General features: G+C 61.4%; 47 protein-coding genes, 1 tRNA gene and 1 pseudogene (1 of these 49 only partly in view). 24 read left to right on the plus strand and 25 right to left on the minus strand.

Annotated elements, in window-relative coordinates; genetic code table 11:
• The 13 genes from OUZ49_RS13150 to OUZ49_RS13210 all read right to left on the minus strand — a co-directional run.
• Window positions 1-895 carry the 5' portion of an amidohydrolase family protein gene (locus OUZ49_RS13150; protein ID WP_266150914.1) on the minus strand. The gene continues 431 nt to the left of window position 1, outside the view, so the window shows 895 of its 1,326 coding nt (coding positions 1-895); the start codon lies at window positions 893-895; the stop codon falls past the left edge of the window.
• Between the two features lie 119 nt (window positions 896-1,014).
• Window positions 1,015-2,562, minus strand: coding sequence for a gluzincin family metallopeptidase (locus OUZ49_RS13155; RefSeq protein ID WP_266150915.1), 1,548 nt, complete (start codon window positions 2,560-2,562; stop codon window positions 1,015-1,017).
• A 51-nt stretch (window positions 2,563-2,613) separates the two neighbouring features.
• Complete coding sequence (locus OUZ49_RS13160; RefSeq protein ID WP_266150916.1) at window positions 2,614-3,120, minus strand: hypothetical protein; 507 nt, start codon at window positions 3,118-3,120, stop codon at window positions 2,614-2,616.
• 34 nt (window positions 3,121-3,154) lie between these two features.
• A complete protein-coding gene (locus tag OUZ49_RS13165) occupies window positions 3,155-5,257 on the minus strand; it encodes an amidohydrolase family protein (RefSeq protein WP_266150917.1) in 2,103 nt (700 codons plus the stop codon).
• Window positions 5,258-5,412: 155 nt separating this feature from the next.
• The gene (locus OUZ49_RS13170; RefSeq protein ID WP_266150918.1) at window positions 5,413-7,719 is read right to left on the minus strand and encodes a TonB-dependent receptor; all 2,307 of its coding nucleotides are present in this window, start codon (window positions 7,717-7,719) and stop codon (window positions 5,413-5,415) included.
• 320 nt (window positions 7,720-8,039) lie between these two features.
• Entirely contained in the window at window positions 8,040-9,755 is a 1,716-nt protein-coding gene (locus OUZ49_RS13175) for a M61 family metallopeptidase (protein WP_266150919.1), read from the minus strand.
• Between the two features lie 131 nt (window positions 9,756-9,886).
• Entirely contained in the window at window positions 9,887-11,134 is a 1,248-nt protein-coding gene (locus OUZ49_RS13180; RefSeq protein WP_266150920.1) for an aminotransferase class V-fold PLP-dependent enzyme, read from the minus strand.
• Window positions 11,135-11,312: 178 nt separating this feature from the next.
• Window positions 11,313-12,824, minus strand: coding sequence for a S10 family peptidase (locus tag OUZ49_RS13185; protein WP_266150921.1), 1,512 nt, complete (start codon window positions 12,822-12,824; stop codon window positions 11,313-11,315).
• A gap of 81 nt (window positions 12,825-12,905) precedes the next feature.
• Window positions 12,906-14,417, minus strand: a complete 1,512-nt coding sequence (locus tag OUZ49_RS13190; RefSeq protein WP_266150922.1) for a S10 family peptidase — start codon at window positions 14,415-14,417, stop codon at window positions 12,906-12,908.
• 39 nt (window positions 14,418-14,456) lie between these two features.
• Entirely contained in the window at window positions 14,457-14,933 is a 477-nt protein-coding gene (locus OUZ49_RS13195) for a RidA family protein (RefSeq protein ID WP_266150923.1), read from the minus strand.
• Window positions 14,934-14,978: 45 nt separating this feature from the next.
• Window positions 14,979-15,464 (minus strand): RidA family protein, encoded by a 486-nt coding sequence (locus tag OUZ49_RS13200; RefSeq protein WP_266150924.1) that lies wholly within the window; start codon window positions 15,462-15,464, stop codon window positions 14,979-14,981.
• 15 nt (window positions 15,465-15,479) lie between these two features.
• Entirely contained in the window at window positions 15,480-16,643 is a 1,164-nt protein-coding gene (locus OUZ49_RS13205) for a pyridoxal phosphate-dependent aminotransferase (protein WP_266150925.1), read from the minus strand.
• 124 nt (window positions 16,644-16,767) lie between these two features.
• Window positions 16,768-18,210: an MFS transporter gene (locus tag OUZ49_RS13210; RefSeq protein ID WP_266150926.1), complete on the minus strand. Its 1,443-nt coding sequence runs from the start codon at window positions 18,208-18,210 to the stop codon at window positions 16,768-16,770.
• Window positions 18,211-18,484: 274 nt separating this feature from the next.
• Between OUZ49_RS13210 and OUZ49_RS13215 the strand changes: the two genes are divergently transcribed.
• From OUZ49_RS13215 to OUZ49_RS13230, 4 genes are all read left to right on the plus strand, one after another.
• A complete protein-coding gene (locus tag OUZ49_RS13215; RefSeq protein ID WP_266150927.1) occupies window positions 18,485-18,961 on the plus strand; it encodes an Lrp/AsnC family transcriptional regulator in 477 nt (158 codons plus the stop codon).
• Window positions 18,962-19,012: 51 nt separating this feature from the next.
• The gene (locus OUZ49_RS13220) at window positions 19,013-19,591 is read left to right on the plus strand and encodes an isochorismatase family protein (RefSeq protein ID WP_266150928.1); all 579 of its coding nucleotides are present in this window, start codon (window positions 19,013-19,015) and stop codon (window positions 19,589-19,591) included.
• A gap of 98 nt (window positions 19,592-19,689) precedes the next feature.
• The gene (locus tag OUZ49_RS13225) at window positions 19,690-19,962 is read left to right on the plus strand and encodes an alpha/beta hydrolase family protein (RefSeq protein ID WP_266150929.1); all 273 of its coding nucleotides are present in this window, start codon (window positions 19,690-19,692) and stop codon (window positions 19,960-19,962) included.
• Window positions 19,963-20,115: 153 nt separating this feature from the next.
• The gene (locus OUZ49_RS13230; protein WP_266150930.1) at window positions 20,116-20,595 is read left to right on the plus strand and encodes a hypothetical protein; all 480 of its coding nucleotides are present in this window, start codon (window positions 20,116-20,118) and stop codon (window positions 20,593-20,595) included.
• Window positions 20,596-20,729: 134 nt separating this feature from the next.
• On the opposite strand, the gene OUZ49_RS13235 is transcribed toward OUZ49_RS13230, so the two are convergent.
• Window positions 20,730-21,131 carry a hypothetical protein gene (locus OUZ49_RS13235; RefSeq protein WP_266150931.1) on the minus strand — a complete coding sequence of 134 codons (402 nt, stop codon included), beginning with the start codon at window positions 21,129-21,131 and terminating at the stop codon, window positions 20,730-20,732.
• A 652-nt stretch (window positions 21,132-21,783) separates the two neighbouring features.
• Between OUZ49_RS13235 and OUZ49_RS13240 the strand changes: the two genes are divergently transcribed.
• The 7 genes from OUZ49_RS13240 (at window position 21,784) to OUZ49_RS13270 (ending at window position 32,323) form a co-directional block, all read left to right on the plus strand.
• Entirely contained in the window at window positions 21,784-22,203 is a 420-nt protein-coding gene (locus OUZ49_RS13240; protein WP_266150932.1) for a very short patch repair endonuclease, read from the plus strand.
• Entirely contained in the window at window positions 22,200-23,690 is a 1,491-nt protein-coding gene (locus OUZ49_RS13245; RefSeq protein ID WP_266150933.1) for a DNA cytosine methyltransferase, read from the plus strand. The genes OUZ49_RS13240 and OUZ49_RS13245 overlap by 4 nt, the downstream gene beginning before the upstream one ends.
• A 129-nt stretch (window positions 23,691-23,819) precedes the next feature.
• The gene (locus OUZ49_RS13250; RefSeq protein ID WP_266150934.1) at window positions 23,820-25,289 is read left to right on the plus strand and encodes an ATP-binding protein; all 1,470 of its coding nucleotides are present in this window, start codon (window positions 23,820-23,822) and stop codon (window positions 25,287-25,289) included.
• A complete protein-coding gene (locus tag OUZ49_RS13255) occupies window positions 25,282-27,969 on the plus strand; it encodes a Z1 domain-containing protein (RefSeq protein ID WP_266150935.1) in 2,688 nt (895 codons plus the stop codon). Before OUZ49_RS13250 ends, OUZ49_RS13255 begins: the two co-directional genes overlap by 8 nt.
• A complete protein-coding gene (locus OUZ49_RS13260) occupies window positions 27,969-28,952 on the plus strand; it encodes a PD-(D/E)XK motif protein (protein ID WP_266150936.1) in 984 nt (327 codons plus the stop codon). Before OUZ49_RS13255 ends, OUZ49_RS13260 begins: the two co-directional genes overlap by 1 nt.
• Complete coding sequence (locus tag OUZ49_RS13265) at window positions 28,949-31,057, plus strand: AIPR family protein (RefSeq protein ID WP_266150937.1); 2,109 nt, start codon at window positions 28,949-28,951, stop codon at window positions 31,055-31,057. The genes OUZ49_RS13260 and OUZ49_RS13265 overlap by 4 nt, the downstream gene beginning before the upstream one ends.
• A gap of 87 nt (window positions 31,058-31,144) precedes the next feature.
• The gene (locus OUZ49_RS13270; protein ID WP_266150939.1) at window positions 31,145-32,323 is read left to right on the plus strand and encodes a restriction endonuclease; all 1,179 of its coding nucleotides are present in this window, start codon (window positions 31,145-31,147) and stop codon (window positions 32,321-32,323) included.
• Between the two features lie 65 nt (window positions 32,324-32,388).
• Here the strand turns inward: OUZ49_RS13270 and OUZ49_RS20915 are convergent.
• Both OUZ49_RS20915 and OUZ49_RS13280 read right to left on the minus strand, forming a co-directional pair.
• A pseudogene (locus OUZ49_RS20915) lies at window positions 32,389-32,637 on the minus strand (PaeR7I family type II restriction endonuclease); the annotation flags it as partial.
• A complete protein-coding gene (locus OUZ49_RS13280) occupies window positions 32,583-32,903 on the minus strand; it encodes a hypothetical protein (protein ID WP_266150940.1) in 321 nt (106 codons plus the stop codon). The gene OUZ49_RS13280 and the pseudogene OUZ49_RS20915, both read right to left, overlap by 55 nt.
• Window positions 32,904-32,997: 94 nt before the next feature.
• On the opposite strand from OUZ49_RS13280, the gene OUZ49_RS13285 reads away from it, so the two are divergent.
• The 5 genes from OUZ49_RS13285 (at window position 32,998) to OUZ49_RS13305 (ending at window position 36,272) form a co-directional block, all read left to right on the plus strand.
• A complete protein-coding gene (locus OUZ49_RS13285) occupies window positions 32,998-33,216 on the plus strand; it encodes a DNA-binding protein (RefSeq protein ID WP_266150941.1) in 219 nt (72 codons plus the stop codon).
• 9 nt (window positions 33,217-33,225) lie between these two features.
• Window positions 33,226-34,020, plus strand: a complete 795-nt coding sequence (locus OUZ49_RS13290) for a helix-turn-helix domain-containing protein (protein WP_266150942.1) — start codon at window positions 33,226-33,228, stop codon at window positions 34,018-34,020.
• Window positions 34,021-34,225: 205 nt separating this feature from the next.
• Window positions 34,226-34,672 (plus strand): ribbon-helix-helix protein, CopG family, encoded by a 447-nt coding sequence (locus OUZ49_RS13295; protein WP_266150943.1) that lies wholly within the window; start codon window positions 34,226-34,228, stop codon window positions 34,670-34,672.
• Between the two features lie 544 nt (window positions 34,673-35,216).
• A complete protein-coding gene (locus tag OUZ49_RS13300) occupies window positions 35,217-35,735 on the plus strand; it encodes a DUF6998 domain-containing protein (RefSeq protein WP_266150944.1) in 519 nt (172 codons plus the stop codon).
• A gap of 39 nt (window positions 35,736-35,774) precedes the next feature.
• Window positions 35,775-36,272, plus strand: coding sequence for a hypothetical protein (locus OUZ49_RS13305; protein WP_266150945.1), 498 nt, complete (start codon window positions 35,775-35,777; stop codon window positions 36,270-36,272).
• Window positions 36,273-36,461: 189 nt separating this feature from the next.
• Here OUZ49_RS13305 and OUZ49_RS13310 read toward each other — a convergent pair whose 3' ends face one another.
• From OUZ49_RS13310 to OUZ49_RS13325, 4 genes are all read right to left on the minus strand, one after another.
• A complete protein-coding gene (locus tag OUZ49_RS13310; RefSeq protein WP_266150946.1) occupies window positions 36,462-36,653 on the minus strand; it encodes a hypothetical protein in 192 nt (63 codons plus the stop codon).
• An 11-nt stretch (window positions 36,654-36,664) separates the two neighbouring features.
• Window positions 36,665-37,033 carry an antitoxin VbhA family protein gene (locus OUZ49_RS13315; RefSeq protein ID WP_266150947.1) on the minus strand — a complete coding sequence of 123 codons (369 nt, stop codon included), beginning with the start codon at window positions 37,031-37,033 and terminating at the stop codon, window positions 36,665-36,667.
• Between the two features lie 223 nt (window positions 37,034-37,256).
• A complete protein-coding gene (locus OUZ49_RS13320) occupies window positions 37,257-38,300 on the minus strand; it encodes a tyrosine-type recombinase/integrase (protein ID WP_266150948.1) in 1,044 nt (347 codons plus the stop codon).
• A gap of 85 nt (window positions 38,301-38,385) precedes the next feature.
• Window positions 38,386-38,461: transfer RNA gene (locus OUZ49_RS13325), tRNA-Ile, on the minus strand.
• Between the two features lie 198 nt (window positions 38,462-38,659).
• Between OUZ49_RS13325 and OUZ49_RS13330 the strand changes: the two genes are divergently transcribed.
• On the plus strand, window positions 38,660-39,031 hold the full coding sequence (locus tag OUZ49_RS13330) for a nuclear transport factor 2 family protein (protein ID WP_266150949.1): 372 nt from the start codon (window positions 38,660-38,662) through the stop codon (window positions 39,029-39,031).
• Here the strand turns inward: OUZ49_RS13330 and OUZ49_RS13335 are convergent.
• Entirely contained in the window at window positions 39,019-43,701 is a 4,683-nt protein-coding gene (locus OUZ49_RS13335) for a DEAD/DEAH box helicase (RefSeq protein ID WP_266150950.1), read from the minus strand. The genes OUZ49_RS13330 and OUZ49_RS13335 overlap by 13 nt on opposite strands.
• A gap of 228 nt (window positions 43,702-43,929) precedes the next feature.
• On the opposite strand from OUZ49_RS13335, the gene OUZ49_RS13340 reads away from it, so the two are divergent.
• Complete coding sequence (locus OUZ49_RS13340; protein ID WP_323134934.1) at window positions 43,930-44,781, plus strand: alpha/beta hydrolase; 852 nt, start codon at window positions 43,930-43,932, stop codon at window positions 44,779-44,781.
• A gap of 228 nt (window positions 44,782-45,009) precedes the next feature.
• Here OUZ49_RS13340 and OUZ49_RS13345 read toward each other — a convergent pair whose 3' ends face one another.
• Window positions 45,010-45,912: a cation diffusion facilitator family transporter gene (locus OUZ49_RS13345; protein WP_266150951.1), complete on the minus strand. Its 903-nt coding sequence runs from the start codon at window positions 45,910-45,912 to the stop codon at window positions 45,010-45,012.
• 288 nt (window positions 45,913-46,200) lie between these two features.
• Between OUZ49_RS13345 and OUZ49_RS13350 the strand changes: the two genes are divergently transcribed.
• From OUZ49_RS13350 to OUZ49_RS13375, 6 genes are all read left to right on the plus strand, one after another.
• The gene (locus OUZ49_RS13350) at window positions 46,201-46,917 is read left to right on the plus strand and encodes a gluconate 2-dehydrogenase subunit 3 family protein (RefSeq protein ID WP_266150953.1); all 717 of its coding nucleotides are present in this window, start codon (window positions 46,201-46,203) and stop codon (window positions 46,915-46,917) included.
• Complete coding sequence (locus OUZ49_RS13355; RefSeq protein WP_266150954.1) at window positions 46,914-48,689, plus strand: GMC family oxidoreductase; 1,776 nt, start codon at window positions 46,914-46,916, stop codon at window positions 48,687-48,689. Before OUZ49_RS13350 ends, OUZ49_RS13355 begins: the two co-directional genes overlap by 4 nt.
• Window positions 48,686-50,092: a cytochrome c gene (locus tag OUZ49_RS13360; RefSeq protein WP_266150956.1), complete on the plus strand. Its 1,407-nt coding sequence runs from the start codon at window positions 48,686-48,688 to the stop codon at window positions 50,090-50,092. The genes OUZ49_RS13355 and OUZ49_RS13360 overlap by 4 nt, the downstream gene beginning before the upstream one ends.
• Before the next feature lie 415 nt (window positions 50,093-50,507).
• Window positions 50,508-51,527: a glucokinase gene (glk, locus tag OUZ49_RS13365; RefSeq protein WP_266150957.1), complete on the plus strand. Its 1,020-nt coding sequence runs from the start codon at window positions 50,508-50,510 to the stop codon at window positions 51,525-51,527.
• Window positions 51,528-51,598: 71 nt separating this feature from the next.
• The gene (locus tag OUZ49_RS13370) at window positions 51,599-52,282 is read left to right on the plus strand and encodes an HAD family hydrolase (RefSeq protein ID WP_266150958.1); all 684 of its coding nucleotides are present in this window, start codon (window positions 51,599-51,601) and stop codon (window positions 52,280-52,282) included.
• Between the two features lie 103 nt (window positions 52,283-52,385).
• On the plus strand, window positions 52,386-52,706 hold the full coding sequence (locus OUZ49_RS13375) for a hypothetical protein (RefSeq protein ID WP_266150959.1): 321 nt from the start codon (window positions 52,386-52,388) through the stop codon (window positions 52,704-52,706).
• Window positions 52,707-52,746: 40 nt separating this feature from the next.
• Here the strand turns inward: OUZ49_RS13375 and OUZ49_RS13380 are convergent, their stop codons facing one another.
• The 3 genes from OUZ49_RS13380 to secB all read right to left on the minus strand — a co-directional run bounded on the left by OUZ49_RS13380 (window position 52,747) and on the right by secB (window position 57,609).
• A complete protein-coding gene (locus OUZ49_RS13380) occupies window positions 52,747-55,776 on the minus strand; it encodes a DEAD/DEAH box helicase (RefSeq protein ID WP_266150960.1) in 3,030 nt (1,009 codons plus the stop codon).
• Between the two features lie 283 nt (window positions 55,777-56,059).
• On the minus strand, window positions 56,060-57,088 hold the full coding sequence (locus OUZ49_RS13385) for an NAD(P)H-dependent glycerol-3-phosphate dehydrogenase (protein ID WP_266150962.1): 1,029 nt from the start codon (window positions 57,086-57,088) through the stop codon (window positions 56,060-56,062).
• Between the two features lie 17 nt (window positions 57,089-57,105).
• On the minus strand, window positions 57,106-57,609 hold the full coding sequence (secB, locus tag OUZ49_RS13390) for a protein-export chaperone SecB (protein WP_266150964.1): 504 nt from the start codon (window positions 57,607-57,609) through the stop codon (window positions 57,106-57,108).
• Between the last annotated feature and the right edge of the window lie 62 nt (window positions 57,610-57,671).

The following is a 57,671-nucleotide window of genomic DNA, read 5'->3' on the forward strand; positions in this document are numbered from 1 at the left end:
CCACCAGCTCGGGGATGAGGACGGTAGGCACAAGGTAGGCACCATGCTCCTTGTACAGCTTGAAGCTTTCGGCGTCGCCGTACGTGCCATGCTCAATGGAATCGACGCCGAGACGCAACGACATATCAATCGCGCCCTTACCGTGTGCGTGGGCGGCTACCTTCATGCCGAGACTATGGGCCGTATCCACGACAGCCTTGATCTCGGCCTCGGTCATCATGGATGCGCGCGGATCGCTGGCGTCACCCGGATTTCCGACCGCGCCGCTGGGAAGGATCTTGATTAAGTCCGCACCCCGGCGCTTATGCTCACGAACTTGCTTGATGGCCTCTTCCGGGCCATCGATCACGCTCGCGCCCCAGTGATCGTTATGCCAGCTCGAATCAATGCCGTCAGCGGGATCCGTCGCGCCGCCAGATGGCCCGAGGTATTCGAGCGAGACCCACATGCGCGGACCAACGATGTCGCCACGCTCAATGGCGTGTTTGAGTGCTAAGTCCGTCCCGCCATCCGCACCCACATTGCGAATGGCCGTGAAGCCCCCGAGCAAGAGCTGGCGTACGGCCACGGTCCCATGAAGAGCATCTTCCATGTCATTGCCGGTCAGCCTCTCGGCGAAACCACCTCGACGATAGGTCACATGCGTATGGCTATCGATCAGCCCTGGAAGCACTGTCGCGTGCGACAGGTCAATGATTTCGGCCCCTTGGGGTGTAACGAAGCCTGGCTGCACCGCAGTGATGCGGTCGTTTGTCACCAAGATGCTCACGTTGTCGCGCGGCGCTGCATTAACACCATCGATGAGGTGACCCGCGTGGATGACGACGTCATTAGCCCATGCGGGCGCGGTCGCCCCTAAAAGCAAGCCGATTATTGCCAGACGCAGACTACGCATTTGATGACTCCTACTCGTTTGGTCGTCGGCAAACCGCGGCGTGGCTGCGGAATGCCGATGTATAGCTGTTGCGTTACCAAAAGCGTCTCAGACGCCACTATATGGGCTGGAAGTACGCCTTACAGATGTTCTGCGCACCGTTCGTCGGCTACCTCAGGAATGCGCTTCCATTGATAACCATCCACCGAATCGCCCTTGGCTGTCGAAAGCTTGGCGGCCACTCGTTTGAAGCAGGGCCCAAAGGCATCGGAAGCCGGAACGACCGTCTTGGTACCCTCAATGAGTGCCGCTCGGAAATCGGTCACTGCTTGCGGGCCAAGCTCCTTCGTGATCGCGGCCTCCCAGGCTTGCTGGTCGAAACGCGTTCCTTCTTGGCGACTATCAAAAATGGGCATCAGCAAGTCTTTGAGACCGCGCTTCCCATGGGACCGAGCCCGAATCTCAGAATCAAGGTTCGCAAAATACAGCGCGCCCCTCATATAGGGTGTGTGGCGGATGCTTTCATCGCCAAAGCCCACGTGCGCAATCTTGTCAGCCGACCAGTTTTTCGCCGGGCTCGTGTAATAGGCCTCGGCCTGGCTGTTGATCACCTTCTCGTAGATGTCGACGCTCTCGAGCTTTCCTTTGAGGGGAAGAATGGTCGTGAAATAGACGGTCAGGCCTTCGTTGAACCATGCATTCGCGCCGTCATCTCCTTCGATTTCGCCGACCCATTGATGCGTCATTTCATGGAACAGCGTTTCATGCATGTTGTCGATGTTCTTGCTCTTCGGGTCATCCTTGCCCATCGACAACATGAAGGAGTGGAAGAGTGCCGTTCCACCGCCGTTGGGCGGCGTGTCCAGAACGCGCATGAACACCCGATAGTTGGGTGACGGCTTCAAATAGCCAAAGTAGTCACCGAGATACTGATAGGCCTTGGCCGCCCAGGTCATTTCTGTGGTCATGTCGTACGGCGGCTTGCCCAACCAGTAGGCACCAAATGGCACACCACTCGGTGGCGCATAGTGTTGAGCAGGACCCGCCAAGTACCATCCGTTCCATAGGTCTTCCGCCCCACCGGCAAGGTCGAAGTCGCCATCACCAAAGGACGAAACGCCAAGGGAGCCGTTGGCGAGATCACTCAGATCCCACTTCACATGGGACGATGCGATCGTGGGATTGCCAGGAATGGCGATGAACCCCGCGCCGGCACCGCTCACCCCACCTGCAGCGGGTCGGATACCGAAGGCCGGGCCATTGGGACCGCCAGGCGGCTGCACGTTTGCCCTGTACACGACCGTAACCGGGTATTGCACCGCTCGCTGCGCAATCCAGTGCCGAAAATACGGAAACCCACCTGGCACGGCCTTATCGTCGACGACCGCAAGCGTAACGGCCCCTTTAGCATCCCGAACCTCCAACTTATCCATGCGATCGGCCACTCGCATGGCCCCCGGATAGACGACTGGCGCCGTGAGCTCGAAAGGCTTGGCACCCGCTGCTGCGACGTCACTAATCGTTTCCCGGACTTCAATGGCTCCCACTTCGCTCTGGCCGTTTCGTAGCGGCTTAAGCGTAACCTCAAACTTCCCGCCCGGCGCATTGGCGCTTGCTCCGTCGGCGGCGTATGCCATCGATGCAATGATGCAACCAGCAAGCAGAGTTGTGATTCCGGTCAACTTCATAACTAGCTCCTAGAAAACCTGCAGCCCGCGCATCGCGCGCCGGCCGGGTACTTAGTTGAATTGAGAAACGTTTCGATGAAGCGAGGCGACTGCTGAAGGACGGCATTGCCCACTGAGGTGTGTTCGCGTGCGCATGCGCAAGTAGGCACAGGCCTCGTCGAGATCATCGAACACACCGTCCTGCGCTGAAGCACGCAACGTCGTCGTCTCGCCAAACCAAAGTTCAGCGAGCGCTCGATCGCAGCCCGGCCCCACCACCACGGCGACCGGCTTGTTCCGCGGTGACTCCAGGCAGAAGTCGATGATGTCGCCACACCGATATTCGAGCCTCGATAGATCGATTGCCAAACTGCCATGCGCCCATACCGCTGAGACGAGATCAATGACCCCTTTCATGAAGTCACCGTCCGTATTTCCATGAACGCCCTCGCGATAGCGACCCACGAACTGGACAATGAGCGGGCGAGCCCGTTCATCGGTGGCCCACTCCTGGACGCAAACCTCGTAGGTCATGGTTGGGCAAGCGTCTTGTAGGTTGAGCTTCTTGATTTGTTCCATCAATGCAGTCTCGTCGGCAATGACTCAATCCGATTTAGTGAGCGACTTCTTTGGCGCCACGTGTAATTTGTGGAGGTGAAGTCGTGAATGGCCTCACCCCGATAGCCTCATAGATTTCGGATGGAAAGAACACGACTCCACCTTTCATGACCAGGCGTGGCGAACGGATCGCCGATATGTCCTTCGTTGGATCCTCAGCGATCAGGAAAAAGTCGGCGAGCTTGCCACGCTCGATGCTCCCGAGCTGATGGGACTTCCCCATGTATTCCTCTGGCCCGAGCGTGGCCAGGCGCAGCACTTGGGCCGGCGGAATACCCGCCTTTACGTATAACTCGAGCTCGCGGTGGAGCGAAAAGCCGTTTGTATCGTCCGTGCCAGGCAGCAACCGAATACCCCTGTCGTAAAGCACCTTAATAATGTCGAGGCACTTCTTCACCGCCGCGCTGTACTGCGCGGTCAGCTCCGGCGTCGGCGAAGGAACGAAAGTGCGCTTACGATACCGGCTGTAGGTAATAGGCATGTGATCGATCACCGGCGCCTCCGGCTCAGGCGTCTGTGCTGCCCGACTCACCAGCAATCGCTCCACGATCGACATGGTTGGGTCGTGGGCGATGTGGCGCGACATCATGAGCTCGATTGTGGCGCGCACCTGTGGCGCATCGAGATCCAAATCAGCCAGGCGTGCCAGCGCCGTCAGGCGGAGCGTCGTACGCGTGTCCTCTCCGGGCTTCAGCACCCAACCGAGGGCAAGCTGATTGATATGGGTGATCTCATCGTAACCGTCGCGTATCGCTCGGTCCGGGCTATCGAAGGCCGGAATGTGGCCGGTGACGCGCATGCCGCGGTGATGCGCCTCCGCCGCGATAGGCGCCACCCAGTCGGGATTCATCGAGTTGTAGATCTTGATCTGGAAGTAGCCTCGATCGGCGTACCAGTCCACATCCTTCACCGCTTCTTCCACCGTCGCCGGAATGAATCCATTGCGGGCCGAATACGGGCTTCGACCCTCCATGAAACCATTGGGAGTAATGCGAGGACCAACGAGCTCACCCGAGTCAATACGCGGGATCAGCTTCAATAGGAAGCTATTGACGTTGCCCATGTCGCGCGTGCTCGTGACACCGGCAGCGATATAATTAAGACCGGAATCCGAGGTTGTGTGGGAATGCATGTCGTGCAATCCCGGCACAAGCACTCCACCCTCGCCGTCATACACGACTTCGTCGTCGGCCGGTCCTTGCTTGTCAGGCGCATCGCCGACGAACGTAATACGGTGATTGAAGGTTATGACCGTCTGCAGGGGACCGACGTTGCCGGTTCCAGGATCAAATACATGGACGTTGCTGATGCGAACGGGCTTGTCATATGTGTGTGCGAGCTTTTCTCGAAGGTGGCGCAGCCGCAAGTCTTCAAGGTTAGCCACCAGCTCATCGATCGGCCTGGCTGCTGCTTCACAGCCGGCCTTGATCGCGGTGCCTTGGCTATCAACGCTAGCCTCCAACTGCCCCTGACGGTCCAAGAGAACATAGAGCGGCTTCGTGTCTATGCCGCCAATCGCATAGACGTCCAGCCGCAATTTGCAGCCAGCTGGGTCCAGATCGACTGTCTGCAGCTTCTCCAGGTGCATGACACCACTCGGTGTCGTCTTGAGTGTTTGATTGGGCGCCCGGAGCAAAGCGCGTGCGTAGACACCGTAGGCCCACGGACTCGTGTCGTTCAGTACATAGAGCAACGGCGACGCGCCGTCGCTCTCACCCTGTTCGGCTTGGCTTATCCATGTAGCGTGTCCGTCTGACCAATGAAAAGCTTCGGCGACGTCACCACCCATCAGCGACGTTCCCTGGACAGTCCAGGAGATAGGCAGATCATGCTCATTGAGGATCACGTCCTCATGGTGCTTGGGTCCGCGACCGTTGTTGCTCACCGCGTAATCCACGCCGGTGTGCGACCCATCGACGGTGGCCACGACCGATCCCACCGTTTCACCGTTGTTGACAATTGTCAGTCGCTGCGTCGTCGTTGCGGTAGCACAGACTGGCGCAGCGATGGCAAGAGCAAGAAGCGGAAGGCGAAGGTTCATCAACAGGTCCACGAAGCGATGCGGAAAAGCGCAGACTTGCTTATCGATGACCAACAATTCGATTGCATTGCGATACACCCAAAAAAGGCGGCGTCCGTGCCGGCGGGGATAAGATTGATGCGTTTGCAGACCGACTCGTACGTGGGAGTCAGTCCGCCCCCCGTGTCAACCGGCACCGCGTGAAGAAGTTCCACGCGGGCCTCCGGGGCTAATTAGAACTTGTACGCAGCGGTCAGACCGAACGTGCGTGGCTGAATCATGTTCCACGAGTACAGCGTGCTCGTCGGGCTCAGCGTGTCGCGGGGGCCACCACCCAGGAAGCCGCGGCGGTCAAACAAGTTGCGTACGTTCATCGAGAACGTCCACGGACCAGTCGTCACGCCACCGTGAATGTCCGTCTCGGTATAGGACGGCGTGTGAACCCGCGGGAAGTCCTGGGATGCCGGAAAGTCCTCGTAGCGGTCGCCGACATAGGCGAAGTTGGCACCAGCGAAGCCCTTCCACTCTGCGTTGATCGGGAACTGCTTATCGATAGCCAGGCTACCCGTCCACTTAGCCGAGTAGGGCAAGCGCTCACCGCTCAGTGCGTAGGCACCCTGAAGCGGGAAGTCCTGCGTCAGTACGGCGTCGTTGTACACCAGCGAGGCAGTAATGCTGAAGGAATCGGAGGGCTGCAACGTCAGGGTGTTCTCGATACCCTGACTCTTGGCCTTACCTGCGTTACCCACGAAGGACAGACCCGTGTCCAAGCTCGTCTCGAGAATCTGGATGTGGCTCCAGTCGATGTAGTAGACGGACGCGTCCCAAATCAGCTGATGGTCCAGGAAGGCACCCTTTACGCCAATCTCGTAGTTCGTCGTCTTATCGGAATTGTAGGTCGGCTGCATGTCGGAGCCCGGCACCGAGCCTAGGTTGGAGCCGCCAGGGCGATAGCCGGTTGCAACTCGGGCATACAGCATTAGGTTATCCGTCAGCTTGAAGCGCGGGCTGAACAGGTACGTGGCCACGTTGTCGTCCGATGACCCTGAGTAGGTAACGCCATCGCCATTCAGCAGACCGCTGCTCGTCGACGAATAGGTCTGCTTATTCCTGCTGTAGCGACCACCGAGCTGGATGTCGAACCTATCGGTGAAGTGGTAGTCGATGTCGCCATATAGCGCGTACTCCTTGTACGTCGACGGACCGAACCCGTTGTAGAACGAATTCGGCTCTCCGATGATCTCCATGGTGGTCGGGTCACGCGGGTTGATGAACTGATTGGAATAACTTTGCTCGTTCGTAAAGAACGCGCCGCCCTGCCAATCCAGCTTGCTCGTGCCTTCGTTCGACGACAGGCGGAATTCCTGTGAGAACTTGTTGGTCTTCGACGGCTCGTAGATGTCGGCGGCGAGCCCATCAATGCCGTAGACGAGGCCCGCTATGAACCCGAAGATCGGGGACACGTCATCCCTGGTAGTGATGTGATCTTGGCTGTAACCGGTGATCGAGCTGAAGCTTCCCCAACCAAGGTCTGCATCCACGTGCAGGTCGTAAAAGCGCGTGTCGCGATGGTCGTAGGTGATGGGGATCTTGTTACCGTAATAGTCCCCGTACAGCGGCGTGCGATTGATGTCGCCGGCGAAGCTGGTAGTGCCGTCGATATAGGTATGCTGATCCAGTGCTGCAAATCGTACGGTGACATTGGAGGTAGGCAGCCACAAAGCGCTTACGCGTGCGCCATTGGCGCCTGTGCTGCCCTTATCGTCGTTGTTTTCAACGTTCTTGATGAAGCCCGGTTCGTCACGCTTGAAGGCGCTCACGCGAACCGCGAAATCATCCGTCAACGGGATATTCAGCGCACCGCGCACGCCGTAGCCAGCGCCGCCGTGATCCATGCTCTGACCATCCACTTCGAGGCGGCCACCGAACTTGTCGGTCTGGGGATCCACCGTGTCGTACTTGATGAGGCCACCCATGCTGGCCGCGCCGTAGAGCGTACCCTGAGGACCGCGCAGTACTTCGATCTGCTGGAGATCGAAGGGGTCAATGTCGGGCACCACGTTGCCGCCATTGCCGTTCTGCACGGTAGAGCCAAAGGGCACGTCATCGATCGTCACGCCGACCGTCGGATTGCCGAAGGTGCCTGTGGTGATGCCACGAATCGAGACGTTGCCCCGGCTGTAGCTCAGGCCGGGCACCTGGGTGTAGAAATCACTCAGCTGCAATCTGTTATTCAGCACCAGCGTGACCGGTTGCACGACGGTCACCGGCACCGGCACATCAAGCAAAGCTTCCGATCGTTTCTGCGCGGTCACAGTCACGGTACCGAGCGTCTTGGCGTTCTTGTCCTTCGTCGCCTGGTCGCCCGTCTGCGGCGCCGCGGCAGTCGTGGCCGGCGCCGCATCTTGCGCGTGCACGGCATTGGCGACCAGCGATCCCACGAGCAAGCCCGCGCCCATCACCCGCACCACAGAACAACGCTTGGGGCTAATAGCCCGCCCCAGCTCGACGGCCAGGTATTTCAACTTCAGCTTCTTCATCGACTCTCCCCGGGTCTAACGATTGCCGTAGTTGGCTGTCACACGGGGCGGCGGATACGCGTTTTGCCGTCGAACACGGAAGCGATTGCCGACCCCAACTCGAAATTCAATTTATTTCATCGAGGAGGCAATATCCGTGCGATTTTCATGCACAACACCCACCTATGCGATAAAAAAATCGCCGTATGCGACCAGCGATGCAAAAGTTTTTCACGCCGGCATGCTGCGCCGCGGTACCTCTACACATGACCTAGCTCAAGCGGGCACGCGATTGAGTCGGCTAGAGGGGCGGCGACACGCCGACCCGCCCCTCTTATCGATCAGAACTTGCAGGTTGGGGCCGCGCCCGCGCCGCGCACCCATTGGTATGCATCGACTTTCGCGCCACGCGGGACCCAGGTCGCGGTGTATTGCTTCCCGTCCCGTTCGAACACACCCGTGACGGACGCCGTGTCGTCCGGCCAGACCTTGGAAATATTCGGTGCCCGGACGATGCGATCGCCGTCCTTCAGCCCCGCGCGAGCCGCCGCGGAATCCGCCTTGAGGCCGGTGACCACGGCATCAGAACTCGCGTTGCTGCGAACGTAGCCCAGCTCGAAGACGTGGCGCGGTTGGCTGACCACCTTGAAGCAGGGGGCAAAAGCATTGGGCGGAAGAACCAGAGTCTCTCCTGAGGCCATCGCGTCGAACGCCCGCTTGGCTTCGGCCGCACCGATCTCCTTGCCCACCAAATCGAGCCATTGCGCCACGCCATGGGGCTCACCACGCTGGTTGCGCCGATTCAACTCAAGGACGACGTCGTCCAAGCTCCGCTTGCCACCGCTCTTCGCCTTGATAGCCTCGTTCGTCTGAACGAGATAGAGAAAACCTCGACCATACGGATCCTTCTGCATCGCAGGATCCTTCCAAAATAGCTTGGCCACCTCATCGAGACGCATATGGCGGCTCGGACTTGCGTAGTAGCCCGCGGCGCGATCATTGATGCTCTTCAAATACTCATCAATGGAGAGCAAGCCGGCGCGATACGCCAAGAGGAGCGAGTAGTACTCCGCGGTGCCTTCGCTATACCACGCCGTCTCTCCATGTGTGCCATCGAGGCTAGGCCAGGTATGGGCCATCTCATGGGAGAGAAGACTCTTGAGCTCTTCCAGCGTGGGCTTGGCCGGCGGGTAGTAGCCAAACATGAAGGAATGCGCCAACGCCGTACCGCCGGTGCCCTCATAGGGGTTTTGACGCATGAACACGCGATACGACGAGTCGGTGTCACCGAAGAATCGGGACATGTAGTCGTACAGCTTGCCGACCCATGCGCCGAGCGCCTTGGCATCAAAAGGTGGCTCCGAGAGCCAGTAGGCATTCAGTCGAGCGTTGGGCGTATCCGATAGGGTCTTCAAGGGGCCCACGGCGTAGTAGCTGAAAGACAGCACCTCGGACGGGACCACCGCGTGGACGTCACCATCACCCAATGACCATACACCGTGGGACCCGGCCGGCATGTCACTGAGATCCCACTTGAGGTTGACGTTGTAGGGGCCCGGCGACACCGGTGTGGCCATGAAGGTCACGCCCGCGCCTATGAAGCCTCCGCTTTCCGAACGTAGGTCAAATAGCGGACCGTTGTTGGTACTCGCCGTCACGACGCGCGGAGGCGCTCGGAAGCTCACCACGACATCGCCCTTCGTCGCGCGCGCAACGTTCCAACGCCGGTAGGCACCCTCTGGCGTTTCCGCCTCCTGTGATTGGCTTAGCGGCAGAGGGCCGGATGCATCAGTCGCCGTCAGCGCGTCGCCGTCGTAGCGGGCGCTCGGAACGCCCACCAGTTTGAGCGGCAGACGGACCAGCGGACTCCCTGCAGCAAGCTTGGGCTCCTGGATCGTCATGGTGACACCCAGGTATCCGTCCTTGGCGGACGGCGCATGGGGCTTGAGGACCAGGTTCAAGTTGGGAGGAGGCGCATCCGCCGCCGTAGCTGACGACACGACACCCGTCGCCATGCAAAACAGTGCCGCCGAGACGGCTGCCGCAATCCGCTTCATGAATCACACTCCAAGATGGTTGGGCCCCAGCGCTGGCGTAATGCACAACGTTGGAACAAAAAGGACGAGTACGTGTATGGGCACGTAGGAAGTAACTCGGGTGGTGGCATATGCCCGCCACCCAGAAGCCTTTACGGGTGCGGCAGTGCCCCAAGGGCCCGTTCAATGTCCGCCATGGTGTTGAAGACGGACGGCGTGAACCGAATGCGGTTGCGGCCGACGGTTATCTGTACCTTCGCCGCTTTGAGTGCGGGCCGGAGGCGCTGCGCATCCTTGACCGCGAACGTCACAATCGGCGCGGTACTTTCCGGAGGCGTTACCAACTCAAAGCCGCGCTTGGGCAACTCCGATTTGATCCTGTCCACCAATGGCCTAGCATGGGCCTGGATGGCAGGAACGCCAACGCGAAGAATGTAGTCCAAGGAATAGTCGAGCAGACCAATGCCCATGTGCGAATACGTGCCTCCCGCGAAGTACCCGGTCGCATCGTGAGAGGTGCCGTAATCAGCGACCTCGCCGCCCGGCGGATCGTACGGGTAGACATGCGTCTGAAAGGCATCGAGCTGGTAGTAACCGTAGACAGGGTGTTGAATGCGATCCAACACCTCCTTCTTGACGTACAGGAACCCGAGTCCGAAGTCACCCATCAACCACTTATACGAGGCGCACGCAGCGAAATCCACGCCGGTCGCCTTGACATCGATAGGCACGCTCCCTGCCGCGTGGATGATGTCCGCGTAAACCAAAGCGCCCTTGGCATGTGCAATCTCGCAGACCTTCTTGAGGTCGTGCTCGAAGCCATTGAAGGTCGAGACGGCGGATACCGCGACGAGCTTGGTGCCCGAAGTCACCGCGGCCTCGATATCTTCGATACGGATGCGATTGTCCTTTGGCTTGACCCACGTGACATTGACGCCCTGCTTGGCAAGCGCCTCATACAGGTAGAAAGAACCGAAGAAGTGCAGTGTGTCGGTCACCACGTGCGCCCCAGCTGATGGCAGGCCGAGCGCACGGAGCACCAACTGCTCACCGGCCGTGGTGCTCTGTACGAAGGTAACCTCAGTGCGTTCAGCGTTAATCAACTTGGCAAAGTTGCTGAGCACGCGTTCCCGTATAGGATCCATGTCAAAGGAAGTGCTGCGCGGATCGCCCATGCGATCAGCCAGGTAGGCATCGAGTGTCGCCCTGGACCCTAGACTTATCGGATGCATGGTGCCGGAATCGATGTAGGCCTCGTCGTTCTTCCAATACTCGATGCCACCCAGTCCCTTCAGAATCTCAGGTTTCCCAGGCTTGGACTGCGCCGCGGCCCGCGAGCACAAAGGCAGCGTCGCCGCGAGACCAGCAGCAGCGAGAAAATTCCGGCGATTCATGTGCATGACGATTGCCCCTTGGTTTTGGACGACTTCTGCAGTGGACGCATGGCCACCGCGACAACGGCTTCATTCGTCAGCGCACCACAATCACGATCCGATTCCGCCACGGGCAGATCACCGTGGCGCAGTCGGTGGCGTCGTGGACCGCGCTTCGCTATTGGCTTGGAAGCTGATGCGCTGCTCATGGCGACGCAGGGTGCTGCACGAAGTCGCGCAGCAGGTCAGAAAACTTCTTCAGCCGTTCATCACCGTCGTAGAACGAGTGGCCCGAGGGAAAGGCAACCTCTCTCAGGCGACCCTGAGGAATACCAGCGCGCTCCATCGCGTAGCGGGAACCATGCCAAGGAGTGGCCATGTCATACAGGCCACCGGTGAGGAGCACGCGCATATTGGCCTGTTTGCGTGCTGCATCACCAATAAACGGGGCCGCATTCACGTAGAAGCGGTGACCGTCTTCTTCACCTTTATCGTCTGCCCAGTTCCATGCGCCATTCACTTCAAATGAGAGCCCTACATAACGACGATCCGTGGGAACGCCGAGCTCGTTACGAAAGTATTGATCGTTGATACCTACTTTTTGGCTCACATGCAGCGACGGATCATTCGTGGGCACGCCCGTAGGCGCCTTGGCGTGCAGCGGGCCCGTTTCTCGGGCGTCCAAGCGACCCACCCTCAGGTCCTTTTCCGCGATAAGGCTATTGAGATAGTCCTCGCTACCAATGCGAAGATTGGCGTGGGCGATACGATCAGCCGGTAAACCGATGTAAGACGCGACCTTTTGCGCAACCGCAGCGCGGTGCTCAGGTGTGATCGCATCACCCAGCTGTAGCGCGGTGGCGTATTCGTTCATTGCGTACGCGTCGGCTTCCGCAACAAAGGCCTCTAAAGCTTCTCCGCGTCGATCGACCTTATTGTGGTACCAGGCCGCAGCCGCCATGGTTGGCAGATTATTGATGAAGGATTGGTCGTTCCCTTTGGCTTCATCGCTCGCACTGAAATCCAACGCCGCCGACACAAAGATGAGACCGTCGACACGCTGATCGCCGAGCAATTTCATCATCGTGGCGAGTCGGTACCCACCGTAGCTCTCGCCCATGATGTAGATAGGCGACTGCTCTCGGTGATGCTCTTGGAGCCAGCCCTGAATAAACCCAAGGATCGCCTTGGCATCACCGTCAGGGCTCCAGTACGGATGGGCATCGCCACCGGGTAGCACACGGCTGAGCCCTGTACCCACCGGATCAATGAAGACCAGATCGGCAACGTCGATAAGACTGTAGGGGTTATCGCTAAGGTAGGGTGCTTTGTGGGCGTCGTCTGGGTCTTTGATCCGTCGAGGCCCAAGAGCATGAAGATGGAGAGGCGTCGAAGAAGCACCAGGACCTCCATTGAACACAAAGATGACGGGACGCCCCTCCACATTAGTCAGCCCCTTCCGCAGATAAGTCGTTGCCGACATCGTCGCCGCGGGATGACTCGGATCAGCCCCAAGGGGCACTTCCGCGAACGTCGCCTCATAGGCGACTGTCTTCCCGCCGACGACCAATTTATGGGTTGTGGTAACGGGACGAATGGGGGACTCAGCGGGATCTGCTGCCTGCACCGCTGTTGCGAGACTAAGCGCTACGAGTACCGCCAACCCGCGGCGGCAGAAGGATGTCGATTTGGCGCAAACAGCGGTCGTTGGCTTCATAATGGCTTGTGTTGAATGGCTGGGTGAAGTGGACTGCGGAGTTCAACGGGCATACCGCAGCTGACGAAAGGCAATCAGGCCTCAGGGGGCCGAGGGTTTGGTGGCATACGTTTCGGGGGCACGTTCATGCGGTGCGACCAGTTTGTGGAGGTCATCGCTCATCTGGGCCAGGCTTTCGGACACCGTGTACGACATGTGCCCGGACTCGTAGTAGGCGATGCGAACCCGGTCTTTCGGCCAGCCAGACTGGGCGACCGCATACTCGGATGCGCCGGTCGTCGTAAGCGTGTCGAAGTAGCCCTGGCCGATGACCACACGAAGCCCCGGCGCCCGCGTCATGGCGTCTTTAACCATGGCCAGGTAGGGCCAGTCGCCAAACGGGCTCTTGGCGCCCCAGCCCCAGTCGTCTAGCTGGACTTCGGCCATGCTCCGGAACTGATAGCCCGTCTTGACCTTCAATTCGTCCCTGGCGTACTTGGCAAACGCAACTTCGGCCGCGTGCGCCACCTTCATGGAACCATCGGGATGTGGGTCGTCTTTGGTTATCGTGGCCTTGTAGCGCCCATCGTTCGCAGATAGCACCTGGTGCTGTTCTTTGAACATAAGGTTGCGGTACAGGACCTTCGATACCTTCAGATCGTTCGCCACGAACGATGCTGCCGGCAGGCCCGTCAATGCTTCGAGCTTGGCCGCGATAGCATCGCGCTCGGCGGCTGGGAGGTTGTCTCCCTTGAACAGCGCCGGCATGTAAGTGCTCTGGGCGAACTTTCGTGCATCGTCGAGATGACTCTCGAACGTCTTGCCTGTGTGGTCTACCTTGTTATGAAACCAACCCAAGGCGGCCAACGTAGGCAGAGACACGGTGTAGCTAATGATGTTGTCGTGGCGCTGGGAGATCTCTGCGATGTTCAGCGCCTGCCCCTGAAGGAAGATGCCATCGAGGTGCACAGGCTCTTTGAGATGGGAAATCTTCTGGGCCGCGGCCGCCGCGCGGAGGGTACCGTAGCTCTCGCCGAACAGGTACACGGGTGATTGTTCCCGGCCATGTGCCTTAAGCCACGCCTGTACGAACTGGGTTAGCTGATCGGCATCGCTATCGACGGAAAAGTACGCCTCAGGAGGCGTTCCCGGGGAAACACGGCTATACCCCGTGCTCGCCGGGTCGAAGAAGACCAGATCGGCGACATCAAGGGGCGAGTTGGGGTTGTCGACTAGCGGTGTCGCAGGAATATCCGCATCGACGTCCGCGGGGACCACAAGTCGTCGCGGTCCAAGACCCAACATGTGCAAGTAGACCGAGGATGTGATCGGGCCGCCGTTGAAAATGAACATCACCGGGCGGGTCTGCGAGTCCTTCATTCCTTCGGCAATGTAAGACACGGACACCAAGTCAGCCGATGGCCCCTTCTCCCCACTACTGACATGAGTACTGGCGACTTCAGCGGCATAGCGAATCTTCCTGCCGTTAAACACCCCGCGGTGATGCGTGGTCACCTGCGGTGCGGTACCGGTATCCGGAGCATCCTCTGCATGCAGGACGAAGCCGGGAGCGATCAAGGAGGCGAGCAACACTCCCGCCAATAGAGCTTTCATCACGGGTTTCCTGGTAGTCATGGCCTAAGGCGATCGGCGTCAGGGAGTGGTTGTCGGTGCGGTGGCGTAGCCAATGCACTCCACTTCGAGCGCCGCACCCAGCGCGAGGCCTGTCACACCGAAGGCACTGCGCGCGGGGAACTGGCCAGGCTGGAAGTAGGAGCGGTACACCTTGTTGAAGGCATCCCAGTTCTTCATGTCTGCCAACATCACCGTGCACTTGGCAATCTGCTCGGGTCCAAGCCCGGCCACCTTCGCAGCCGACATAAGGTTGTCCATGGCGAGGCGAGCTTGGGTATCGAAATCCTTGCCCAGGCCATTCGCATCGGCACCGATTTGACCCGACAGATAAACGGTACTTCCGGCCCTGACGGCTGGTGAGAACGGATACTTCCCTTGACCGGTGGTGTAGTGAACCAGCCCGTCCTTCGGTGAAGCGGCCTGCGCCACATCAACGGAGCACGTCAGGACCAACCCAATGAGCAGTGTGGAGATCGGCGAAGGTAGACGAGGCATGTAAAGGTTCTCCTGGCAGGGACAATCACGAAGTCCGGGGGCAAGCTACGCCTTCAGCGAAAGTTCGCCCTCAATCTCCACGGGAATCTGGAAGGGCAATTCGGCCATACCGACCGCGCTACGTGCATGTGCTCCTCGTCCTGGTCCGTACAGCTCGAGGATGAGGTCGGAGAAGCCGTTGATCACTTCCGGCTGACGCGCGAAGCCAGGCGCTGAATTGACCATCCCGAAGATGCGATGCCAACGCTCGACCCTATCCAGGTCACCGATGGCACGCTTTAGACTGCCCAGGATAGAAAGTGCGGTGAGGCGCGCCGCTTGGTACCCCTCTTCCACCGTGAGATCCGCGCCTACTTTCCCGAGGGGCTTGGCGATGCTGCCGTCGGGCGCTTGGGGCGCGTGGCCAGAAATGATGACGCGTGTGCCGAACACCTGGACAAATTCGAAGGGAAGCACCACACCCTCGGGAACGACAACTGCAGGTGGAAGCTGCAAGCCAAGCGACGACAAGCGCGATTCGATTTCACTCATGGGCGACACCTTGAGTCAGGATGATTGTTGAATCTGGTAGCGAAGGAGCCCGGTGCGTAGACGCTCCACGCCGTCGCGCACGTGCAATGGGTTCTTACCAAAGCCCAAGCGAAGGTGCCCGGGCCGACCAAAGTACGATCCCGGAGCAACCGCGAGGTGATCACGCTCCCAGAGGTATCGGGCTACAGCCACGTCGTCATGGCTCAGAAGAAGCCTAGGGAAGTACATGCATCCGAACTTCGGCACGGGCCCGGCGAGCAAGCCTTCTCGCTCGAGAATGACTGACTGCTCGGCCATGTAGGGGCGCGTGACTTGAAGGATGGATTGCCAGTGGCGCTCAAACGGCTCGATATCCTTCAAGACGGACGCAGCCACTGCATGGGTCACCTTGGACACGCCTAGCTCAAAGCGGTCGTACACCACTTGGATACGGTCACGCGCCGCCTTCTGCGCGATGATCCAACCGCAACGAAGGGCAAACAGGCCGTATACCTTAGAAAGACTACTCACAGTCACAAGGGCCGGCGAGAGGCGAGCAGCAGCGCCGGCACGCGATCCATCCGTAATAAAGTCGCCATACACCTCATCCACGACGACGATGACGCCGGCCCGCTCGGCAACGATGGCCAATTCAGTCAACGCGCGATCAGACAGAGCCGCGCCGGTCGGGTTGTGGAGATTGGTGACGACGATCAGCCGTGTTTCCGGTCTGATTTGGCTAACGATGGTGCTTACATTGAGCGTGAAATCCTGGCCAGTCCGGTCGACATAGCTGATGTCTGCGTGACAGCTATGAGCCAGATCAGGAAAGAGATCGAAGTGAGGTCGCTCGACGATGATGTGGCTACCCTGCTCGAGAAATGCACGGAAGATGATGGCGAGCGCACTGGCTCCGCCAGTCGTGCATATGATCCAGTCCGGGTCGACCGCATACCGTTCGGCGAGCGCCTCGATAACGTCAGGATTTCCGCGTGCGAAGACACTTCGGTAATGCGGATTCGCCTCGCTGGCAAATGAGGTCCGGACTCTTTCCCTGAGCAGCGCTGACGGTTCTTCGACAGTGCTGTCAAAGAGGAGATTGATCGAAGGATCGGTCCCGGCAACTTGAACGACCGAACGACACCACTCGGTGTAGGAGCTACCCGGCGCAGTCGGTTCGTTGGAACGCTGTTTCAGCATAGAGTTACAGATGTCTCGGCGCGCGACTGGAATCGCCGTCCGTGGATTGATGAGGTTGATGGAAACTCCTGTCCGTTTGGACCACGCTGGAAGGGCTGGACCAGGCGCTCCATTCGAAGACCACTCACGCGGAAACACGTGCGTCGGCGAGCGCGCGCTGTCGTCGCACTCGCTGCAGATCCGCATCGGGCAGGTGATACCGGGTCAGGCACGCTACAGCGATGAATGCCAGTGCGCAGGACGGCAAGGTCATGGCCAAGCGGATACCCATGGCAATGTGGGGACCCGCGTGTTCCACGTGACCGTCGTAGCCAATAATCGACAGGGCGAGGCCCGTAACGAGACCACCCAGCGCCAATACGGTCTGCTGCTGAGATACCCACAGACCATAGATCGTGCCTTCTCGGCGCTCGCCGCTAATCAGCTCGTCGACATCAACCACATCAGGAACCATCGCGCTGGGCAGCAAATCACCACCGGCCTGGAAGATCCCCACCACAACCATCGCGGGATAAATCAGCCAGTGCATGTTGTCCGGTACAAAGAGTGGCGCGGTCCATGCCAGGCCAGCACCGCCCCAGCTGAGCATGCACATGGGGCGCTTGCCGAAGCGCTCGGCGGCCTTGGCCCACAGCGGCGTGACGAACGCCGACGTCAGGGAGGCAATGGGAAACAGTACGCCCGCTAGCGCTGCACTTTGGCCCAGCACCACCGTGACGTAATAGACGAGGAGCCCCACAAATGGGAGCTGGCCCAAAAAGTAAATCGCGTAGGACGAGATGAGCACCCAGAATGGGCGATTCGCACGCATCGCGACGATTTGCTGTCGGAGACTTGCGGGCTCTTTCCGTTGCGACGTAGTGGACCGCGCGCCCGCAGTCGCCAGGAATGCGATGACGCCACTCACGATGATGGCACCGCCGAAAGCGATGCCCATCCAGCGGTAGCCCTGAGCGGGCTCGGGCGCGAGCTGCACGATGCGTGGAGCGAGCGCAACGCCACCCAGCACCGACAGACGGGCGACTACATTCTTCCAGCTGACCAACGAAATCCTTTCGACATAGTCTTCGGTCATTTCCGTGGCCATCGCCAGGTAAGGCACCTGATAGACGCTTAACCCGGTATTCGTCACGATGAAAAGCGCCAGAAACGCCAAGGCGAACAGCCAGCCACCATCCAAGCGCGACATGCTGAAGATCAGAGCGAAGCCGATGCCCCAAATCAGCGCACCACCAATCAGGAACGGGCGCCGGCGGCCATAGCGCGTATCAGTCCGGTCGGAGATCTGACCTACGATGGGGTCAATGACAATGTTCCAGATACGCGGGACGAGCAGCAGGACGCCCGCGAAGGCCGACGGGATATGCAGCACATCGGTCATGAAATAGAGGAGGTACATGGCGACGATCGCCACGTAGCTGGCCAGGCCTATGTCGCCCAGCGCCCACCCGCCCTTGATGCGTATCGGCAACGCCTGATGCGGCCCCGACTGCCCCACGAGGGTCTCAGGCCCCTGATCCTGGCTCGCCGCCACGCCTTCTTTGGCCACCTTCAAAATCTGCTCCACTGACAATCGCCCACTCGGTAGTTTTGAAGTTAGCTCGGCCCGCCGCCCCTAACCGCTGCAAGGCCCTTCGCACATCCCCGCCGGGAGGATCTCAGCCTCCTAGAGACGACTCAGCGGGCCTATAGGCCGGTCCGACACTTGAAAATTTATTCGCTCGAGGCCGTAATAGGTGTGCATTTTTACCGAACCATGCCCGTTCGGGTGATAATTTTTGACGCAAACACGCCACGAACGGCAAACTTTTCTCAGGCTATTTTTGTGCGGTGCGAAAACTATGGAAACGACCGAGAGCAAGCTCGACTCCTTTGATGTCCGCATCCTTCAGGAACTCCAGGAGCGCGGTGATCTGACCATGGCGGAGCTCGCTGAGCGGGTGTATCGCTCGAATTCGCAGTGCTCACGCCGCGTGAAACAGCTGCAGGACATGGGCGTCATTCGACGCTACGCCGCCGTACTGGATCCCGAGAAGCTCGGCCTGAAACTCAAGGCCTACGTCACGGTCGTCCTGAAGCAGCACTCCGAAGAAGCCGCTACATTCCATCAGCTAGTCCGCGACTGCCCGGAGATCATGGAATGCAGCATGGTTACTGGTGATGGGGACTATCTACTGAAGACCTACACGCGCGACATTCCTCACTTCCGCGAACTGCTCGGCAAGCTCGTCTCTATCGAACTGGTCGGCACCCTTAAGTCGATCATCGTGGTCGACGACCTCAAGGAAACCTCGGCCTTGCCCGTGTACGCGCAGTAGGCAACGAACTACCGGCTCGGGTTGACCCGTGAAAACTATTGAAGACAGTCGATGATCCCACTGACGCTCAATGCCGATGATGTGCAAGTGCTCTTTGCTGATCTGCAGCCGAACCTGGTTGCCAACAGCCGGACCGTTCAGCCTCAGGCCATCGCAGCGGCGGCACGCGTATTGGCCGAAATAGCCCACATCCTCAACGTTCCGATGACTTTTGCGACAGTTCCCGTGCAGGGCAAAGCGGGCGCCGTTATTTCTGAGCTCCAAGGCTACGCTGACCAACACAACACTTTCGAGCGCTTCGCAGCGGGTACCTTTATGCAACCCGCGATCGAAGCCACGCTTTCGTCCCACCGTCGCAAGACCCTGATCATCTCGGGCTTCTCCACCGAAGTTGCCGTTCTCCAATCAGCCTTGGCGGCGATCCAGGTGGGCTACACCGTGCTCATCGCAGTGGACGCCATCGGAAGTCGATCATTGCGCACAGAGAGCGCAGCCCTAAAGCACATGGAACTGGCAGGCGCCCTTCTTACGTCGGTACTCAGCGTTGGGGCACTACTTGCTCCCGACTTTTCCCAGCCGCCGGGCTCTTCCGTATTGTCAGCACTCGCTGACCTTCGCCTTGTCGACTAACTTCAGTCAAAAGCACGTTGCTCCTTCGAACGCAACATCGCTTGTCTTCATTGCGCGTGACCTAGCTGACTAGGCCTATCGAAGTATCGGATCAGACGATGCCAGGCAAGATCGGCGACCGTCAGGTTTCCACGACACCGCTAGTCCTCGATGCCCAGGGCAGCTTCTTTGTTGGTGCGGAATCGGTCGAGCAGCGTTTCGTGGAACTCGGAGGTCGGCGCCTGGCGGATCGCATCACCATCAATCAAATGTATGTCGAACACATGATTCCCGCAGCAGCGTCCGAAACTCCTGTGGTGATGATCCATGGTGTCGGGCTGAGCGGGGCTCAGCTCCGACACGACACGCGATGGGCGCATGGGTCGATATGAATGCGTTGTGTGACAAGTTCACCCTACTTACGTCGTTGATCAAATTGATCGTGCGCGATCCACACCTCCGGCTAGCTTGCAATCGACGTCGCCACGAAGGAACCTTACTGAACACTCTAAGGTCAACGCTCAATAGCCAGAAAGGGAGCTTTGGTGAAACAGGGAGTATGCGTTCTTCTCTTTGCGGCGAGTCTATGGCTTGCAAGCGGCGCTGCGGCTGCGGCCTGCATTGACCTTCGGGGCAAGGAAATAGTCCCCCGGCATCCGTCAGTTTCCGAAGAATATGCATCCGTCCCATGGATATTGATCGGTCTCGTCACTGCAAGCAGGGACGTAGCAAGCCCAGATGATCCTGGATTCTATGACTGGACGATCTATGACGTCGAAGTCGTTGAGGCTCTGAAAGGTAAGCCACCTCATAGGATCAAGCTGGAGTCGGAGAACACCAGCGCGAGGTTTCCCATGGACACGGGGCGGCGGTATCTGCTTTTTGTAAGCCACTCCAAAACGGTCGAAATGGCAGGCAGCGAAAAGCTTCCGCAGGACTATGTAGACAACTGTGGAAACTCCGGAGCCGTCGATGAAGTTGAAGCGACGATCACGAGGGTGAGGGGTCTATCTGAAAGTCGATGAGGTCCGCTTCCGACCCGAAGCGGACGTATGCGCGGCGTTGAAGAATGACTGACAACCTTTCATCCGCAGGGAGGTTTGACCTTTACGGTCATGTATTGCTTGTTCGGATCGCAGGACTTTCGTGTCCCGCTGCATCAGTCTGCCGAGGCGTCCCGCGCAGCTCGTTCATCTAGAGCACTGACGATGAATTTGCGCAAGCGATCAAATCGCCCTAAGCGCACCATATCGCGCGGCGACACATCCCCCAGCATAGGGTTGGCCGCCTGAAACCAGGCCCACGTGCGGACCAAGTCGCCATCAAAGATTTCGGCGATGAAGTTGCATGCAATCGCGATCTCTTCCAGGCGATTCCGCGCTTTGGTCGGCATGTTGTCGTCATGGCGCACCAAATCTAGCGGGATGTTTGCGATTCGGGCGACGTCGTCTTTTTCCAACCCCAGCCATTGTGAGACGCGATGAGGTTGAAACTGATCATCAAGTCCGAAGCCAAGGTAGTCACGCTTGGCGACGTTACTCAGGGGCGACGCGGCTGGCATGATTGAAACTCTGTGTCTAAACCTGGTTGACGCTCGCTTACGCGTCCTTTGGTGCACTCACAGGCGGGTATGGCAAAGCCGTGGGGTCACGAGTGAAAGGGTACGCCTCCGCCAGTGTGCTGAATAGGCGAAAAAATCTAACTTGGCTCGGCCAAACAGTGCCTCACGGTCAATCATAAGTCGACCCAAACGTCCAAGTCATGGTTACAGCCACAGGTTTGTCGCGGACACTTTATGCTTTATTTCAACCATAAAGTGTCCGAAACGGACAACTTATGCTTTAGAGAACACACAACCCTGGCGCCTGCACAGAGATGGTGGGCCCACCAGGATTCGAACCTGGAACCAAAGGATTATGAGTTCGCTGCGATCACCTGAGGTCAGTAAAAGCCAGTAATAGCTTAGCGAAGCCAAACGCAGACAAAAAAATATAATGATCAATAACTTAGCGAAAGTGGAAGCAGGTGATGCAGACGAAGCGCTGTACCGGTACTGTACCGACGGCACCTTGCCTAAGCGCCCACTTGTGGCAACTTGGGACCAAGGGTCAAACTGACGGACGAAAGCTGGCGCGAAGCATCCCGACCTAAACGCGAACGGCTGTGTTTGCGTCATCGTTGGAAGGACACTCTAGATTCCACAGAGCATCGTCATGGACATCATCGACAAGCAAGCGCGGTCGAGGCTGATGGGGCGAATACGCGGCAAGGACACCAAGCCGGAGATAGTGGTACGCAGCTTGGCACACCGACTTGGATTTCGATTCCGCCTTCACCGACGGGAGCTTCCAGGCAGCCCTGATCTTGTCTTTCCTGGCTCGCGGAAAGTTGTGTTTGTTCACGGCTGCTACTGGCATAGACACCCCGGCTGTCGGCTGGCCTATGAGCCCAAATCGAACGTGGCATTCTGGACAAAGAAGTTCGCCGCGAACGTGACCCGTGATGCGAAGGCGCTGGCTGATCTGAAGGGCCAGGGCTGGGATACCTTGGTAATATGGGAATGTGAGGCCAAGGATCCGCAACTCGTTGCCTCGCGTCTCTCAGCGTACCTCGGACAATCTGGCGACCAATGAAGATCAACACAGCAGTTCGGCAGGCCAAACTGGATCGCCTGCGCAGCGGCGAAACGCCGCGAGCACTCGAGCTATGCTCGGGCTGCGGCGGCATGTCGCTCGGAATGCAGGCTGCTGGCTTCGAGCTGCTGGGTCACATAGAGTTCGACGACACCGCTGCCGCCAGCTACGCGTTGAACTTCAAGCCGCCTATCGAGAAGAAAAGGGTCGCGTGGAGCCAGTCACGAGACATGGTGGTCTCGGATCCCGTCACGCTGGCTTCAGAGATCGGCCTAAAGGGTGATGTCGTGAAGCACTTCGACGTACTGGCCGCCGGCCTGCCGTGTCAGGCCTTCGCCCGGATTGGTCGGTCTAAGCTTCGTTCGGTGACCGGCGATGACGTCGCCTACGTCAACGATCCACGCGCCAAACTTTATCAGCGCTTCCTTCAGTACGTCGAAGCGGTCCAGCCCGTTGCCATCTTGATCGAGAATGTCCCGGACATCCTCAACCACGGCGGCCACAACGTGCCGGAGGAGATCTGTGAGACGCTGGAAACACTGGGCTACAGCGCCCGCTACACGCTTCTGAATGCCGCCTATTACGGCGTCCCTCAGATGCGCGAACGACTGTTTCTGGTCGCCATCGACAGTTCGCTCGGTCTCGTGCCTGGCTTTCCTGAGCCAAGCCACGCGGCCAAACTACCCTCGGGATACGAAAGCGCACGTTCTGTTGCACTCAAACATGTGCCCGCGGAGGGCTCACATTTCGCTGGTATACCACAAGCCCGGCAAGGCCTTCCGAAGGCGGTGTCGGTCAAGGAGGCCCTTGGGGATCTGCCACGTATCAGGGAGCATTTCTCAGCGCCGACCGAAATGCGGCGGCGCAAGCTGACCGATCGATTGCCGTATGCCAGTTCCGCAGACCTGAGCGACTACGCAAAGAAGATGCGGGCCTGGCCTAGCCTCCAGGTAGCTACTCCCGACACTGATGGTCACGTGGTGCGCATCACGCCCAGGGACTTCGAGATCTTCCGTCGCATGAAGCATGGCGGCGATTACCCGCACGCGATTACTGTAGCCGAGAAGATCTTTACCGAGCAGCTTGAGGCCCTCGCGGTTCGTCCCCGCCAAAATTCGGAGAAGTGGGCGTCGCTACGTGCAAGGTGCGTCCCACCCTACGATCCGAATAAGTTCCCAAACAAGTGGTGGAAGCTGAACCCGGCGACGCCGTCGCGCACGTTGACCGCCCATATGGGCAAGGACACCTACTCTCACATTCACTGGGACAGCGCACAGAAGCGGACGGTCTCGGTGCGTGAGGCGGCCAGGCTTCAGTCCTTCCCCGATAACTTCCGCTTCGCCGGAGCCATGAACGCAGCCTTCCGGCAAATCGGAAATGCCGTACCGCCTCTGCTCGCCGAGGCGGTAGCTAGGCGCCTGAAACAGGATCTTCTGCAGATACCTGTATCGCAGATCGAGTCAGCGGAAGATTTCAAGGTCGCCTGATTTGCCGTGATGGCTGCCGCCGGATCGTGGGGGCCGGTCATTGAACCTGGCTGTAGCGTGTGGGGAGGGGTCTATGGCAGCAGTTGCAGGGAAGGAAATTGCTCAGCCTAACGAGGGGCTTGCCGCGCCGTGAAGTACGAGACCAATCCGCCTGACGCTGCCTCACTGATGATGTCAGCCCGTAGCTTCGGGAACTACGATGTACCTGCCGCTCTAGCCGATCTGATCGACAACAGCATCAAGGCGGGCGCGCGCGAAATTACGTTGACGTGCCGCTACAACGATGGCGACCCTGAAATCCGGATTCGGGATGACGGCCGCGGCATGTCCGGTCGGGAGCTCAGAGATGCCATGCGTCCGGCCAGCAGCAACCCGCTGAAGGAACGGTCGCCGGATGATTTGGGCCGGTTCGGCTGGGGAATGAAATCCGCATCCTTCTCCCAGTGCGCGCGGCTTACCGTGATCAGTCACCGAGGCGAAGACTTGACGGGTTGCGTTTGGGACCTGACCAATGTCGAAGGTTGGCGGATGGGCATCCTCGACGAACAAGAGCTTGTCGCCATGGCCTCGCCGGACCTCAGGGCGAAGGATGGCGTTGAGGTGGTGTGGTCGAACTGCGACCGCCTGTCCGAGAACAACACTGTCACCCAGGCTGAATTCAACGCCCTGATGGTTCACGCGGGCAATCGCCTTGCAATCATCTTCCATCGCTATCTCGCGGGCGAAGTCCGTGGAAAGCGGCTGACTATCCGCCTTAACGGCAGAAAGATCGAGGCCGTTGATCCGTTCTATCGCGACCATGAGGCGACGCAGCAGCTCGAATCGGAGTCGTTGGAGATCGCCGGGCGGACAATCGACATCCAGCCCTTCATCCTCCCCCATTATTCGAAGCTTCTACCGAATCAGTACGATCAGCTGGGCGGAGAGGAAGGATTTCTCCGAAATCAGGGCTTCTACGTCTATCGCAACCATCGCCTCATTATCAGTGGCACTTGGTTCAGACTGCTGCGGCACGGCGAACTGTCCCAGTTGGTCCGGGTTAGGGTGGACATCCCCAACGCGCTCGACCACGTCTGGAAGATCACCATCGACAAGTCGGACGCACAGCTCCCCGCCGCACTGCGTAATCGCCTGCGCCAGCTCGTCGATGGCCTGCGGCGTCGATCCGCGCGCGTCTATCGGTCCCGCGGCGGTCGGCTTGACCGCCCGGGCACGACCTCTGTCTGGAGCCGCCATTCCCGTGGTGGCGAGGTGCGCTACACCATCAACCGGGCGCATCCCGTGATCGATGCGCTTCTCGATACCGGTGACGACAAGCAAAGGCAGGCCGCCAGCGCCGCATTGAAGATCATTGAACAGGCCTTCCCGGTTGCCGCTTTCAGTCAGGACACAGCGCGGGAGCCCGACGCCATCCATCAGACGCTGACCGACCCGGTAGCCTTCAGGGCCGACCTGAACGCAGCTCTCCCTCTGCTTCTTATGCAGGTAGATGGAGATTTCGCCGCTCTGGAGAATCTGTTGCGCGTCACCGAACCGTGGTGCGAGGCCTGGGGTGCCGCCGAGGCCGTTCTTAAGGAAAAGGGGTGGACTAATGCGTGATCTAAGTGCCGAGCTTGCATTCCTGACGCTGAGCATCGGGAAGAAGTACGCTGACGAAGTCAACAGCGGCCGCGCCCTGCCTCAGGGCGCGATCGCCACAGAGGTCGACGCTTCGCCCTTCAAGTTCGACGATGAGGAAAAGGCTGAGGTGTTGCGTGCGCTCGAGGCCAGCTTCACGACCACCCAAACCCGCGGCTATTCGGTCTTCAGCGACTTCAAGCCATGGCTGAAGGACAGCAGCGGCTCGATCGACTTCTACTACTGGAACCGGCTGAAGCGGTACTACCTAGAAGGGGGCTCGCTTCCGGCGCCGGTGGTCGCCACCCTGGACGCCGTCACAGACCAGATCCTCGACTTCTCCGGCAACCCGCTTGCTGCGGGACTCGGGTCCCGCCGCGGCATGGTCATGGGCCATGTGCAGTCCGGCAAGACGACCAACTACTCGGCCCTGATCTGTAAAGCAGCGGACGCCGGCTATCGCACCATCATCCTGCTGGCCGGAATCACCAACTCCTTGCGCACTCAGACCCAGGAGCGCCTGGACGAGACTTTCATCGGCAAGAAGTCGGTCTTCCACGCCCTGGCCGCCGAGCCCCTGCCGATCCTCACCTACTCCATCAAGAAGCGCTTCCCGGCCTATGGGACCTCGCGTGACAAGGACTTCACCCGCGATCCCGGCGGCGGCGTTGTCTTCAGCCTGGCGGCACACAACGAGCCGATCATCTTCGTCTGCAAGAAGAACACGGCCCCGCTGTCCAAGCTGCGCGACTGGCTGATCGAGCAGAGCCACGGTCAGGTCATCACCTCCCCCCTTCTGCTAATCGATGACGAGGCCGACAACGCCTCGATCAACACGTCGAAGAACCCAAAGGCGACCACGGCGATCAATGCCGTTATCCGCGAGATCATGGCGCTGTTCGAGCGGCGGTCCTACGTTGGCTACACGGCCACCCCGTTCGCCAACATCTTCATCGACCCCGACACCAACAACGAGATGCTGAAGGACGATCTGTTCCCGAAGCACTTCATCAAGACGCTTGATCCTCCCAACACCTACGTCGGCGCCTCCCGTGTGTTCGCCGACAAGGGCGACCTGCGCGAGCCGATGGTCGAGGTGGTGAAGGACTATGTACCGCACCTGCCTCTGAACCATAAGGCGGACCACCCCGTGGCTCTGCCACCATCGCTGCTGACGGCGATCCGTGTGTTCGTGCTGACGCGCGCCATCCGCATTCTGCGCGGTCAGGGGCGTCAGCACTGCACGATGATGATCAATGTGAGTCGCTTCAACGCCATCCAGGAGAAGGTTCACGGTGAGGTCTACATATACCTCCAGACGCTGCAGAACGCCGCCGCGATGGCCATGGGACCTGATGCGCTGAGCGATCTTGTGATCTCCGAGTTCAGGGACGACTTCGAACGTGAGTTCGGCGACGGCGATGAGACCTTCGACGCGGTCCGTACAGTGCTGGCGGAGGCGGCGCGGGTCCAGCCCCTGACCGTGAACATGAAGGGGGGCGCGCTCGACTATCGCGCCCACCGCGAGAATGGCCTGCACGTCATCGCCATCGGCGGCCTCGCCCTCTCGCGGGGCCTGACGCTCGAAGGTCTCACGGTCTCCTACATCCTGCGCAACACCGCCGCCTCCGACACCCTGATGCAGATGGCCCGGTGGTTCGGCTACCGGCCGGGCTATGAGGACGTCTGCCGGGTCTACCTCCCGCAGATCGCCCTTAACCACTATCGCGAGATCAACAGCGCCATCGAGGAGCTGCGCGACGAGGTGCGTCTGATGCACGACCTGGAAATGACGCCCGAGCATTTCGGGCTAAAGGTCCGCGAGAGCCCGACGGCGATCCGCATCACTGCCGCCAACAAGATGCGCACCGCCACCCAGATGACGATCGCCCAGGACTATTCTGAGCGGCATCTGGAAGGCTACATCCTTCCGAACAGTCAGGACGTAAACCAAGCAAACCTGGAAGCAGCCCGCGCCTTCGTCGCCACGCTAGGCGCGCCCTCCGCCGACCTATCGACGCGCCAAGCCAAGGTCTGGGAACGGACGGCCGGGCGAGCGGTGATGACTCTGCTCAAGGCCTTCCGGTTCTCACCGGCGCATGGCGACCTAGGGCCGATCAGCGGTAACGTCAGCCTGTTCGAGGACTACTTCAATGACCGCCTCCGGGACGAGATGAAGGAATGGGACGTCGCCATTCCGCATCCGGCCGGCGGCGAGCCGATCACAAATGTCCTGCGGCCGGACCTGTCCTTCCCTCTGCGTGCGCGGAACTCGGGTGACGTCGTCGAAGGCGGCTTCCGGGTCACGCAGGGGCGCAATCGCGTTGCCGATCCCGACGATGCCCAGATCGGGCTCAACAAGGACCAGCTTGCGGCCGGCATGCAGGAACGCAAAGACAAGGTTCGTCGCGGCGACAAGGCTTTCTGCGCCCAGCGCACCCGACCGCTGCTGCTGATCCATGTCTTCACGACGGACGGGACCACGAAGCACCTGAAGCTTAGCGGCCCGATCGTCACCCTCAGCTTCTGCCTGCCCTCGACGAAGAAGCGCACGCCGGAGCGGAGCTACCAAGTCAACGCCGTGTATCGGAAGCAGATCGAGGCGGCACTCGCCCGCGAGGACGAGGACGACGACGACGCCGTGCAGGCCGGGGAAATCTGATGGACGAGAGCGACTGGCGCGATATTGCCACCGCAGCCGATCCGCATGCCGACAATGTGCGGCGCGCTTCCTCCACGCATCCGCTCGATTTCTTCCGCGGCCGCAACCATGCTGGCCAGTACATCTTCGCGCTGGCTGCGAACGATAGCTGCAGCGAGCTGCCGAAGCCGCCCAGGCTCAATGGCATCGACGTCTCGGTGGAGCGGCGATCGGGCGATGGCGCCCGGCTTGTGCTGACACTGGAGGACCGCGACCAGTTCGACATCTTCCGTGCGCTGTGCGGCCATTTACTCGACGCCACGGCGGACCATCCGCGCGGCGCAAATGGGCCGGGACTCCGGCTAGTCCTTCGTCGTCTGGCCGACTGGCACAACATGCTCCGCCGACGCCGCGAAGGCCTGCTAACGACCGAAGAGATCATCGGCCTTGTCGGCGAGCTGCTGTTTCTTCGGGATGAGGTCATGTCGCGCGCCGGCGCGGCGGACAGCATAGCGGCTTGGCGAGGCGCACATCGCGACGAGCAGGACTTCGCCATCGGCGCTTGGCAGATTGAGGTGAAAACCCAGCTCTCGACCTCGGACCGTCGGCTGCTGATCTCCTCGGAAGCGCAGCTCGACACAGCGGGCAGCCGACTCCTGCTGTGCCACCAAGCTGTCGCCCGCGCGCCGGCCGGCGGCGGCACTGTCTCGCTCAATGCCTTGATCGATGGCCTCAATCTCGCCTTCGCCGCCGCTGGGCCACCGGTCCTGGAAGAGTTCGAGGCGGCACTTGAAGCCTGCCGCTACGTCCGGCGCGAGGAGTACGACGAGCCGGAATGGCTGCTGACCGACCGACGGCTCTTCGAGGTACGCGACGACTTCCCGCGCCTGACACCGGCCGTGCTGCCGAACGGCGTCCATGCGGTCTCCTACTCGATCCTGCTCAGTGCTTGTGAGAGCTTCGCCGTGGACCTCGATCACACGCTGGGAGAGGTCTTCTCGTGAGCGGCCCCGACCTCGACGAGGCTTACGACCGATTCTGGGACGATCTGTTGTTCGAGGCGGAGGCCTCGGCCGAACCCCAGGCCGCGGCCTTTTTCCGGCTCTACTCTCGCATTGCCGCCGACAATGGCGACTGTATCGACTTGACGTACACGCCAGCCCGTAACGAGGGTCGTGGCGCCTATCAGGTTGATGGGATTACGCTCGAACGCGACCGCGGCGACCTCTTTCTGGCCATCTCCGATTTCCGTTCCAGCCGGAAGCTGGAAACCCTCAACGCCGCCCAGATCGATGCCCTGTTCGAACGTATCCGGCGGTTCTGTCACCTAGCGGTCCAGCCCACCTTCATTAACGCCGTCGACGAGACCAGCCCGGCCTTCCAGGCGGCTTGGCCGATCTTCGACGGCCGGAGTCAGATCAAGCGCATCCGCGTTGTCGCCTTCTCCAACGCGCGACTGTCCACGCGCCGGAAGCCGGAAATGACCGGCGAGGTGCTTGGCGTCCCATTCGTCTGCAGCGTGCTCGACTTCGCGCGCTATGCTGGCATCCTGAGCGCCAAAGGCGGTGCCGAGCCGATCGAGATCGACGTCACGGCCGTCAACGGTGCGCCGCTTCCGTGCCTCCCCGCTCATAGCATCGACGGCGAACAAGCCTCCTATTTAGTCGCCGTTCCCGGAACTTTCCTGGCGGAAATCTATGGCCTTTATGGCGCGAAGCTGCTGGAGCAGAATGTTCGCACCTTCCTTCAGGCCCGTACCAAGGTGAATGCCGGCATCATCCGGACGCTTGAGAACGCGCCGGAGATGTTCTTCGCCTACAACAACGGCTTGACCGCGACGGCCGCCGGAATCACCACCGCGTCCTTGCCGGGCGGCGGCCTTGGCATCGCCTCAATCGAGAACCTTCAGATCGTCAACGGCGGCCAGACGACCGCCTCGATTCTGTACGCCAGCGACAGTCAGCGGAAGGACCGGAAGGCAGATCTCAGCCGCGTTTATGTACAGATGAAGCTGTCGGTGGTGAACCCCGATCGGCTCGACCAAGTCGTGCCGCTGATCTCGCGCTACGCCAATACGCAGAACAAGATCAGCGAAGCTGATTTCTTTTCCAGCCACCCAATCCACCTGGTGCTTGAGCGCATCTCCCGCAACCTTTCGGCACCGCCGAAGGCCGGCTCGCTTTCAGGCTCGAAGTGGTTCTATGAGCGCGCGCGCGGCCAGTACCGTGACCGGCTCGCCAACGGCAGCCAAGCCGAGCGCAAACGATTCGAGCTGGAATTCCCCCGCGAGCAGTTGATCGACAAGACCGAACTGGCGAAGTTCGAGGTCACCTTCGAGTGCAGGCCGCACATCGTCAGCCGCCTGGCGCAGAAATGTTTCCTCGACTACGCGGGACGGATCGGAAAGGCCTGGGGGGCTTCCGAAGCCCAGTTCAACGAGCACTGGTTCAGAACCGTCGTGGCGGAAGCCATCGTCTTCCGCACCGTTGACCGGCTGGTCGCCCGCGCGGACTGGTATCAACAGGATCGCGGTTTCAAGTTGCAGATCGTGACCTATGCCATAGCGTGGCTGATCCACCATCTCCAGATACGGGGCCAGGAGATCGACCTGGATGTCATCTGGCAGCGGCAGGAGCTTCCTGCCGAAATCGCGGACGCCCTGGCGCAGATCGCGCCTCAGGTCGCTTGCACCATTAAGGACGCGCCGCCGCAGATGAAGAACGTCGGCGAATACTGTAAGCAGCAGGCCTGCTGGGCCGTGGTGGCAGCTTCGCACTATGTCTTCGACGATCAGTTGGAAAGTGTGCTCATCGATCACCTCGAGTCCGAACAACTCCGGAAGGCGGCGCTCGAGGCACAGAAGGTCGACCAGGAGATTGATTTCGATCGAGTTCTGGCGACGATGCTGGCCGACACGGAGCCCTACCTCAGCTTCGCCCGCGGCCACGGCCTCCTGACGCCCAAGTCGGAGGCCGCCATCAAGCGCCTAACCCGCGGCGACATCCGGCTTCCCACTTCGGAGCGCAATGCGCTGAAATACATGCTTGAGAAGATGGCGAAGGCGGGTTTTGCGCTGCCCCGGGCATCTGATCAACAACCATCCTCCTGACGCTCCTGCAGCTCCGGCTTGTGCTCTCTCTCCGACAATTCGCAGAGATCGCCTTACCTCGAGACCCATACTTCGGATCACAAGAGCATGCTGAAAACCGTCCCATTCGATCGGCTGAGAACCACCGATCTGCACGTGGATGCCCACTACACCGGCCGACGAAGTGGCAACGCGGGCGATGACCCTCTGCCAGCTTTGTTGAGTGTCGACAGTCAGGGCGGGTTCCGAAAGCGAGGCAAAACTCAGGGCCAGCTGACGATGCTTGTCCTGACCTCGAGCATGGATGATCCGGACTGGCCCGACACTCTGGACCGCGAGAGCGGAGTCTTCACGTATTACGGCGACAACAAGAAACCGGGACGCGAGCTTCACGAGACCGGCCGTCACGGCAACTTCATTCTGCGCAAGATCTTCGCGGCAGCGCGAGCTGGTGCAGCTGGCCGGGCCGAGGTACCTCCAATTTTCCTTTTCGCTGCCACGGGCGTCTGGCGGGACGTCCAGTTCCTTGGTTTAGCCGTCCCAGGTGCATCCGACCTCGATGCGTCTGAAGAGTTAGTGGCGATCTGGCGGATTGCGGGTGGTGAGCGCTTCCAGAATTATCGAGCACGTTTCACGGTCCTCGATGCGCCCACAGTCAGCCGTGCATGGATTGACAGCATCATCAACGGTCAACGTGATGATCACCTCGCTCCCGAGGCTTGGCGACGATGGATCAGGGGCGGCCGCAGAACGCCACTTTTCGCAAACCGGTCGCTCGAATGGCGCAACAGCCGCGAACAACTGCCTCAGGACCGCGAAGGTAGGGCAATAATCCAGACGCTGCAGTCTCACTTCACAGGAAGGCCCCACGCCTTCGAGCACTGTGCAGTCGCCATCGCCAAGCTGATGATCCCGGACATCGCGACATTGGACGTGACTCGCCCATCAAGGGACGGTGGTCGTGACGCGATAGGTCAGATGCGCCTCGGTCGCGGCGCGAGTGCCATCCTCGTGGACTTCGCTCTTGAAGCAAAGTGCTACACGAACAGGGCGGTCGGCGTCCGTGACATGTCGCGTCTGATCTCCCGCCTGCGACACCGTCAGTTCGGTGTGCTCGTGACGACTACTTGCGTTGACCGGCAGGCCTACAAAGAGATCAAAGAAGACGGCCACCCCATCGTAATCATCTCTGCTGTGGATATTGTTGAACTCTTCCGTGCCAGCGGTCGGGGCACGGCTGACTTGATGTCAGCTTGGCTGCATGAGCAGTTTCCGGTTGAGCCCTGACATACCCCAAGAGGGCAAGAGGGCATGAAAATCCCAGAGTTCGGTCTCTTTCGGGGGCGTACCACAATACCGAACGTCTCTTTGCGAAAAGCAGTCCAAAGGTCGTGAGCCGTACCGATAGCTTCCTCTGTTCCGTTATTGAAGTTGTTTCCAAAAAACGGACCAACTTGACTCTTAAAGTCCACGGCAGCGATCAACTGACTTTGGCAGATCTGCGCACGAAATAAGTGCTGGCTAACATCACAAGTTAGCCAGCACGTCAAGCTTGCGCAGAAGGTTTCACTATTCGCTGCTGCACCACCTTGTTCATCCAACCTTCTTTGGTTGGATCGACTTGGATAATCGTGGTGCTGCGCCCTGTGACCATCCAGGCCAAAAAATATGGCCGCTCTTCGGCTAGAGCCGCAATCATTTCAATGCTCGGTTGTTGCACCCGGTTGCAAACATTCTGCCATTTGCGTGCAGAAATTCCGGTTCGCTTTTCGAGGTACTGGTATTTCCTCCAGGCTCCAACGAACTCGTTGATGACCCATATCACTCGCTCTCGCAAGTCTGCGTTGTCCGGCGCTAGTTCGATCACTTCAAGAAGCTCCAGGCGTTTGCCTGTTGCAATCTTACCAAAGATTGGTAATCTTTAACTTACCACCAATTGGTAAGTTAAAGGCACTGAAGCGATGACGCGCACTGAAGAACTTCTCTTCGATCGGTACGGATCTCCGTTGCTGCCATTGGATGCAGTTGCCGAAATCCTGGGCAGAAGTACAAACGGGCTGAGAGTGTCTCTTTCCAGCAACAACGAAATGGCCTGCAAGCTTCGCTCAGCCAAGGTGAAACTGGGCAGGCGAATCTACTTCCGCATGTCTGAAATCGCTCGTTTGATCGACGAGGCGTGACGAACTGCCATGAGTGTCAAAGCCATGAGCTGGGCGTGGGAGCAAAAGCTCCCTCCGGGGTCCAAGGTGATCCTGTTGGCGCTGGCAGATGCGGCGAATGAGGAGAGCCGCTGCTGGCCCAAGGTTAAGACGATTGCCAAGAAGTGCGGCGTCTCTGGCCGCACTGTGCAACGCGTGTTGAGAGATTTCGAAGCTAGCGGCTTGGTATCAGTAACCAGGCGTTACTTTCCGGGAGGCGGACAAACGTCGAACAGCTATTTACTCGGATACGGCGATCCCTCTGACAATCTGACACCCCCTTCCCAAGGCCTCTCCCGGGGTGACACCGGTGGCGCACTCCCTCCGACAAAGCATTGTCAGAAGGGGGACGACACATCGATGTCGCACCAAGAACCCAAACAGAACCAAATAGCTGAACCACCACTACAACGACGCGGCACTGCCGACTGCGCAACGTCAACACTGGAATTACCCACCGGCCTGTCAGGCGCTGAACTTAGCGATCTCCGGTCGCTGCTCGTCGACGTACCAGGCACTGACGCACAACTCTTGCTAGACGAACTGGCGGGTGTGTTAGCTGACGGCCGCACAATCAAAACGACACCCTTGCGGTGGTTTAAGGCTCTTCTCAGGCAATACAAAGCCGGGCGATTTGTACCAAATAGTGCTATCGATATCGCGCGACGCCGTCAATGTCTCAAGGAGCGCGTGAACCTGCAGAAGGCTGCCCAAGGGCCCCGCGCTAGTGACGAGGTGGTGAGTCAACATATGGCCGCTATCCGCAGCATCGTCGGCCTCGGTTAGAGAAGCCGCTCGATGCCTAAACGTACATTTGCCTTTACCGAGAGGCACTGCTCATGACGCCCACCTGATCCAGCTAGTGGAACATAAAGAGACGTGTCACACGCCACCTGATTTCTCGGGTAAATCCGCGTCATGGTGCGATTGACGTTGTGCCACAAAGGCCAAGTCCAGTGGCACAGGCTGAGCCACGCATTGAGAGCCAAGAATGCAAACCAACAGAGCTAAACCATCGGCGGCACGCACCCTGAAGGCCCGCGTTAGCGATGCCGCCTTGCTTGATAAGGTGACCGCCATCAAGAAAGCGAACGGACTGAACGATTCGGATCTGCTGCGTGAGGCACTTCGCGACTACGTAGACCGCGAAAGGATGCGCGATGAAATAGCAGCAATGGACCAACGATTCGGCGCAACCGTGGATCGCCTGATCAAAATGCAAAGGGTAATGCGCGCAGAAATAGGGGTCCTCGTCGCCTTCATGCACGAGTTTTCCGGGCTGTATCTATTCCACACGATGGAGCCCCCGGTAGATGTTCGCCAAGCCGCCGCGGCAGATGCGGCGCGACGCCATGAGATCTTCATGCGACGCGTGGAGGGCGCTTGGACAGGCGGCAATCCGCTGGAAAGCTTGGCATGCGGGGAGGAACGCCAGTGAGATCCTTGTAGCTGCGCTGCATCAGGTCTATGCGCGGTAACCCCACCCAAATTTGCGTTGCACGCAAATTTCGCCTCCTAAGAGGCCCCTGCAAGGAGGGAGGCGATAAAAAAACCCGCCTATTTGCGCTTGCCACGGAGCGATCCGTGATAGAGGCGTGGCGGGTGTGATGGAACCCATCTTACCAAAGCTACGGGAGATCCGCTGGCTTTGGTGAAGGTGAATCAATCGCCCAAGTCAAATTTGCGACTGTCGCAAATATCCCCGTAAAGATTGGGTTCGAGGATGAGCAACCTAGCGAACGGTCTCATCGGGCTGATCGCCAGTGCCTTCGCACTTGTCGACCCATCGCTTCCAAATTTGCGACTGTCGCAAATTTCTCCTCCATACTCGGGTCCAACGACTGCGGATTACGGCGATGGCTGAGCAGAGTTCCGATACGGTCATGACCCTTCTGGATAGGGGGTTAAGCTCACAGCGGATCCAGCGGTCTGGAGCCCGCGGGTGCCACTATGGCCAGTCGACGGGATAAATGGAGATGTGTATGCCCCACCGCAAGCACAGTGAGCTCAACGAAAGCCTGGCGCTCATATTTGAGGGAATACGTCGCCTGAAGGCGGCGTTTCCGAATCGCGAATTCACCATCGATGGTCGCTTGGTCGGAGACATCGGCGAGGTGATTGGCGAGCTAGAGTATGACCTCATACTAGATGAGGTCTCCCAGCCCGACCATGACGCTACGACCTCCAACGGTCGAAAAGTCCAAATCAAGGCCACCTTTCAACAGGCGCTCACCTTCAAGTCCACGCCGGACTATTACCTCGGCTTTAAGCTCTACCGGGATGGCACGTTCGAAGAAATCTTCAACGGCCCCGGAAGCCTCATCGAGCAGAGGTACGCACATCGCAAGGGCCTAGGGACGAAGCTTCTATCCTTTCCGAACTCAGAGCTGCGAAAGCTCTCGGAGGGAGTTGCACCAGGAGAGCGGATCCCGAAGCGACAGAGTAAATGGGCGACAGAGGCGAACCAGCAGGACGGCATGGCCTGTGTAGTGGGAATTTGAAGAAAGACCACCAGCTCGTCCAGTCGAAAAGGAGTTGCCGTGAGCAGAGCCTCGGAAAAGCAGCTCGATGCTGCGCTTGACGCGGAACTGAAGTCCAATCCAGGTTTTGCCGACTGGTTTGTCAGCCGCACCAAGTTCGCTGGACTCGGGGCGACATACCTCTGGTCTCGTTCCAACCATCCGTGGGGCTCCGTCGCGCACGCGACTGTCGACGAAGCGACTGGTCAAACGGTTACGTCCATCAAGGAAAGCGAGACAGATGTGCTCGTGGTCTTCGAGACTCCTGATGGTATGCGGTTTGCGCTCCACATCGAAAACAAGACCGCGGCGGGATCGTTCGAGCCTCTTCAGCCCGAGCTCTACGCTCCCAGGGCGCGACAGTGGATGGGCAACCCAAAATATAGGAGTTACACCGACTATGAGACTGTTCTAGTCGCCCCCAAGGTCTTCTATGCGAGAAATGAGGCCGCGTGCGGCTTCTTCGATAGGTACGTGTCCCATGAGGAAATCGGACTGTTCATTCCGCTGTTCGCGTAGTCCCGGGACCTCGTTCACTTCGTTCCACTCGAACCACTAGGGCATCTTCTTCACCGCCAAATTTGCGACAGTCGCAAATTTCGAGGCCACAACCACGCTTGTGCGCGGACGGCGTTGCACGGCCGGTCGAGAATCAGCAGCAACAGCAGCGGGACATGTCGCGATGAAACAGGCTACCGACCCCCGCGCCTAGCGCGCGGGTCGCTTCCCGGCATCGCGCGAGCCAGGGCAGTACCAGCCATCCTCGCCGGCCAGGTCGGGAAGGTCGCTCGTGTCGATGCCGCTGTCCCGCTTCGCGGCCAGCCGCGCCTTTGCCTCGGCGCTCAGACTGACCGGCTTATCCGGGTCCAACGTGTACCTCACGGTTTTCCCGTCCGACATGGTGACGATCCTCATTCGTGTTTCAGGGCGACAAGCTCGGCCAGGCTGATTTCCCCGGCGATGTAGCGCCGGGCGCGGTCCTTGGTGGCATCGTCAACCTTGAGCCCTTCCAGCTCCGCCGTGGCCACCGCGCAATTGAAGTATTCCTGACGGCGTTGCCGTTCGGCGTCGCTAATTTCGATCACATCCAGCCCGCCGCCTGGTAGCGTGCGCACCAGGTTGTCCTGATCGTCCAGGCCCACGTAGCCTCCTTCATCGCGCATCTTGGCGGCAAGGGCGTCCGATTCGGGGTTCGGCCCCATCATCCGTACCGCAAACAGATCCATGAAAATTCTCTGCTCGTCGTCATTGAGCTGGTCGGCGTCGAATTCCCCGCGCAATGCCGCCTCTACTCGCCCTAGCGCGCAACTAGCTTCATTTCGCATGACGTGCCTCATCGGAATTGGCATGTTGAACCGCGTTAGAGATATCGCCCCTTTGCCACGTCATACCCCCGTGAGCCTTCCGGCATTAGAAAGCGCTATTGAAACCCTGCATACCTATTGGACATGGGGCTCGTCGCCATTGATCCAATCACGCTCTTTCCGATCCAAAGGAAGATGTCTACCTTTTCCGCAATGAATCAAGGCGTCCCACTAGATCCTCCGCTCGAAGGTGAGTGTAACGCTTCAACATTTGCATGGACTTGTGGCCACTGATGGCTGCAACCTCCTGATCGCTGAGCCCACCCTCAACCAGTCTGCTCACAGCCTCGTGACGCAAATCGTGAAATTTCAGGTTGCTCACACCCAGCTCGGACTTGATCGTCAGCCAAGCCTTGTTGAAGTTGTAAGGTCTGCGCCTCCCATCTCTACCTGGCTCTCCGAAGAAGACCAAATCGCAGTCCTTCGGCCGCACAGGATTCGCCAGGGCCGCCGCTAGCACCTCTTTGGCGTGCTGCGTCAGCGGAACGGTGCGTGCACTGTCGTTCTTCGTTTTGCTCAGACGGACAATTCGACGATGCAGATCAATCTGCCCCCTAGTCAGTCCTGTGATCTCCGATGATCGCATTCCAGTCTCGAGCGCCACATCGAAGATCCAGCGAAGCATGGGGTTCGAGTGCGCAGTGACCGCCTTGCGCAACCGCCGCTCTTCTTCTTTTGAAAGGCGACGATCGCGGCCTTCGCCGACGCTGGGCTTCCGAATGTTGGCAACAGGGTTTTGGACAAGACCTATTCGCCACTCGCGGATAGCCGTCGTAAATAAGTGGCTTGCCAAAGCCAACTCCAGTCTGACGGTATTGGGCTTCTTGCCTTCTCCTAGCCGATGGTCGCGATAGCGAGCGACCAAGTCGGCATTGACTGCTGCCAACGAGTACTTCCCGAAAAATAGGCGGAGCGAGACGGCTTTTAGCCGCTCAGCACGCTGCGTGGTTTCCTTCTTCGTTGGGGTGACTTCTGCGAGGTAGCGGTCGAGCGCCGTTCCAAATGTCATGCGCTCAGATGGCGCGCGCTCGATGAAGACGCCACGGACCATTTCGTCTTCTGTGCGGCGCGCCCAATCTTCTGCATCACGCTTGGTTCGAAAAGTCTTCGCAGATGTCGGCCATCCTTGTTTGCGGATGACTGCTTTCCATGTGCCAGAGGGAGTCTTTACGAGGGTCGCCATGGTACGCCGCGCTTCAGTGGTGTACTGAAACTGTACCTCGGACCAAGGGACTTGCAAGTGGATTTCCGAAAAACCCTTAAATTTATGGTGGGCCCACCAGGATTCGAACCTGGAACCAAAGGATTATGAGTCCTCTGCTCTAACCGTTGAGCTATAGGCCCTTGCTTGCGCCGGCGCCTGAAGGCCGGTGCGGGAGGCCGCACATGGTAGCTTTGTTGGGGCTTTGGCGTCGACCTGGCGGGCTGGCGGATGGCCTGGGGACTGGGCTGCCCCGCTGCCGGGAGGTCGGTTTCTGGGCCCGGGTGACGTAGACTCGCCGGCAGCGCGCCCGGGAGCGGGCGCATTGACAGGAAGGCTCCATGCGCGAATTGATTGAACGTTACCTTGGCGCGTACAACCGCATGGATGTCGACGGCATGTTGGCGACCATGCACCGCGAGGTGGTGTTCGAGAATTACACGGCCGGCGTGCTGAGCGTGCGCACGCAGGGCGTCGATGAGTTGCGCCACCTGGCGGAAAGTTCGCGCTACCTGTTCTCCGCACGTCGCCAGGTGATTCTTGCCTACGAGGAACGCGAGGGCATGGCGACGGTGCATATCCTGTTTGATGGCACGTTTGCCGTGGACCTGCCCAACGGCGTGCGTGCAGGGCAGTCGATTACCTTGGGTGGGCGCAGCGAGTTTCGCCAGCGCGATGGGTTGCTGGTCTATATCGCTGACTACAGCGAGTAGCCCGCGGCGCGTGCGTCGGCCTTGAGCGCATCGTGCTCGGTTCGGCGCAGTAGTGCGTTGCGCCAGTGTTGTTGCTGTGCGGGCGTAGCATCCGCCAGCCATTGCGGCTTGCTTGCTACCAGGGCGGCCACGGGTACGCCGTCTTCGTAGAGCACACGCGTGCCGACCAGCGCCGGTAGTTTGTTGCCTGCCAGTACGGTGCCTACCAGGTTGAGTGGGTCGCATCCGCTGACGCAGGCCAGCTCGCCTTGCGGTTCGGCGCTGCGGGTGGCGCGCAGGCGGGCGATGGCTTCGGGTAGCGCGAACTGTTCGCCGACCAGACCTTCCACGAAGCGGCCGCCGCGGATTTCGCCGCGGGCTTCCAGGCGGTGGTAGACGCGGAGGAGTTCGCGCCAGGTGGGGAGCCAGGGGGCTTCGCGTTCCAGGAGTTTCCAGAAGACGACGCCGTAGCGGCGGAGCAAGGTGCGGGCGATGTGTTCGATGGGGTCTGGGGTTTCGGCCGTTGTCGCGGATTTTGGCGAAGGGCCAGTGCCTCCTGCCGCAGAGTTCAGCGCGCTCGCGAGCACCCGCCCCTCATCTGCCCTGCCGGGCATCTTCTCCCCGGAGGGGAGAAGAATTTGGTTCTTTACCCTTGACCAACGACCTGCGTCTTCAATACCGGTAAGCATGTGGCGGCGTAGCCGGCGGTGGCGGTGGGCGTCGCGTTTGGCGGCGGGGACCAGCAGGGCGCGTAGGCCGGCGAAGCTGTCGGCGGTGATGCGGCCGGCGGCGACGAGTTCGCCGAGGGCGTCTTCGAGTTCGGTGCGTAGCAGATGCGTGGTGTGGAGCAGTTCGTCGAAGAACAGCGCGCCTTCGTCACGCAGGGCATCGAGGACGGCTTGGGCGCGTGAGGAGATCAGTACGTCCTGGACGTTGTCGCCGCCGGACGCGGCGGCGGTCCAGATGGGCAGACTGCGGCGTGGCAACAGGACGATGGGTGTGGCGCGCACGGGGCCGCCACCGCCGCCGCTGCCGGTGCGCAGGCGGCTCCAGCTGACACGGCCGGCGCGGCAAAGGTCGTCGAGCCAGCTGATGGCGTAGTCGTCGATGCGCGCGGGCAGCAATTCGGCTTCCCAGGCGCCGGCCGCGGCTTCGAAACCTTCGAGTTGGGTGAGCACGGCTGGCAGTGCATCGGGGCCACTCAAGCGCGAGCCTGGCGCCACGTGTTGCCAGTCGAACAGGAAGCGCATCAGGTCGCGCCGGCTTACCGGCTCGATTTCGCGGCGCAGGCGGCCGATGGTGTAGCGGTGGATGCGGGCCAGCAGGTGGCGTTCGCACCATTCGACCTCGGACGCTTCGGGGGTGAAGCGGCCTTGCATGACGTAGCCTTCGGATTGCAGGCGGATCAGGGCGAGGTCGATGTCGGTGGTGGGGACCTGGATGGCTGCGGCGAGTTGGGCCACGGTGATGGGGCCGAGTCCGCTTAGGCGGCTGCGGACGAGTTCTAACAGGGCGTCTTCGCGGGTCCAGGTTTGGGTGGCGAATTCGTTTGGTGCGGTGATGGGTGGTTCGAGCGTGGCGTTGGGGTGGATGGAGTGCCACAGCGGGAGTTTTTCTGCGGTGGTCCAGGTGGACTGAGGCAAGAGTGGCCCCTCACCCCGGCCCTCTCCTCGCTCCTCAAAGCCGGCGCCATCCATGGCGCCTCCCCGCGTACCCCTCCGGGGAGAGGGAGTGAAGAGCGTCGCGCGGTGGGACTTGGCCAGGGCGTTTAGCCAGTTGCTCCAGCCTTCGTTGTTGTTGGCTTCTTGTTGCGTGATACCGCCGAGGACGCCGAGGGCTTCGTGCATTTCGTCGGTGCTGCGTACTTGCGGCCACGCCTCTTCGCGTACGGCGGCGATCGCTTCCGGATCGAGGCGACCCAGATCGTCGGCGCTGTCGGCGTCGGTCCAGCGGCGTGACTGCACGGCCTGGGTGCGGCGTTCTTCCAGCGGCGCGTCGTCGAGGAAGGCGTAAGGGGCGGCGTTGAGTACTTCGCCGGCCAGGGGGCTGGGGGCGGCGAGGTCGCGGGCGACGACGGTGATGGAGCCGTCTTCCAGGCCATGCAGGATGTGCAGCAGGCCATCCACGTCCATCGCTTCGCGCAGGCAGTCGTGCAGGGTCTGGTTGACCAGCGGGTGGTCGGGAATGTCGCGTTCGCCGACGATGTTTTCCAGACAGGCGACCTGATCGGGAAACACGGCGGCGAGCAGGTCTTCGCTTTTCATGCGCTGCAGTTGCGGCGGCACTTTGCGACCGCCCTGGAAGCGCGGCAGCGCCAGCGCCGTGGTGGCGTTCCAGCGCCAGCGCGCGGGGAATAGCGGTGCATCCAGCAGGGCCTGTATCAGCACGTGCTCGGCCGAGCCGGAGTGCAGGTAGCGCGCCACTTCTTCCAGCGGGAAGCTGTGGCTGGTGGACAGCGACAGCACGATGGCGTCTTCGGTGGCGGCAGCCTGCAGTTCGAAGTTGAACTGGCGGCAGAAGCGCTTGCGCAGCGCCAGGCCCCAGGCGCGATTGATGCGGCTGCCCCATGGCGTGTGGATGATGAGTTGGGTGCCGCCGGATTCGTCGAAGAAGCGTTCGAAGACCAGGGTGTTCTGCGTGGGCAGCACGCCGAGGGCGGCCTTGGCGGCGGCGAGATAGTCCGCAAGTTGCTGGGCGGCGGCTTCGCTCAAGCCCAGCGTGTGTTGCAGCCAATGCATGACGGCGGGCACGCCGCCTTCATCGAGACGCGTGGCGATTTCCTCGCGCAGGCGCGAGACGCCGTGCGAGAGCTCGGCGGTGCGGCCGGGCGCTTCGCCGAGCCAGAACGGGATATTCGGCGGCACGCCTTGCGCGTCTTCCACGCGCAGGCGATCACGCTCGACGCGCTGAATGCGATAGCTGGTGTTGCCGAGCTGGAACACGTCGCCGGCCAGGCTCTCGACGGCGAAGTCTTCGTTCACCGTGCCGATGATCGTGGCTTGCGGTTCCAGCACCACGAGGTAGTCGGCGGTATCGGGAATGGCGCCGCCCGAGGTTACGGCGGTCAGGCGTGCGCCGCGGCGGGCACGCAGTTGGCCATGCACGGCATCGCGGTGGATATAAGCCGCACGTGGGCCGCGCGATGTAGTGAAGCCTTCCGCCAGCATGCGCACGGTGGCATCGAATTGCTCGCGTGTGAGGTCACGATAAGGATGGGCGCCGCGCATCAGGGCGAACAGCGCATCCTCGCTCCATTCCTGGCAGGCCACTTCGGCGACGATTTGTTGTGCGAGTACATCCAGCGGTTGCGGCGGCTGGATCAGCGTGTCCAGTTCGCCACGGCGCACGCAGTCGAGCAGGGCTGTGCATTCGACCAGGTCGTCGCGCGTGGCGGGAAACAGGCGCGCCTTGGGCGTGCCGTCCACCGCATGGCCGGAGCGACCGGCACGCTGCAGGAAGGCGGCGATGGAGCGAGGCGAGCCGAGCTGGCAGACCAGGTCCACGTCGCCGATATCAATGCCCAGTTCCAGCGAGGCGGTGGCCACCAGCACGGAAAGGTCGCCGCGCTTGAGGCGTTGTTCGGCATCGAGCCGTTGTTCCTTGGCGAGGCTGCCGTGATGGGCCGCTACCGCTGCCTTGCCCAGGCGCTCGGAGAGATGGCGCGAGACGCGCTCGGCCATGCGGCGGGTGTTGACGAAGACGAGGGTGGTGCGATGTGTTTCCACCAGCTGGGCTAGGCGGTTGTAGACCAGTTCCCAGCAGTCGTTGGACATCACCGATTCGAGCGGTACGGGGGGTACTTCGATGGCGAGGTCGCGTTGGCGGGTGTGGCCGACGTCGATGATGCATACGTCGTCGCGCGTGGCTGCGCGGCGCTTCGCTTCTACTTCCTCTCCCCTTTGGGGAGAGGATTGAGGTGAGGGGTGAGTGCTTGCGGGAAGGTCGATCGAAGCTCGCTCGAAAGAAGCGTTATCGCTAGATTGGCCCCTCACCCCAGCCCTCTCCCCGGAGGGGAGAGGGAGCGAAGTGCGCGCTCCGATGAGAAACTTCGCCACTTCCTCGATGGGCTTCTGCGTCGCCGACAATCCAATGCGCAGCAAACGCCGCTGGCATAGCGATTCCAGTCGCTCCAGCGAGAGTGCCAGGTGCGCGCCGCGCTTGCTTGAAGCGATGGCGTGGATTTCGTCGACGATGACCGTGCGGGTGCTGCCCAGCATGGCGCGGCCGGATTCGGAGCCGAGCAGGATGTACAGCGACTCCGGCGTGGTCACCAGGATGTGCGGTGGTTGTTTGCGCATGCCGGTGCGCTCGGCGTGCGGCGTGTCGCCGGTGCGCACGGCGGTGCGGATGGCTACGTCGGGCAGGCCCAACTTGGCCAGCTCCTCGCGAATGCCTTCGAGGGGGGCTTCCAGATTGATGCGGATATCGTTGGAGAGGGCCTTCAGCGGTGAGACGTAGACCACGCTGGTGACGTCCGGCAGCACGCCGCCGTTGGCCACGCCCTCGCGTACCAGCGTATCGATGGCGGAGAGAAACGCCGTAAGCGTCTTGCCCGAGCCGGTAGGTGCCGCCACCAGGGTATGCCGGCCGGCGCGAATAGCAGGCCAAGCCGCTTTCTGCGGCGCCGTGGGCGTCGCGAACCTGCCCTGAAACCAGGCCGCGACAGCGGGATGAAAATCGTGCAGGGGCATGGACTTAAGTTTGCACCGGGGCGACCGGCCGGTGTAGCCAAAATGGGGGCGCGGTGGCCATTTGGCAACACGCGACCGACCTCATCCAGCTCTCCATGGGACGTCGCCGGGCGCCGCCCGGCAGTTCAACCACTACCCAGTCGCAGAAACCCGCCCCAGTCGTTCGCCGGGCGACCACGGCGTCCCCTACTTGATGCAGAATTTGGCTTTTACCCAGAAGGCCGCAATGTGAAGCAACCGGGCGACCACGGCAGCGACAGCTCCCAACACCTGACCATGGCCGATGGCCAGCGCCTGTTCGTGCGCGACTGGCCCCAGGCCCGCAGTCAGGATGCGGTACTGATCGTGCACGGCCTGGGCGAGCACAGCGGACGCTACCAGCGACTGGCGATGTGGTTCCGCACGCGCGGCTATGCGGTACGCAGCTACGACCAGCGCGGCCATGGCCAGACGCCCGGCGTGCGCGGCGCCATGCGCCACCACGACGACCTGCTCGAAGACCTGGCCACGGTCTACAACGACTACGCCTCCCACCTGCCCCGCCCACCGTTGCTGCTGGGCCACAGCATGGGTGGCCTGGTGGCGGCGCGTGCCGTGCTCGACCAGCGCATGCAGCCGCCGGCCCTGGTGCTTTCCTCGCCGGCGTTCCGTAGCTGGGAGAGTGTTTGGTTGCGGCGCCTGGCTGCCGTGCTCGCCCGCGTCACGCCAAGCCTGCCGCTGCCCAATGGGTTGCCGTTCGACAAGCTCTCGCATGACCCGCAGGTGGCACCAGCTTATAAGGCGGATGCCTTGCGCCACCGCTGGATCACGCCGCGCATGGCCGACTTCATTTTCCGCGCCGGCGAGCATTCGATTCGCGACTCCTCGCAGCTACACATACCTACCCTGCTGCTGGTGGCCGGCGCCGACCGGCTGGTCGACCCCTCGGGCAGCCGCGACTTTGCCGCGGGTGCGTGGGCGAGCCAAAAGCTCACGACGCGGTATTTCGATGCGCTATATCACGAGTTGTTCAATGAGGCGGAGCCGGCGCGTAGCCAGGTGCTGAAGCAGTTGGGGGATTGGTTGCAGCGGTTGGGGTGAGGTGGGTCACGGGGGGAAGCGTGTGCCGCACCCGAAGGCCGTCATCCCAGCGAAAGCTGGGATCCAGCGACTTGCTTCGATTCGCCACTACCAGTCAGGGCTTGAAAGGCACTGGATCCCAGCTTTCGCTGGGATGACGGTTAGGAGGGGGCGCAGACACTTGGTCTCTGCGGAGGTTCTTGGGGGCCTTCGGAATGACGACAAAGCATCTACTCGGCCCATCGCCAATCACATCCACTCGCGCTTACCCGTGAACGTGATGGTCAGCCATTCCACGCGGATATCGCTGCCCAGCCGCGTGGCGATCTCGCTGCGTACGGCATCCACATCATCCATCGTGCCCAGGGGGCGATGGGGTTCGACCAGGACGTGGATGTCGATGAAGCGCATGCGGCCAATCTTGGCGACGTAGCTGTCGAACCTCAGATAGCCCTGCTCCTTCACCAAGGCCTCCATCACCGTGCGCACGCGGCTGTCCAGCTCGTCCGGTGCCAGCTGCAATACCTCGCGCAAGGCGTGCCACAGGCTTTTCAGCGGCAGCGGCAGCAAGGCGAGGGTAAGCAGAAGCAGGATGGTGGAATCGATATAGCGCGTCCAATGATCGAGCGGACCGCCTTCGATGATGGCGGCGATGGCAAAGCCGATCAGCACGGCGATGCTGATGCAGCCGCTGATCAACCAGCTGCGCATGTCCACCTGCAACAGGACCGAACCCAGCGCGACCGCGTGTCGATGCATATAGAACGCCATGCCCATGCAGAAGACGCCCACGAACGCCACCCAGGCCGCGCCGATACCGAAGGACAGCTCGTGACCACCAGTGAGCAAGTCATGCACGGCGGTAAACGCCGCGTAGCTGCACACGACGGCGAGCACGGCCGAATTGAACACCACGATCAGTGGCTCCAGATGCCAATAGCCAAACTGGAAGCGCCGACTGCCCTCGCTGGCGACCAGGCGGGATACGGCGAGCGAGCCACCGGTCAGCACGGCGTCGACCAGCGAATAGAAACCGTCGAAGGCGATGGCTTGCGAGCGCATGAACAGGCCCGCCACCACGCTTGCCGCACCGATCAGCAAGGCCAGAACGATGGAAAGGCGCAGCTGGCTTTGTTCGCGTGAGGTGTCCATGGCATCCGTCCTGGCCGACCGCGTATTGGCGTGGACACAGCATGGCACGAGTCCTGGCGGAGCATCGGCTCGCCACCGCTGACCACGCCTCTGAAACCGCTACCGCAGCCGGCGTTTCGATTGTGACAATGCACGCGGTTGAGTGGCCGTGAAGGACGCGGCCGATGCTCGAAACGCAGGCTTCGAATGCTCGTGTGTCCCGGAGTGTTCGACACCACGGCGCCTTCACGTTTTGCAGCCATCGGGCGAGCCAGCATGGATGGGCTTCTAAAGCCCCCGGGGAATGCCATGTCGGACAAGCTCGGTTCGCCGTCTCGGCGCGACTTTCTACGGCAGTCACTGGTCGCCGTCCCGGCGGTGAGCCTGCTGGGAACGACTGCCCTCGCGCAGTCCCAGGGCGGCAGCGCGGCGACGGCGACGACGCCTGCGTATACGCCACGTTACTTCACCGCGCCGGAATGGGAATTCATCCAGGCGGCCGTGGATCGACTGATTCCCTCCAGCGATGCCGGACCCGGCGCACTGGAACTGGGCGTTCCCGAATTTCTCGATCGCCAGATGGATGACGCTTACGGCCATGGTGGCCTCTGGTATATGCAAGGGCCGTTTGTGCCCGATACGCCGCCGACCCTGGGTTATCAGTTGCGCTTCGCCCCGCGCGAGCTGTATCGCACCGGCATCGCCGCCGTCGATGACTGGTGCCAGAAGCAACACAAACAACGCTTCTCTGCCTTGACGCCCGAGCAACGCGACGAGGTGCTGCATGGCCTGGAGAAAGGCGACATCAAGCTGGATCAACTGCCAGCCACCGCGTTCTTCTCTTTGCTGCTGACCAATACGAAGGAAGGCTATTTCGCCGACCCGATGTATGGCGGCAACAAGAACATGGGCAGCTGGAAGATGATCGGCTTCCCTGGTGCACGCGCCGACTTCGCCGACTGGATCGAACAGCCCGGCAAGGTCTATCCGTTCGGTCCCGTCTCCATCAAGGGAGCGAAATCATGACGCGCATGAAACCGGTCGACGTGGTGATCGTCGGCTTCGGCTGGACCGGCGCGATCATGGCGATGGAACTGGCGGATGCAGGCATCAACATCCTTGCGCTGGAGCGCGGGGACTATCGCGACACCTCGCCGGATTTCGCCTATCCGCGTAGCGCCGACGAGTTGGCCTACGGCATTCGTGGCAACCTGTTCCAGCCGCTGGCGCGTGAAACCATCACCATCCGCCACACCCTGGATGAAACCGCCGTGCCGTACCGGCAGTACGGCTCCTTCCTGTTCGGCAACCACGTCGGTGGCGCGGGCATCCACTGGAACGGCCAGCATTACCGGCCGTCGCCCGAGGACTTGGAGTTTGAAAGTCATATCACGCAGCGCTACGGCAAGAAGTTCATGCCGGAAGACATGCAGATCCAGGATTACGGGGTCAGCTACGACGAGCTGGAGCCGTTCTTCGATCAGTTCGAATACGTCTGCGGCACCTCCGGGCGCGCCGGCAATCTCAATGGCGAGATCAAGGACGGCGGCAACCCGTTCGAAGGCCCGCGCAAACGCGAGTACCCGAACCCGCCCGTCGCCGACAACTATGCGGCCAAGCTGTTTGCCGACGCGGCACGCGCACTCGGCCACAAGCCGTTTCCACAACCTTCGTCGAATGCCTCGCGGCCGTACACGAATTCCTATGGCGCCCGCCTGGGGCCGTGCAATCTGTGCGGCTACTGCGAGCGCTTCGGTTGTTACATGTATTCCAAGGCCTCGCCGCAGACCACGATCCTGCCGGTGCTGATGCGTCGCCCGAATTTCGAGCTGCGCACGAACAGCCATGTCACCCGCGTCAATCTCGACAACACCGGCAAGCGTGCCACCGGCGTCACCTATATCGATGCGAAAGGCCAGCAGGTCGAGCAACCGGCTGACCTGGTGATCGTCGCGGCCTTCCAGATGCACAACGTGCGCCTGATGCTGATGTCGGGTATCGGCAAGCCGTACGACCCGAAGACCGGCACCGGCGTGATCGGCAAGAACTACGCGTACCAGATGATGAGCACCATCGGGCTGTTCTACGACCAGGACGTGGCGATCAACCCTTTCGCCTCGGCAGGCTCGGGCGGCAATCAGATCATCGACGACTTCAACTCGGACCATTTCGATCATGGCCCGTACGGTTTCGTCGGCGGCGGTTACATCCTGGGCGGCCAGACCGGTGGGCGTCCGATCCAGCAACTGAGCTTGCCGCCAGGTACGCCGGCGTGGGGCGAGAAGTGGAAGCGCGCCGCCAAGGACAGCTACCTGCATACCACCGGCTTGCAGACGCATGGCTCGGTGATGTCGTACCGCGATCGCTATCTCGATCTCGATCCCACCTACAAGGACAGCTTCGGCCTGCCCTTGCTGCGCATGACGTTCGACTGGCACGACAACGAATACAAGATGACGCGCTTCCTGACCGACCGGGCGCAGGAGATCGCCGACCAGATGAAGCCGCGCCAGAGCGCGCAGACCGTGCGCAAGCCGGGCGATCACTACGACACGCGCCAGTACCAGACCACGCACACCACCGGCGGCGTCATCCAGGGCAAGGACCCCAACACCAGCGCGCTGAACAACTTCCAGCAGAGCTGGGACGTGCATAACGTGTTCGTCACAGGCGCCTCGGCGTTTCCGCAAAACATCGGCTACAACCCGACCGGCCTCATCGGCGGCCTGACCTATCGCTCGGTCAAGGCCATCCGCGAGACCTATCTCAAGAACCCCGGCCCCCTGGTGCAGGTATGAACGCCCTGGCCCATCGTCGTCGTAGTGGTGGAGGCGCCCTGCTGCGTATCGTCCTGTGGCTGGTCGTGCTGGTGGTGATCGCCTGGTTGGCGACGTTGGCCCTGGGCCGCGGCGGTGGCGATGCCGCAGCGATCTTGCCGATGCCAACGGACGCACAGGCCAAGCAAGGCGAGTACCTGGCGCGGCTCGGCGACTGCGCCGCCTGCCACACGGCACCGGGCGGCAAGCCGTTTGCGGGTGGGCTGCCAATTGCCTCACCGATCGGCACCATCTTCAGCACCAATATCACGCCGGATCCGAAGACCGGCATCGGCAACTACACCTACGGTCAGTTCGAGCGCGCCGTGCGGCGCGGCATCAAGCCGTCGGGACAGTCGATGTATCCGGCGATGCCGTTCCCCTCGTTCTCGCGCGTCAGTGACCAGGACATCCAGGCGCTGTATGTCTATTTCATGCGCGGCGTAGCGCCGGTTCAGCAGGAAAATCTGCGCAACCGCATTCACTGGCCGCTGTCGATGCGTTGGCCGCTGACCTATTGGCGCTGGCTGTTCGCGCCGAAGGTCGAACCCATGCAGGTGGCGATGTCGCAGCACCCGGTGCTGGCACGTGGCGAGTATCTGGTGGAAGGGCTGGGCCATTGCGGTGCTTGTCATACGCCCCGCGCATTCACGCTGCAGGAACGCTCGCTGGGCAACAGCCCGTTGTTCCTGAGTGGCGGCGAAAGCGACAACTGGGTGGCGCCCAGCCTGCGCGGCGAACCGGCCAGCGGCCTCGGCAGCGTATCCGACGCGGAGCTGGTGACCGTGCTCAAGAGCGGACGCAGCGAGCGCAGCGCGATCTTCGGCTCGATGTACGACGTGGTGGAACACAGTACCCAGTTCATGAGCGACGACGACCTTACCGCCGTCGCCACGTTCCTGAAATCGCTCACGCCATCGCGCCAGGAAACCCCCATCACCTACGACCAGGCGACGCGCGATGCCTTGTTCGCCGGCAAGCTGAGTGCGCCGGGCGCGCAGCTCTATATCGATAACTGCGCCACCTGCCATCGCACGGATGGCCACGGCTATGGCTACGTCTTCCCGGCCCTGGCCGGCAACCCGATCCTCAACAGTGACGATCCGCGTTCGGTCATTCGATTGGTCTTGCACGGCTTCACCATGCCGTCCGGCCGCAACGCACCGTCGCAATTCAGCATGCCCGCTTTCCGCGATCGACTGACCGATCACGAGGTGGCCGAGATCCTGACCTTCGTGCGCTCCAGCTGGGGCAATCGCGGAGGGGCGGTGAATGCGGAACTGGTGGCGCATATGCGGGAGTTGCCGCCGGGCGGGGAGCCGATGATGACGGGCTACGATCCGCGCGCAAACCGGCCTGCCGGGGCGCCGGCGGCGCAGCAGTAGCTGACGGCGCGGGGTAAGGGCTCGCAGACGTTTCTACCCCCTCACCGTCATCCCCGCGGCTCTCAACAGCCGAAGGGCTGGTCAAGCGGGAGGCGCTTTACAACAGCGAAGCTGGTCATCCAGCGACTTGCTTCGATCTGAGATTTCCGTTCGGAGGGCAAAAGGCACTGGATCCCCGCTTTCGCGGGGATGACGGGTAGGAAAGGGTGCGCATACCTGGTGGTCACAGGCGGCTTTGAACAGACATTCGTAACGCAGCAAGTTTCGAATCGCAGAACCGTCGGTCCAGACCATCCCTTCGCGCATGGTGGCAACAGCCCCTCAGGCCCCGAATTACCGTCCGAAATCCGCCCAACCACTGGACGAACCGGCCTCGGAGCGTCACGCTTATCGTTCCCCCTCGCCAGGACCCTCCATGAGAACGCCAGCCCGCACCGCCCCGACCCTGCTTGCTGACCTCGGCGGCACCAATGTGCGCCTGGCGCTGGCGGATACCGGGCGGGCGACGCCGTTGATGGAAGACAGCGTTCGTCGCTATCGGGTCAAGGACTATGCCTCGATGGCTGACGCGATCCGCCAGTACTTCGACGACACGGGCCACCGTGCCCAGCGCGCGATCATCGCCGCCGCGGGCCGCATCAGCGAAGGCGAGACGGTCAAGGTCACCAATAATCCGTGGCAGGTGGCGGCGCATGCGCTGCAGGCCGAGCTGGGCATGGAGTCGGTGCATCTGGTGAACGACTTCGCCGCGCAGGCGATGGCCGTGCCGCTGTTGCTTGCCGATCAGCTGTCGTCGGTCGGCCCGCAGCCACTGCCGCAACTGGATCAGCACAAGCCACAGACCTTCGTGGTGATGGGCCCGGGTACCGGCCTCGGCGTGGCCGGCCTGCTGTGCCGCGGTGGCCACTGGATCGTGCTGGAAACCGAAGGTGGTCACGCCGGTTTCGCCGCGCACACCGCGGAGGACGTGGAGATCCTGCACCGCCTCAACGACCGCTTCGGCCGCGTGTCCAACGAGCGCATGATCTGCGGCAACGGCCTGGTGAATCTCTACCTCGCCCTCGCCGACATGGCTGGCGAGCCAGCCGAGGAATACACGCCCGAAGACATCACGTCGCGCGCCGAGGCCGGCACCGACCCGCTATGCGTGCGCACGGTGGAAACACTGGCCGGCATCTTCGGCAGCGTCGCGGGCGATCTCGTGCTCAGCCTCGGTGGTTGGGACGGCGTCTACCTCACCGGTGGCGTGCTGCCCATCCTATTGCCGTGGATCAAGCGGGGTCTTTTCCGCGAACGCTTCGAGGCCAAGGGCCGCTTCCGCGAAACCATGGAACAGGTGCCTACCGTGGCCATGATCCATCCGGAACCGGGCCTGCTCGGCGCCGCCGCGCTGGCCGTGCTGGAAGCCGGTAAACCGCTGGTGCCGGGCCGCTAATCGCTGCTCCACATTTGGGCATCCCCCGCGAATCGGCGACACTAGCCGTCTGTCAGTGACGGAGAAACACCATGCCGCGCGGTGATACGGCCTTCCTGTTCGATCTCGATGGCACGCTCGTCGACAGCGTGTATCAGCACGTGCTGGCCTGGAAGGAAGCACTCGATCGCGAAGGCGTCGAGCTGTCGGTGTGGCGCATCCATCGCAAGATCGGCATGAGCGGCGGCTTGTTCGCCAACATGCTGCTGCGTGAAACCGGCCTCGGGATCACCGACGAGCGCCTCGCGCGGCTACGCCAATGGCACGCCGAGGCGTACAACCGGCAGGCCGCGCAGGATGCGGTACGGCCCTTGCCGGGCGCGCGCGAGCTGCTCGCCTTTCTGACCGAGGAAGGCATTCCCTGGGCCATCGCCACCAGCGGACGCATGCAGACGGCGCAGCACAATCTCGAGGCGCTCGGCGTGGACCCGTCGAAGGTGCCGGTAGTGACGCGCGACCAGGTGCGCTACGCCAAGCCCGACCCAGATCTCTTCATTACGGCAGCGCAGCGTCTGGGTATGGACGTCCATTACAGCCTCGTCGTCGGCGACAGCATCTGGGACATGCTAGCGGCGAAACGCGCACGCGCACTGGGTGTCGGCCTGCTCTCTGGCGGCTACGGTCAGGAAGAGCTGGAAGATGCCGGCGCCTTCCGCGTGTATGAGGATCCCGCCGATCTGCTCAAGCATATCGACGAGGTCGCCGCGCGCCGTTGATCCGCGCAGCGCGCTGGCATCGCATAGGCATGTCAGGTGCGATTCATCGCCACGGGGGCCACTGCCGTTAGTCTCAACCTCTGTCCGCCGACCGGAGGCCGCCATGCGTCGATATCTCGCCATGCTCCCGCTCGCCCTGCTTACCGCGTGCTCGCCGACCTCGCCGCCGCCCGAGCAGAAGCCGCCCCAACCAAAGTCCGCACAGAATGCGCCCGACAACGCGGTGCTTGGCTCCGCCGAGTGGTACACATGGGTCGACAGCCGCGTGCATGTCACTGACGCCGAGGGTCACGGCCCGGATCCGGGCTCGGACGAATGGAATCACGCGGTGCAGCACCGGCTGGGCCAGGAGGCACCTCAATTGCCCGTAGGCTCGCCGCAATGGCAGCAGGCGGTGGATGCGTTGTTGCGAGCGAGGCCGTAGCTCGTCTCCCTCTCCCCAAAGGGGAGAGGAAGACAGTCGATCAACTCGGCGCCAGCAACGCATCCAGATCGGACTGATCGAAGCTGAGCTTCTCGCGCGTGCCGCCACCTTCCAGCACGGCTTCGGCCAGTTCGGCCTTGCGCGCCTTCATTTCCTCGATTCGCTCTTCCACCGTGCCGCCGGTGATCAGGCGGAACACGAAGACCGGCTTGTCCTGACCGATGCGGTGCGCGCGATCGGAAGCCTGCGCTTCCGCGGCGGGGTTCCACCACGGGTCGTAGTGGATCACGGTGTCGGCCGCGGTGAGGTTCAGGCCCACGCCGCCCGCCTTCAGAGACAGCAGGAACAGCGGCACTTCGCCTTCCTGGAACTGGCGCACCGGCTCGGCACGGTCGCGGGTTTCGCCGGTGAGCGTGACATAGCGGATGCGATGTCGATCCAGCTCGTGGGCAATCAGCTTGAGCATTTCGGTGAACTGCGAGAACAGCAGCACCTTGCGGCCTTCCGCCAGCAGCGCGGGCAACATGTCCATCAGCAATTCGAACTTCGCTGAATCGCGCACGCCGCGCGCCGCTTCCAGCTTCACCAGGCGCGGGTCGCAACAGACCTGGCGCAGCTTGAGCAAGGCATCGAGCACCACGATGCCGCTATGCGAGATGCCACGCTGGGCAATGACTTCGCGCAGCTCCTCGGCCAGCGACAGGCGCAGGCTTTCGTACAGTTCGCGCTGGCGGCCTTCGAGGATCACGCGCCGGGTGATCTCGGTCTTCGGCGGCAGTTCGGACGCCACCTGCGACTTGGTCCGACGCAGGATGAAGGGCGCGAGGCGGCGATTGAGGCGATCCTGGCAATCGGTATCGCGATGGCGCTCGATCGGCACGCGGTAATGGCGGCGGAACGCGCCCTCGTCACCAAGCAGGCCGGGCACAGCCAGGTCGACTTGCGACCACAGCTCGCCCAGGTGATTTTCCAGCGGCGTACCGGTAAGGCAGATGCAGCGCGGCGCGCGCAGGCTCAGCACGGCGCGGCGCGCCTGCGTGCGGGGGTTCTTCACCTGCTGCGCTTCGTCGAGCACGATCAGCTCGAACGGCTGCTTGCGTAGCGTGACCACGTCGCGCGGCAGCAAGGCGTAACTGGTCAGCACGATGTCCTGCCCGCCGAGCTGCGAGAAATCGCCGCCGCGCTGCGGGCCGTGCAGCGCCAGCACGCGCAGCGCCGGCGCGAAACGCGCCACTTCCGCCTGCCAGTTCGGAATCAGGCTCGTTGGCACCACCACCAGCGCGGGCTGGGTGAGCGCGCCACGTTCTTTCAGCGCCAACAAATGAGTGATCAGCTGCAGGGTCTTGCCCAGGCCCATGTCGTCGGCGAGCACGCCGCCCACCCCAGCCTCAGCCAGCGCATTGAGCCAACGCAGGCCTTCGCGCTGATAGGGACGCAGCTCGACGGTGAGGCCTTCGGGCACGGCATCACTGGCCCGCTCCGCCGCATCGCGCAGGCGCGCGGTGAAACCACGCAGCGCATCGGGTGCGACCAGCTCGCCGCCGCTGGGCAAGGCATCGACCAGTTCTTCCAGACGACCGGCCTGCACGCGTGGCAGGTGCAGCTTGTGGCGGGGGCGTTCGAGATACTCGGCCAGTGGCGCCAGCAGCCCGCGCAGTTCCTTCAGGCGCACGGGCACGCGGCGGCGTTCGTCCACCGGTGCGTACCACACGGCGTCTTCCGGCTCGTTCGGCGCGGGGCTGAGGTTGAGCTGATGCTCGGCAAGGGCCTGCGCCACGGCAGGTAGCAAGTTGTGCCGTTTGCCTTCCAGCTCGATGCCGATTTCCAGGTCGAAGGCGTGGTCGTCGGTGTCTTCGACGGCATTGCCGTACCAGCGCACCGGCCCTTCCAGCACTTCGAACGGGAAGCTGGGCGCGTAATCGAGCACGAAGCCTTCGGCCTCGAGTTTCGGCCGCAGCGCCAGCCAGCGCGCCGGGGTGTTTACTTCCAGCGCGCCCGCGTAGCCTTTGCCGGGGAAAAGCCAGGCATCTTCGGGCAACGTGTCGGCAAGATCCCAGGGCAGGCCTTCCGTATCCACGCCTGGCGTGAGCCCGGCGCGCTCCAGTTGCTCCATCGCGGAGAGTTCTTCCGCGCGGCGCCGAGTGATCTCAACCAGGTGACCATTGCGCACGCGACGTACCAGGGGCTCGCCGCCGCGGCCGGGCAGACGTTCGCCGGCATAGTCGAAGGCGAGACGCGCATAGGCCAGCGGCGGCGTGCCAGCCGCCAGGCGGGCATGACGGGTCAGCGCGTGCAGGGTCAGCACCGGCTTGGGTGCCAGTTCCGCGCGACGCATTTCGCCCAGCACCTGCGGCAACGGCAGACGGTGAGCGAGCCGGCTGCGCGGCAAGGCATCGCGCAAGACCTGGCTGTATTCGTGCTTCAGCGGCGGCAGGTCCAGCCACTGGGCTTCTTCCAGCGGCGCTTCCAGATGGCCCAGCTCGGCGCGCTCGCCGTCCATGTACCACAGGCCATCGATGCGCAGCAGGCGATGATTGGTCGGCAACGAAGGCAGCAGCCGCTGGCTGCCGTCCTGTTCCATGTGCCATTGCCAGTTGAGCTGATGCGACTTGCCGCGCGACACGCGCAGGCCGGCGAGGCCGCCCAGGAAGCACGGCGAGGTGTCCAGAATCTCCGCCAGCAGGGCGTCGCCGACGTGGCCGGACAGGCGCGCGTAGCTGCGACTCTTGCGCAGGCTTTGCGGCAGGCCGAGCACGGTCGCGGCCAGGCGCTGCTCGTGCGGCTGCAGTGGCCGTTGTTGCAGATGCTTGCTGTCCAGCGGCGCGGGGCGCACGAAGCGACCGCCCTGCTCGGCCACCGACAACAGCACCGGCGCGACGTCCAGATGCGCGTAGGGCAGGCCTTCTTCAGGCATGACTTCGAGGAAAAAGCCCAGCACGCCTTGCTCATACGGCGCGCCCGCGGCCGCCGATGCCAGCAGCTTGCGCCAGACACCGGGCAAGACCTCACCACCACTGTCACTACGAGGCGTAGTCAGGTCGCCGTGCTGTTTATCGTCCGGTGACTGCATGCGCTTTCAGTCCGCTAGGGCGACCAAAACATTGAGCTTAGCAAGGGACTTGCACGTGTGCGCGTCTCATCGTCCGGTTTTTGCAGCCGGATGATGAGACATGGCTTCACAGCTCAAAACGGACCATCAAAAGGGACCGAACAGACCCAGGGCCTGTTTACGCTCTCCCCGTGGCCCGCGCCGGAGGCTGTTTGCGCGCCAGACAAAGGAAGAGCAAAGGAGTGTATGTCGATACACGACTGGGCGATGACGCAGGATGACGCACAAACAGACCCGGCACGGGCTACGGGGAGGGCGTAAACAGGCCCTTTGGATACTCGGGCTTCTGCTGGCGACCCATCAGCAATTTGAGGCCCTCGGCTGGCGTGACCTCGCCGTGAAGGACGGCGCGCACGCCGCTGCTGATGGGCAGGTCGAGCTCGTGCTTGCTCGCCAGGCGAACCACTTCGTCCGCGGTGAGCACGCTTTCCACCACCTGGCCAATCTCACGCACGGCCTCTGCAATGCCTTGGCCACGACCTAGCGCCAGACCCAGGCGGCGATTGCGCGAGAGATCGCCGGTGCAGGTGAGCACCAGATCGCCCAGCCCCGCTAGGCCCATCAGGGTTTCCGGACGCGCGCCCAAGGCCACGCCAAGGCGCAGCATTTCGTTCATGCCGCGGGTAATCAGGCCGGCGCGGGCATTGAGGCCCAACTCCATGCCGTCGGCGACGCCGGTGGCGACCGCCAACACGTTCTTCATCGCACCGCCCAGCTCCGCGCCCAGCACATCGCTGCCCGAATAGGCGCGAAAGTTCGGCGCATGCAGCAGCAGGGCCAGTTCGTGCGCGAAGGCGTCGTCATCGGAATGCACAGTGACGGCGCTGGGCATGCCGGCCGCCACTTCGCGCGCGAACGACGGGCCGGTCACGACCGCCGCGGCGCGACCCGGGAAGCGCTCGGCCACCAACTCGTGCAGGAAACGGCCAGTGCCCGGCTCGAAACCCTTGGTGGCCCAGGCGATGCGGGCACCAGGCTCCAGCCACGGCTCGATGTCCTCGAGCATGGAGGCGAAGGCGTGACTCGGCACCACGATCAGCACGACCTGCGCGCCGCGCAAGGCAGCGGCGAGGTCGGGCTCGTAGACCAGCTCGGCCGGCAGCTCGACATCCGGCAGATAACGCTGATTGCGCTGGCTTGCGGCCATCGCCTTCAACGCGGCGGCATCACGCCCCCACAGCCGGGTCGGCACCTGGTTGCGCGCGGCGAGTGCCGCCAGTGCAGTGCCCCAGGAACCGGCGCCGAGAACGGCCAGGATCGGACGCTCTTCCATAAGCAGGCTCTATGGAATCAGCTATTCAGCATCGGAGCGGCGCTGCCGCTGAGCACGCGACGCTGCTGCTCGGCGAACAGGGCATCGAAGTTGATCGGCTGCAGCAGGAACGGCGGGAAGCCGCCTTCCAGCACGAGCGACGACAGCATCTGGCGCGCGTACGGGAACAGCAGGTTCGGGCAATAGCTGTTGATGATGCCGGCGTGGTCGATTTCGTTGAAGCCGGCAATGCTGAACACGCCAGCCTGCTGCACTTCGGCCAGATAGGCCGTGCGCTCGCCGAGCATGCAGGTCAGGGTCAGGCTGAGCACCACCTCGTACAGGTCGTTGCCCAAGTCGACGGCCTTCTGACCCAGGTTCAACTGGACCTGCGGCTGCTCGTCGGTTTCACCCACTTCCTGGAAGATCTGCGGGGCGTTGGGTGCCTCGTAGGACACGTCCTTCACATAGATCTTCTGCAACACCAGCTGCGGCTGGCCAGCCTGGCCATTGGCCTGGCCGTTGGCGGTGAAATCTGCCATGGGAAATCCCTCGTAAAAAAGTGCGATATGCGGTTGAGCAAAGAGTTGGATTGTTCCATACA

This window comes from Dyella halodurans, from assembly GCF_026283925.1.
Lineage (GTDB): Bacteria > Pseudomonadota > Gammaproteobacteria > Xanthomonadales > Rhodanobacteraceae > Dyella > Dyella halodurans.

Excerpts from the sequence above, each read along its gene's own strand:
- OUZ49_RS13155 (WP_266150915.1), bottom strand. The coding sequence starts at position 2,562 with ATGAAGTTGACCGGAATCACAACTCTGCTTGCTGGTTGCATCATTGCA.
- OUZ49_RS13160 (WP_266150916.1), bottom strand. The coding sequence starts at position 3,120 with ATGGAACAAATCAAGAAGCTCAACCTACAAGACGCTTGCCCAACCATG.
- OUZ49_RS13170 (WP_266150918.1), bottom strand. The coding sequence starts at position 7,719 with ATGAAGAAGCTGAAGTTGAAATACCTGGCCGTCGAGCTGGGGCGGGCT.
- OUZ49_RS13175 (WP_266150919.1), bottom strand. The coding sequence starts at position 9,755 with ATGAAGCGGATTGCGGCAGCCGTCTCGGCGGCACTGTTTTGCATGGCG.
- OUZ49_RS13180 (WP_266150920.1), bottom strand. The coding sequence starts at position 11,134 with ATGCACATGAATCGCCGGAATTTTCTCGCTGCTGCTGGTCTCGCGGCG.
- OUZ49_RS13185 (WP_266150921.1), bottom strand. The coding sequence starts at position 12,824 with ATGAAGCCAACGACCGCTGTTTGCGCCAAATCGACATCCTTCTGCCGC.
- OUZ49_RS13190 (WP_266150922.1), bottom strand. The coding sequence starts at position 14,417 with ATGAAAGCTCTATTGGCGGGAGTGTTGCTCGCCTCCTTGATCGCTCCC.
- OUZ49_RS13195 (WP_266150923.1), bottom strand. The coding sequence starts at position 14,933 with ATGCCTCGTCTACCTTCGCCGATCTCCACACTGCTCATTGGGTTGGTC.
- OUZ49_RS13200 (WP_266150924.1), bottom strand. The coding sequence starts at position 15,464 with ATGAGTGAAATCGAATCGCGCTTGTCGTCGCTTGGCTTGCAGCTTCCA.
- OUZ49_RS13205 (WP_266150925.1), bottom strand. The coding sequence starts at position 16,643 with ATGCTGAAACAGCGTTCCAACGAACCGACTGCGCCGGGTAGCTCCTAC.
- OUZ49_RS13215 (WP_266150927.1), top strand. The coding sequence starts at position 18,485 with ATGGAAACGACCGAGAGCAAGCTCGACTCCTTTGATGTCCGCATCCTT.
- OUZ49_RS13220 (WP_266150928.1), top strand. The coding sequence starts at position 19,013 with ATGATCCCACTGACGCTCAATGCCGATGATGTGCAAGTGCTCTTTGCT.
- OUZ49_RS13225 (WP_266150929.1), top strand. The coding sequence starts at position 19,690 with ATGCCAGGCAAGATCGGCGACCGTCAGGTTTCCACGACACCGCTAGTC.
- OUZ49_RS13235 (WP_266150931.1), bottom strand. The coding sequence starts at position 21,131 with ATGCCAGCCGCGTCGCCCCTGAGTAACGTCGCCAAGCGTGACTACCTT.
- OUZ49_RS13240 (WP_266150932.1), top strand. The coding sequence starts at position 21,784 with ATGGACATCATCGACAAGCAAGCGCGGTCGAGGCTGATGGGGCGAATA.
- OUZ49_RS13245 (WP_266150933.1), top strand. The coding sequence starts at position 22,200 with ATGAAGATCAACACAGCAGTTCGGCAGGCCAAACTGGATCGCCTGCGC.
- OUZ49_RS13255 (WP_266150935.1), top strand. The coding sequence starts at position 25,282 with ATGCGTGATCTAAGTGCCGAGCTTGCATTCCTGACGCTGAGCATCGGG.
- OUZ49_RS13260 (WP_266150936.1), top strand. The coding sequence starts at position 27,969 with ATGGACGAGAGCGACTGGCGCGATATTGCCACCGCAGCCGATCCGCAT.
- OUZ49_RS13270 (WP_266150939.1), top strand. The coding sequence starts at position 31,145 with ATGCTGAAAACCGTCCCATTCGATCGGCTGAGAACCACCGATCTGCAC.
- OUZ49_RS13285 (WP_266150941.1), top strand. The coding sequence starts at position 32,998 with ATGACGCGCACTGAAGAACTTCTCTTCGATCGGTACGGATCTCCGTTG.
- OUZ49_RS13290 (WP_266150942.1), top strand. The coding sequence starts at position 33,226 with ATGAGTGTCAAAGCCATGAGCTGGGCGTGGGAGCAAAAGCTCCCTCCG.
- OUZ49_RS13295 (WP_266150943.1), top strand. The coding sequence starts at position 34,226 with ATGCAAACCAACAGAGCTAAACCATCGGCGGCACGCACCCTGAAGGCC.
- OUZ49_RS13300 (WP_266150944.1), top strand. The coding sequence starts at position 35,217 with ATGCCCCACCGCAAGCACAGTGAGCTCAACGAAAGCCTGGCGCTCATA.
- OUZ49_RS13310 (WP_266150946.1), bottom strand. The coding sequence starts at position 36,653 with ATGTCGGACGGGAAAACCGTGAGGTACACGTTGGACCCGGATAAGCCG.
- OUZ49_RS13320 (WP_266150948.1), bottom strand. The coding sequence starts at position 38,300 with ATGGCGACCCTCGTAAAGACTCCCTCTGGCACATGGAAAGCAGTCATC.
- OUZ49_RS13330 (WP_266150949.1), top strand. The coding sequence starts at position 38,660 with ATGCGCGAATTGATTGAACGTTACCTTGGCGCGTACAACCGCATGGAT.
- OUZ49_RS13335 (WP_266150950.1), bottom strand. The coding sequence starts at position 43,701 with ATGCCCCTGCACGATTTTCATCCCGCTGTCGCGGCCTGGTTTCAGGGC.
- OUZ49_RS13345 (WP_266150951.1), bottom strand. The coding sequence starts at position 45,912 with ATGGACACCTCACGCGAACAAAGCCAGCTGCGCCTTTCCATCGTTCTG.
- OUZ49_RS13350 (WP_266150953.1), top strand. The coding sequence starts at position 46,201 with ATGTCGGACAAGCTCGGTTCGCCGTCTCGGCGCGACTTTCTACGGCAG.
- OUZ49_RS13355 (WP_266150954.1), top strand. The coding sequence starts at position 46,914 with ATGACGCGCATGAAACCGGTCGACGTGGTGATCGTCGGCTTCGGCTGG.
- OUZ49_RS13360 (WP_266150956.1), top strand. The coding sequence starts at position 48,686 with ATGAACGCCCTGGCCCATCGTCGTCGTAGTGGTGGAGGCGCCCTGCTG.
- glk (WP_266150957.1), top strand. The coding sequence starts at position 50,508 with ATGAGAACGCCAGCCCGCACCGCCCCGACCCTGCTTGCTGACCTCGGC.
- OUZ49_RS13370 (WP_266150958.1), top strand. The coding sequence starts at position 51,599 with ATGCCGCGCGGTGATACGGCCTTCCTGTTCGATCTCGATGGCACGCTC.
- OUZ49_RS13375 (WP_266150959.1), top strand. The coding sequence starts at position 52,386 with ATGCGTCGATATCTCGCCATGCTCCCGCTCGCCCTGCTTACCGCGTGC.
- OUZ49_RS13380 (WP_266150960.1), bottom strand. The coding sequence starts at position 55,776 with ATGCAGTCACCGGACGATAAACAGCACGGCGACCTGACTACGCCTCGT.
- OUZ49_RS13385 (WP_266150962.1), bottom strand. The coding sequence starts at position 57,088 with ATGGAAGAGCGTCCGATCCTGGCCGTTCTCGGCGCCGGTTCCTGGGGC.
- secB (WP_266150964.1), bottom strand. The coding sequence starts at position 57,609 with ATGGCAGATTTCACCGCCAACGGCCAGGCCAATGGCCAGGCTGGCCAG.